The organism is Formosa haliotis, assembly GCF_001685485.1.
Lineage (GTDB): Bacteria > Bacteroidota > Bacteroidia > Flavobacteriales > Flavobacteriaceae > Formosa > Formosa haliotis.
Window position 1 is genome coordinate 2,484,626 of the sequence record NZ_BDEL01000001.1, and the last position, 57,671, is coordinate 2,542,296.

Genomic DNA, 57,671 nt, shown 5'->3' on the forward strand with positions numbered 1-57,671 from the left:
TGTTGCCGAAAAGGCTAAAGTTGCAGCTATTTCTGTAACGACTTCATTTTTAAACTGCTGTTCTGTACCAAACCATTCCGACCCAGAAACATCGACCATAAGCATCATGGTTAGCTCACGTTCTTCTTCAAACACCTTTATAAAAGGTTCGTTGTAACGTGCGGTAACATTCCAGTCTATATTTCTAACATCGTCTCCAAATTGATATTGACGCACTTCACTAAATGTCATACCACGACCTTTGAAAGTAGAATGATATTCTCCTCCAAAAATGTGATTAGACAACCGGCGTGTCTTAATCTCAATTTTTCGTACTTTTTTTAGTAGTTCTTTAGTGTCCATAAGCCCATCCTAAATCCTTCGCAATGCGCAGGACCTGATATAGTTTCAATGTTTAAATATTGTCGATTAATTTGAAATATTGCATTATCTCAGTGTTCCCTGTGGGAATTAACGGCGCTTCTTTTTAAGGAACTTCTATCTCGTTTACAATTTTAGTGATAATATCTTCTGAAGTTATATTTTCGGCTTCAGCTTCATACGTAATACCAATTCTATGACGTAAAACATCGTATACAACGGCACGAACATCTTCTGGAATTACATAACCACGACGCTTAATAAAAGCATAACATTTTGCAGCGGTAGCTAAGTTGATACTTCCACGCGGCGATGCCCCGAAAGAAATTAAAGGTTTTAAATCTGCTAATCGATATTTTTCTGGGTACCTTGTTGCAAAAATGATATCGAGGATATACTTTTCTATTTTTTCGTCCATATACACATCGCGAACTGCAATTTGTGCACTTAAAATCTGCTCTACAGAAACTACCGGATTTACTTTCTCGTAAGACCCTCTTAAATTGGCACGAACAATAAGTTGCTCCTCGTCTAATTTTGGATAATCGATAACGGTTTTTAGCATAAAACGATCGACTTGTGCTTCTGGTAACGGATAGGTTCCTTCCTGTTCTACAGGGTTTTGTGTTGCCATTACCAAGAAAGGCTTATCTAAAATAAACGTTTCATCGCCAATGGTTACTTGCTTTTCCTGCATGGCTTCTAGTAAAGCCGATTGTACTTTTGCTGGTGCTCTGTTAATCTCATCTGCAAGTACAAAATTGGCAAAAATAGGACCTTTTTTAATAGAAAAATCGTTGTCCTTAATATTATAAATCATAGTACCTACTACATCAGCAGGTAATAAATCTGGTGTAAACTGTATACGACTAAAACTCCCGTTTATAGCTTTAGATAAGGTATTAATAGCAAGTGTTTTTGCAAGTCCAGGAACCCCTTCTAAAAGGATGTGTCCTTGACCTAATAATCCGATAAGCAAACGCTCTACCATGTGTTTTTGTCCTACAATAACCTTATTCATTTCTAAGGTTAATAAATCTACAAAAGCACTTTCTCTTTCTATCTTTTCGTTGATCGATTTAATATCAACTGTACTGGTTTCCTCCATTTATTTTCTTTTTAAAAACTCGAATTTAGTAAGCATTTTAACAACCTGCAAATTGTTAATTTTTTTTGTGTGTTGCTGTTAATAATTGGTTAAAAAATAAAGCGCAACACGATTAGTGCTGCGCTTTAATAAAATTTATAAAAATTTAATAAAAACTATTCCAAAATAATGGTACCTAAATCGGTGGTCTCTTCCAAACTCACTAAAACATTTTCTATAGTCTGCTCTATATAGCCTGAAGTTTCATCAGGATAAATTGAAATAGTATAAGTTCCTGGCTTTAAACCTAGAATTAAAAACTCGCCATCAGGATTCGCAAACGTAGTTACGGATTCTGTTTCGCATGTGGCCGTTATTAAAGTCTGAATATTATTTGGAGTTATCATACCGCTTATTGCTCCGGTTTCAGCTTCAACAGTAGCTCTAATTACTGGTTTTAAATTAATATTACCAGAATTTCCTGCAACCACGATAGATTTGTCTACATCAAAATCTAGTAAAAACGTATAACTAATATTTGGTTCTAACACTTCATTTACTTTAATTTTTAACCCAGATTGCTGTGCACTTGGTGTATTTAAAGGAAACGTTTCTCCGTCTATAACGATGGTATTATCTTCGCCAAGAATCAATCGAATCTCTTTTAATTCTCCTGCTGGAATTTCGTATTCATCTACCAACAACACATTAATCCCACCTGTTAACTCCAACAAATCGTAAACTCCTGTATTTATAGCGTCTAGGCTTTGCCAACCATCTTCTTCATTTTCGGTATCCTCGGTTTTAATCATGACATCTTGAACATCGACATACACATGCTCATAATCTCCAGGATTATCCATTAACTTCACCGATATTCTAGCAGGACCATCGCTCCCGCCCTCGTTATTATCGTCGTCACTACAATTAAAGAAGGTAAGTGCTAAAATTGCTATCGATAATATTTTTAAATACTTCGTAATTTTCATATTAATTTGATTTTTGATTTCATTAATATATACGATTATATGTAAGAAATGGACTATATTTTTTGTTATCTAAAACAACAAACAAAAGCATTTACCATAATAAAAAGTCTTAATCACTTCGCTAACAACGCGAAGAGACAATTTTATAAACCGTTTTTAAATGCTAAATTTATATTATTTCTGAAGCTAAATTCAGGAATTATTAAAGAGATATAAGTACATTTATAATGCGAAATACACCTATTTAAATTAAAAATGGATACAAAAACTGCATTAATAACAGGAGCTACAAGTGGAATAGGACGATCTACTGCACATGAGTTTGCAAAACACAACATAAAGTTAGTATTGTGTGGGCGCAGACAAGAACGTCTTGAAATTATAAAAAAAGCTTTAGAAAAAGATACCGATGTTCACATTCTAAATTTTGATGTAAGAGACAAAAAAGCGACCACAGAAGCCATTAATTCGTTACCAGAAGAATTTGCAGATATAGACATCTTAATAAATAATGCCGGAAATGCCCATGGTTTAGACCCTATTCAAGATGGAGACACAGAGGATTGGGATGCCATGATGGACATAAATGTAAAAGGGCTTTTATATGTTAGCAAGGCAATAATTCCTAAAATGACGGCAAGACAATCTGGGCATATCATAAATATTGGATCGTCGGCAGGAAAAGAAGTTTATCCAAAAGGCAATGTATATTGCGGTAGCAAACATGCTGTTTTAGCCATTACCGAAGGTATGCGCATAGATCTAAATCCGTACGGTATAAAAGTTGGAGCCGTTAATCCGGGTATGGTTGAGACCGAATTTTCTCAAGTTCGATTTAAAGGCGATCCTATTGCCAATACAATTTACAAAGGTTACCAAGCTCTGCAACCTCAAGATATTGCTGAAATAATTTACTTTGTAGTGAGCCGACCACAACATGTTAATATTGCAGATTTACTGGTATTTCCTACAGCACAAGCCTCTTCTACCATAATAAAAAAGGATTAAAATGATTAACAAACGACTTCTTATTAAAAACCTATTGGCGCATAATGACGAAAATAGTTTTTATGATAAAAAGCGTAAAGTAGACATCGGAGATAAGGAAGGTAAAGCTAAATTTTTAAAGCATATTTGCGCCTTATCTAACAGTAACCCTAACAATAATTCTTACATTGTAATTGGCGTAGAAGATGAGGATAACGACATTGTAGGTGTCGATTTTTTCGACGATAGCAAAATTCAGAATTTAATAAACGCCTACCTTACAAATCCCCCTATAGTGCAATACGAAAACATTTCGTTTCCACATCTACCAGATCACAAGGTGGTGGGCTTGGTAACCATTCGGGCCAACGACAAAATTACATCTCTAAAAAAGAACATTTGGAAATATTATGGCGGAACTGTGTTTTTTAGAGACGGCAGTATAAGTATGCCAAAAGCTTTCGATATCACGCTTCAAGATGTCAACTCTAAAATTGTGGGAGCCATAGAAAACCATGCACAAAATAACATTGAATACACCTTAAATGGTGTTTTCGATTTTATGAATTCTAGAAAAGACTATCATCCAGAATACCTTGTATTTAAAGAGTATTTTGTAGTGTGCTGGGCCGGGCAAAAGAAAGTTGTAAAAGATAAAACCTATTTCTCTAGAGTAGATATTGAACTTATAAACGAGCAAGTACGTTTGTTTTTTTCAACACTTGATGAAGTGTCGATTACCATTTCAGAAGATTCGTTTAAAATTATTGAATATGTGCATTTAGGACTTCAAAATTCCTTTAATTATTATCCTTTAGAAGAAACTATTATTAGCTTTAAAGACAATGCAAGTTACCATATAAACACAAAATTATTATTCGACCCACCACAGTTCGACAAAAAAATATTGCATCATATTTACAATACGAATAATGTTATTTTAGAAAAATTAAAAAAAGGAATATCGCTTACGAAAACTGAAGAATACGATATTAAAAATCTACCCGCTACATATTTACTCTGTTATTTAAATAATTTCCCGGATGCTCTAAATAAATTACACAGAGCTAAAGCGTATTTAAAATCTTATAGCGGAGAAGTTTATGGGATTTACAAAGAAACCTTACGCATTTTAAGGAAAGTAAAATACAGTTAATTTTTAATTATACATAAATAGCTACCAACTATATACAATTTTATACCAACTATATATTTGTCGGTTTTACCTCGCAAATAGATACTATATTTGTAGTGCTATTAGTCAATACTAAATACTAACCTTGTTTCTCCCAATAAAGATTGGCATTGAAATAAGGTTTTTTTCATGTAAAAAACCACCTATTTTCATAGGTGGTTTTTCAATTTTAAAACATAAAAGAAGATTATTTACCTCCTTTTAATTCTTCTTGCCATTCTAATAATTTTTTCCATTGTCCTTCGTAAGCTAATCTTGCTTGTTCAGGCCATGTTCCTGGTTTATGCACAACGAAAGCTTCTCCTCCTCCATCTAAAATACTCTGGCAAGTTTCAACAGAAGTTTCAGATAAAGCTTTCCATGTTTTAACTCCAGCATTGTGGAATAATTCTTCAATTTTTGGTCCGATACCTTCTACGATTTTTAAATCGTTTTCTTTAATTAACTTTCCAAAAATAGCTTTTGCTTCGGCAGCATTAAATAGAATTGCCGGTGTACTCATGTGAGCAGCCATTCTGCTATCCTGCATTTTTAACGCATTCAATTTAGCATTACAATCTTTTAATTCGCCTTCTAATCTTGCAATTTTATTATTATAAACATCTAAGTCTACTGCTTTATGCCCTGCTTTTCCTAGCAAATATCCTAAAAGAGCACAAATTGCTCCAACAATTAACGGGATTAATATACACATATCCATAATTTATATTTTTTTAAGTTTAAACGTTTTTTTAATTAAGTGTTACAATGGTTCTTCTGTTATTAGCTCTACCTTCTTCTGTAGCATTATCGTCTATAGGCTCAGATTCTCCTTTAGACACGGTAGAGATTTTACTTTCTGGAATATGATTTCTAATGAAATAAGATTTAGCAAAATCTGCGCGTTCTTGACCTAAAACCACATTACTTGCTGTATCTCCAGTATTATCTGTATGACCAACAATACTTGCTGAAGCACCATCTACTTTATCTAAGTATCTAGAAATTTTAGCTACTTTTTCTCGTTGCTCTGCAGTTAAATTAATAGAGGCTTTTGCTGTAGCAAAATGAATTACTAAAGGATTTGCAGTAATTTCATCTTTTATTAATTGTAATGCATCAAGATGAGAATTATCGCCTTCTTCTCTTGTAGAGATTACAAAATTTTCTGGACCGTGATACACATTGTCTTGATCTGGAACTAAGCTATCTTCTAATTTCCCAAAAGTATCTATTTGTTGCGAAGAGATTCCTCTAGAAACAAAATAGTTCTTTACGGCATTTGCTCTAGCTAAACCTAAATTAGGAAAGGCAGAATTATTAGTTTCTTCACTGGTATAAAGCCCAGTAATTTCAACAGTTTTTAAAGGATTAGCGTCTAGATACACTTTTAAACTATCTATACCATTTACTACAACCTCAGAAATTGGGGTTAAAATGGTGATGCCAGACCCTTCAAAGTTAATGTTGTCATTCACTTTAATGTCTAAATTTCCATTTGAATCATTCACTAAGAACGGATTCATGGTGGCTGGTTTAGGTGCTGCGACTACAGGTTCGGTTACAACTTCTTCTTCTGCGCAACAAGTTGAACAGAGATTACAATACAAAATTGTTCCCAAAATAATAGTCAACAAAATACCTAAAAGGTAAACTGCTTTTTTACTCATTAGTTAAGGTTTTTTAAATTATTGCTATTAAGGTATAAATTTATTTGTAAGTATTTTCGATAATAAAATAGTTTCCGACTAAATACATTGTTTTCATCGATTAAATGTTAAAAATTTAAATTTATCGACTTTTTAAAACAATATGTTTACGTTTTTAAAATTCGAATTTTATGCCTTGAGCAAGGGGTAAATCGTTGGTATAATTAATGGTATTTGTTTGTCTTCGCATATACACTTTCCATGCATCCGAGCCAGACTCTCTTCCTCCCCCTGTTTCTTTTTCACCCCCAAAAGCACCTCCAATTTCTGCTCCCGAAGTACCAATATTCACATTTGCTATACCACAGTCTGAACCATTTACAGATAGAAATTGTTCGGCCTCTTTTAAATTATTTGTCATAATGGCCGAAGACAACCCTTGTACCACATTATTTTGAATATCTAAAGCATTATTAAGATCGCCACTATATTTAAGTAGATATAAAACTGGAGCAAATGTTTCGTGTTGTACAATCTCAAAATCGGGCTGAGCTTCTGCTATTGCAGGCTTTACATAGCATCCGCTTTCATAGCCTTTACCTTCAAGCACACCTCCTTCTACCAAAATAGTTCCTCCTTGCGCTTTTACGTTTTGCAAAGCCTCCTCATACATTTTTACAGCATCTTGATCTATTAACGGACCAACATGATGAGTTTCATCTAACGGATTTCCTATACGTAATTGACCATAAGCATTTACCAATGCGTCTTTAACCGTGTCGTAAATAGAGTCGTGAATTATTAATCGTCGAGTCGATGTACATCGTTGGCCGCAGGTTCCAACAGCTCCAAAAACAGCACCTATAATGGTCATTTTTAAATCGGCATCTGGGGTAACAATTATAGCATTATTCCCTCCTAATTCTAACAACGATTTTCCTAAACGTGCCGCTACATCTTGAGCAACTATTTTTCCCATTCGTGTAGATCCTGTTGCCGAAATTAATGGCACCCGCTTATCTTTAGTTAGCAACAACCCTACATGCTGATCGCCATTTACCAAATTTGAAATTCCTTCAGGTAGATTATTTTTGGCAAACACTTCGGCGGCAATATTCTGACAAGCAATTCCGGTTAAAGGTGTTTTTTCGCTAGGTTTCCAGATACACACATCGCCACATACCCACGCTAAGGCAGTATTCCAAGCCCATACGGCTACTGGAAAATTAAATGCAGAAATAATTCCCACAATGCCTAAAGGATGATATTGTTCGTACATGCGGTGTCCCGGACGCTCAGAATGCATTGTCAAGCCGTGAAGTTGTCTGGATAACCCAACAGCAAAATCGCAGATATCTATCATTTCTTGAACTTCGCCTAAACCTTCCTGATAACTTTTACCCATTTCGTAGGATACCAATTTCCCTAAAGCTTCCTTTTTTTCGCGTAATTTATCTCCAAACTGACGCACAATTTCACCTCTTAAAGGTGCAGGTGTATTTCGCCATGTTTTAAAAGCGGCTTGTGCTGTGTTTACTACAGTTTCGTAATCTTCTTGTGTTGTAATTTTTACAGAAGCAATCGGTTTCCCATCTACTGGCGAGTAACTTACTATAATTTCTTTACAACTTGAAAAATTATTTTTTCCTGTAGAAGTGCCTTCATTGACATCTTTTATCCCTAAGGATTTAAGCACTTTTTTTATCCCGAATTGCTCTGAAATAGACTTCATTTTATCGTTTTTATAATTAATCTTACATTATTTTACGAATATAATAATTATAAAGCGCTTACCTTTATTTCGAAACCATAAATAAAGTTTAGAATTCTCTTATTTTTTTAATGTAAAATGTCCTGAAAAGAGTTGTCCATCGATAACGATAGTATACCAATAATCTGAATTTGGAGCAGGCCGATTGTTATAGGTACCATCCCAAGAAAAAGGTGCATTTTTTGTGTGCATCAATAAATTCCCATAACGATCAAAAATAGAAACCTCGGATGAAGCATAAGTTTCAATACCAACTAAATCTAAAGTATCATGAGTCCCATCGCCATTTGGGGTAAAAAACAAAGGAATTACAAAGTGTAAATACGATTCCTTTTTAGCTTCTCCGCAACCATTACGTTCCCGAACTATAATATTATAATATCCTCCGTTTACACGCTCAAAAACAGATGAACTTTGGAAATCCACTCCATTTAGTGAGTATTCAAAATCTCCTGTGTTCTCTGTTATTATATTTATATTACTGCCCTCAGACTTTATGTTTTTTATTATTGGCGAATGAATTTGATTGACTGTAAAAGTCTGGGTGCTTGAACAACCTCCAATATCATTTGTAATTAAAACTGTATAAACTCCAGGGTTGGTCACACTAATTTCAGGGCTTATTTCTCCTGTATTCCATAAATACGTTACACCTGGCTTTGTTGCGTTTAAAATAGCTGAACCATTTTCGCACATTGATAGCGTTTCATCTGTCACTAACGGTGCATTAGAAATGGTATAGTTAACTGCCACTCTATTTGAAGATTTACAGTCGGCTAATTCCGACACAGCTTCTGCATAATAGGTCCCCGATTGCGTAGGCACAAATGAAGTTTGATTGGACACTAATAAATTTCCACCGCTAGCTGAATCATACCAATCAATAAGGACTCCTGACGGCACATTTGTAACAGAAACCGGCAGTTGGGCATTATCGCAAGAAATAATATGGGGTACAATAATTTCTGGATTTGCTGGAGTATTAATAATCTCGACCTTAAACACGTCGGTAAACGAATTACAACTGGCATTATTTACATTATTAACATCTTCTGCTACTTTTGCTCTAAAGTAAGTGGTTTCAAATACTGGATCTGGATTATATTCAGAAGTTATCTCTCCAGAAATATCCTCCCAATGAATAGCATCCGTACTTTTTTCCCATTGATAAAAATGAGTCGTTGCTATAGATGTTTTAGGTACGGCTTTTAACAATCCTACTTGTACAGGAACTTCTTGTTCGCAAACCTCCAAGCCAAGTTTGGCGTTCGAATTTTCGATATCAATATCATCGCCACAGGATTTAAAAACAATATCGTCTATAGCTAGATCGTTACCACAACCTCCAATTCCATTGTTTAACATTTTAAGAATAACCGAACCTTGACCGGGTTGAGATGTGAAAACTAAACCATACTGTTCCCAATTTGGTGCATCTGTACCATAAATAGCACCCGTATCTCCTGAAGCTAGCAAAATAGTATCGGTAATATCCCAAATTTGAAATTTCACATTTATTGGTATACCATTAACTCCACATGTACCATTTCGGGGTAATAAATTGAGTAACCATGAAGAAAACTCGTAGGTTGTATTTTCGCATAATCCTGAAATTGTAGTTTTAAAAAACTCCCCGGCTCTGCTATCATTTGCATTAATAATAAGCATTCTACCATCTACATCGCCAGAAGTATGATCGGTTGTTACATGCCAACCAAACCAATCTGTATTGCTAGACACATTATAATAACCATCATTTGGTCTTCCATTAATAAATGTATATGTTGTAAAACTAGGAGAAGTTAAAGGCACAATAGTTCTGCCTGATCCAAAGTCTTCAGAAAATATAGCGGCTCCTGAGTTTCCTGTACAAAACCCAAGTTGTGAGAAAGATAGTATCGAATTTAAAGATATAAGGATACATCCAATTATCTTTATGCTATTAATTAAAATTTTCACATTTTAAATATATTACTTTAATTTTAAACCATGATAATTTTAAAAAAAGTAAGATTATGACCCCACCCTACTACGCAGTCATTTTTACGTCGAAACAAAGTGAAGACACATCTGGCTATTCCGAAATGGCAGAATTTATAGAAAACCTAGCCAAGCAACAGCCCGGATTTCTTGGTATAGATAGCGCTAGAAGCACTATAGGAATTACAGTAAGTTACTGGAAAACTCTAGAGGATATTACTAATTGGAAACAACAAACCGACCACTTACAAGCCCAACAATTGGGGCGCTCGCAGTGGTATACTTTTTATAATGTAAAAATTTGTAAGGTAGAACGCGAATACGAGTTTAGCGCAACTTAAATCCTTTAGCAGCCCACCACGGATGAATTTCTATAACCAATCTCCCTGCTTTTACCATCGGGTCTGCATTTGCTAAACTATCGGCCATTTTAAGTGTAGGCACATTGTAAATGGTAATACCTCTAATCGCTCCATCATCTCCAAATGGTCCCGAAATGTCTGCATATCCTAAATCGTACATTTTTCTTAAATGTGCCAAATGCTCTTTTTGTAACTGTTGAGCTTCCTCCTCGTTTTGATTTCTTACGGTTCCACTTTTTAAAAATGCCATAAAATACTGCTGCATTAAAACGGTATCTTTTGTTTTTTCGTCTACATAATCAAAGGTCTCAAACCCTTTTGCTTTGAGTTCCGCTTTAAGCGCTTTATAACTCTTTGTTGGCTCGGCAATCTCAGATTTAACTGCCATAGAATCTACCTTAATCTCCGCGGTTTTTAAAGTATCTTCGTCTTGAACATTTACATTTACAGGCTCTACATTATTGTTGTTTTTACAGGTTAAAAACAATAAAAAAGAAAACATTATTAATATATTTTTCATTATTTCCAGGTTTTAAAAGGACGTTTGCTTAATTGAGAATTATAATATTTTATATCTCCGGTCACCTCTTCTCCTAACCAAAGTGGTTTAGAAATGACTTGAGTAGGATGACTTAATTCTACTTCGGCAACAACCAAACCGGCATTGTCTCCAAAAAACTCATCCACTTCAAAAATATGTTGATTCATTTTAATTTCATAACGTATTTTATCTATCACTCCAACTTCACAGAGTTTTAAAAGAGCTTCTGCATCTGTTTTATCGATTGTCTTTTCCCATTCAAACCGCTCTAATCCATTTGCGGTAGACTGTCCTTTTACCGTGAGAAACCCTTCATCTCCGGTTAAACGTACACGTACAGTACGTGCTTTATCGGTATTCAAAAAGCCTTGAATTATGGTTGTTTTCTTAAAAGCTTCTGCTTTATATGCATCAGATTTCACTAAAAATTTACGCTCTATTTCTATCATATATTATTGCTAATTCTTTTATTTTTTCTGAAGGAATACATCTTAATTCATACGTATGTTCTACCAACCAAAGCATAGCAGACACTATAGTTTTGGCGTGAATAGATTTGTATTTCTTAAGTGTTCCTACAAATAATGGCGATGTTAATTTCATTACAACCTTACCTAAATATTCTCCCAACCTAAATTCGTCACGATCGCCAGTAATTAACGAAGGTTGGAGCAAATAAGTGTTTTTAATGTTTAAAGATAATACAACAGCCTCCATTTCTCCCTTGGTTCGGTTATAAAAAACCTTACTTTTAGAATCTGCACCCAAGGCCGAAATACAAATAAAAGTATCGATATTATTTTGTACACATAAGTTTGCCGCAGCAACGGGAATGCCATAATCAATTTTATGATACATCGCTTTATCTGGTGTTTTGGCTTGTGTTGTACCAATACAACAGAATACGACATCGGCGCGAAACACCGTTTTATACCGATCTAAATCGAAAAGATCTATTAAATATTCTGTAATCTTAGCATGCTGAATACCACAAGTCGATCGGCTAAACAAAACAATTCTACTATAATCGCTACTATTTAGAAGTTCTTGTAACATGGTTTTCCCTGTTAATCCGGTTGCGCCTAATAGTATTGCTGTTTTACCCATAAGTTTGCATTTGCTTTAATAAAGTTATTATAAATTTGTGTAATAGTATACAAAACACAAAGCAATAAACCATAGCATTAGCTCACGAAATTATGGAATTAGAAGTTCCTTTAAGAAAAATTATTCATGTAGATATGGATGCGTTTTACGCCTCTGTAGAGCAAATGGATTTTCCTGAACTTAAGGGTAAAGCTATTGCCGTTGGCGGAAGTGAAGTTCGTGGTGTGGTTAGTGCAGCCAGTTATGAGGCTCGAAAATTTGGAGTAAAAAGTGCGATGAGTGGTATTCAAGCCAAACGCAATTGTCCTGAACTTATTTTTGTTAAACCAAGATTCGATAGATATAAAGCCATTTCTAAACAAATCCGGAAGATTTTTTTTGAGTATACCGATTTGGTAGAACCCCTCTCTCTAGATGAAGCGTATCTAGATGTTACGGTTAATAAAAAAGGAAATCCGAGTGCCTCACTCATTGCTCAAGAGATTAGAGCACGTATTTTAGAAGACGTAGGACTTACAGCATCTGCAGGAATTTCTATTAATAAATTTATAGCTAAAGTGGCTAGCGATTACAACAAACCAAACGGACAAAAAACAGTAAACCCAGAAGACGTTTTAGAATTTCTTGAAGATCTTGATATTCGTAAATTTTATGGTGTAGGGAAAGTTACTGCCGAAAAAATGTATCAACTAGGTATTTATACGGGGAAAGATTTAAAATTAAAATCTATATCCTATTTGGAGGATCATTTCGGGAAATCTGGCCGTTATTATTACCATGTAGTTCGTGGTATTCACCATAGTGAAGTGAAACCTAACCGGATTAGAAAATCGCTTGCTGCCGAACGAACGTTTAGCGAAAATTTATCGAGTGAAATTTTTATGCTTGAAAAACTAGAGCATATCGCACAAGAAGTGTCCAGACGTTTACAAAAAAGTAAAGTGGCGGGTAAAACCATTACCCTAAAAATTAAATACAGCGATTTTACACTGCAAACACGAAGCAAAACCTTAAACTACTTTATAAGTGACGGAGCCTTAATTATGGACACCGTAAAAACACTTCTCATTCAGGAGGAGTTAACCAACTCTGTGCGCTTGCTTGGTATTTCTATTTCAAATTTAAACACAGAAAAACAATCGGTTAAAATAGAGCCTAAAAGTGTAAGTGTACAATTAAAATTTCAATTCTAATTTAAATCCGTTCATCTCCAAACCTTTAAATAAAGGCTAATAATTTATCTTCCAGAATAACAATTCTTAAAAATATTGAAATCTACCTATCACATTCTTAATTTAGAATGATTATAATTAAATAAAATTCACCAAAAAGCAGAGTTTCATAAATATTCTCAAATCTACTATTTTTATTTGTACTAAGTCTAAATAAGGTTATTTTTGCCTAAAAATTTAACATGCTTTTAAGCAAACTTAACATCTCATTTTTTTATTTTTTATCAGTTTAGTCGCTTTTTCTCAACAAGCAGATTTAAATGGTAATATAATGTTCGATACTAACGAGGCTGTTTTAGGGGCTCATGTTGTGCTACAAGGCAACGACTTCAAGAAAGAAACCATATCGGACATTAATGGTGATTATCGCTTTAAAAACATTCCTTTTGGAACCTATAATATACATATACATTCTTTAAATGCAAATTCGGTAACCATCGAGGTTCCACATGATTCTAATAACGAGATTCATAATACAGAAATAAAATTTGCAGAATATCATGACTTAGCCGAAGTGGTTGTCACCTCCAAAACCACCCAACAAAAAATTGAAGAACAAGGTTACTCTGTAAATGTTATAGAAACGAAGGAGGCTGGTTTAAGAAATTTCCAAACTAACGAATTGCTAAAAACTAGCGTTGGGGTAAACATAAGACAAAACGGAGGTCTAGGATCTAGAGTTCAATACAGTTTAAATGGCTTATCTGGAAGTGCCGTTCGTATTTTTATAGATGGTATACCAATTTCTATGTATGGATCTTCATTTAGCTTAAACAGCATACCTCCTACCATGATAAAACGCATAGAAGTCTTTAAAGGGGTTGTACCAGGATATTTAGCAGATGATGCTTTAGGTGGTGCTATAAACATAGTATTACATAAAGGCTCTAAAAATAACTTAAATGCTTCTGTGTCTTATGGCTCTTTTAATACCTTACAAACAAATTTAAACGCCTTATATCGCTTCAAGGAATCTGGATTTACTGTAAAAGCTTCTGGGTTTTATAACTATTCCGATAACGATTATAAAGTTTCGGGTCGTAGTGTTGTAGTCACTGGCTTAGGCGGAAAGCAAACGCCTATTACCGCGAGAAGATTTAACGATGCCTACAAATCTGTAGGAGGAATGGCACAGATTGGTTTTACAGATGTAAAATGGGCCGATGAATTTTTAGTCGGAATTACCGGTTCCGATGATTATAATGAAATTCAGCATGGTGCTTTTATGACGATAACACCTTACAAAGGAAGGTTTGTTGAGTCGGATGCCATGTTAGCCAATGTAACCTACCAAAAAAAGAATCTGTTTACCGAAGGTCTCGATGTGAATGTTCACGGATTATTTGGTGAAAGAAACGAGATGGTTAATGATACTGTAGCATGGGCCTATAGTTGGAATGGTGAAAAAGCTATAGACTTTAGAGGGAATGAATACAAATACACTTGGGGCTCTCAGCAAGAAGGCGGACCTACTTTAGCAACTATTAATAGAAATGTGGCATCGGTTAGAACAGGAGCTTCGTATGCTATTAACAGCAATAACCGCATTTTATTAAATCATTTTTACAGTCGTATTGACAGAGAAGATAGCGATGCATTACGATCTGTTTTAGAAAACACCTTTAGAGGGACTAGAGATTTAAACAAAAATATCTTGTCGTTAACTTATGAGTTTAGTGCCTTTAATGATAAGTTAAAAGCAAACGTCTTCGGAAAATATTATCAGCAAAAAACAACAAATATAGATCCGGCCATAGAAACAGATAGTAATGGAAATCAACAAATAGTCGACGAAATTACTGCTAGTAATAATACAGATACTGGTTATGGTTTTGCTCTTTCTTATGAAATAATTCCTAACATTACCTTAATAACATCTGCAGAAAAAGCCATTCGTTTACCAGATGAAAGCGAAGTGTTTGGTAACGACGGAGATAATGTTGTAGCCAATCCAAGCATAAAACCAGAGCTAAGTAACAACTATAATTTAGGATTTAGGTTTGGAGATTACAATATCCAGAAACATGATTTCACCGTATCTACAAATGTGTTTTTAAGAGACATTAAAGATAGAATTGGATTACCTATAGAAAATTCTACAAATATTAATAACGAAACCGTATTGTATGTAAATCAGGGTAGCGGGACATCTAAAGGAGTCGAACTTCAATTAAACTATACTTACAATAATAATTTTGGTTTAAACTTTAATGTATCTCGTTTCGATTTAAAAGTGATTAACAAAGGGATAGAAATAGATGTGCCTAACACACCATTTTTCACCATGAATGGTAGTTTAAGATACTCGTTTAAAAATCTATTTCAAGAGAACACTCAGTTAAACCTATTTTACAACATGTATTTTACAGACGACTTTTCGTACTTACCGCCTCAAGGATCTAACACTGTAGGAGACGAGTTCTTTAAAGTTCCTGAACAATTTGCACAAGATTTAGGGCTAAGCTACGCCTTCCCAGACAACAAATTTGTGCTGAGTTTCGACATAAAAAACATATTCGACAAACCTGTTTACGATAATTTATCGGTACAAAAACCAGGACGAGCATTTTACTTAAAACTTAATTATTTTATCAATAAATTCTAATACACATATCATGAAGAAACATTTTTTAAACCTTAAAACAATAGGTCTCCTAACTTTAGCATTCGGACTTATAACCTCTTGTAGTGATGACGATGGAGGATCTACAGATCCGAATCAACCAACAGAAGATTCTAGATGGATAACAGTTGCTGCTGCTAGAATGGGAGATAACCCTGGCGATGGTAACGGAGGAACATTAGTATATTCTATTAATAGTGAAGATGCTAAAGATCCAGCGGTATCTATTGCTCCTTTTGATAATGGGTTTATTGCACCTTCAAACAGAACTGCAAGATTACAATCATCTGAAGATGGTAACACTTTATTCAATATCAGTTATGCTGGAGATACTGGTGGTAACTATACAAAATACACTGTTAACGGTGGACAAAACTTTTCTAAAACAGGATCAGAGGTAAGTATTGCTCCTTATGTAGGGACTGCACCAAGATGGATTAAATTATTCGATGGAGACCAAACAGGAGCTGCTGTTTATGTTTCTAATGAAAATGAGTTTGACGAAGATGGTAAATACACACGTACAAATGCTATTATGGGTGTAGTAACCTTAGATTTAGAAAACTCTATTATAAAAGAATTCGAAGAAAGCAATATTCCGTTAAGCCCTGAAGAAGAAGCTGAAGGCTATTATATTTCTAGAATCGATATGCCTACTTTAAATAAAGCTGGCGATAAATTATATATTGGAGCACGTTTAAGCAAAGTAGACCCTAACACTACAGAAAGTGATAGTGATTTCGAAATTTTAGGATCTAAAACTATTGTATTAGATTACCCTTCATTATTAAACCCAACCATCATTACATCTACAGTAGGACACGGTAATACTAACGGATACCGTAGTATAAATGCCTTTGAATATAACGGTAGTGTATATCAAGCAAACCAAAGCGATCCTGAAGGTTCTCACATCTTAAAAATCAATTCTAACAATGAATATGACAACGAATACGTATTTAATTTAGATGATGCTTTAGGTGTACAAGGTGCTTATATTTTAGCCTGGAGACCTGCTGAAAATGGTAAAGCTGTTATCGCTTACCGTCATGATGGATCTGCAGAGGGAGTTGCTGGACCTCAAGGGTTCTTTGCTCTTGCCGATTTAAATGCTAGAACTGCACAAAAAATTGACGCTATTCCTTACGATCAAGATTTCTACTTATTCCAATATCAAGGTTTTGTAGTAGACGGAACAGAGATATATTTAACTCAAGCTCCTGTTGGAAAGAATGGAAACATTTATGTTGTTGAAACAGAAACTGGAGAAGTAACTAAAGGAGCAGAATTAGTAAATACAACAGGAAGTCATTTCATTGGTGTATTCTAGACCAAGATCTGAATAAAAAGATGGATAACTAATTCCATTTATTTTGTCCCAATCACTTCAATTAATTTCACTAAAAAAGCCTCTCAAACAATATGTTTGAGAGGCTTTATAATTTTATAAAAAAGGTGAATTATAAACTACAGCTTGTAATTTCTGTAACACGTAATGTATTAACCATTCCTTTATCTTGAATTGGCATTGCTGCTAAACTAATTAACATATCGCCTTCTTCTAAGTAGCCTTTTTCGCAAGCTAACTTGTTTACATCTTCAATAGTCTCATCTGTACTAACAAACTTATCATAGTAAAACGCTTTAACACCCCATAGTAAATTTAATTGGGTTAAAATTCGCTTGTTAGAAGTAAAGACTAAAATGTGAGCTGATGGTCTCCAAGCCGAAATTTGGAATGCCGTATACCCACTATTTGTTAATGTAGAAATAGCTTGTGCATTTATTTCGTTTGCCATATTAGCAGCATGGAAACAAATCGATTTTGTAATATAACGCTTAGTACGAATATGTGGAGGCGATTGTGGCACTTTAATAAGTGGTGAATCTTCTACACTCTTAATAATATTCGACATTTGTCTGATAACCTGAACAGGATATTGCCCTACAGAAGTTTCTCCAGAAAGCATAACCGCATCAGCACCATCCATAACCGAGTTTGCAACGTCGTTTACTTCGGCACGTGTTGGGGTTAAACTAGTAATCATGGTTTCCATCATCTGGGTCGCAATAATTACCGGGATTCTAGCTTTTTTAGCACATAACACCAATTGCTTTTGGATTAATGGCACTTCCTCTGCTGGAATTTCTACACCTAAATCTCCACGAGCAACCATTAAACCATCACAATACGCAACAATTTTATCGATATTTTCTACGGCTTCTGGTTTTTCAATTTTAGCAATAATTGGAATTTTATAATCACTGTGCTCTTTTATAAGCTCTTGTAGTTGCATTAAATCTTCTGCATGACGCACAAAAGATAAAGCCATCCAATCTACTTTTTGAGAAATTGCAAAAATAGCATCTTCTATATCTTTTTCTGTAAGTGCTGGTTGCGAGATATTCGTATTTGGAAGGTTAACACCTTTTTTAGAACGCAATGGTCCTCCTTGAATAACTTTGGCCTTAACTTCGTCTACGTCGTTTGTAGAAACCACTTCGAAGATAAGTTTACCATCATCTAATAAAATACGTTCTCCAGCTTTTGCATCTTGAGGAAACTGCTTATAAGTCATGTAAACACGCTCTTTAGTTCCTTCAAAACGTTCGCCAGTAGCGAAAATAATCTCGTCTCCTGGGTTTACAAAAACCTCGCCTTTCATTACACCTACACGTAACTTCGGACCTTGTAAATCTCCTAAGATTGCAGCATTGTAACCGTATTCTTCATTTAATTCTCGAATCATTTTAATACGCTCAGCAACATCTCCATAATCTGCGTGAGAAAAATTAATTCTAAACACATCGGCACCTTCGTCTAACATGCCTTTTAAAACTTCTTTCGTACTCGTTGCTGGCCCTAGGGTGGCCACTATTTTGGTTTTCTTTCTTTTCAACATTAATTAAAAATTAAATTGTCTTTAGATTTTAACTGATCCACATTTACCGTATATGTTGTAATAACTTGAGGTATTTGTTGGATTTTATTTACTATTATTTGTTCACTTATTTGTAAGTCTTCCTTCGTAATCTTCATTAAATAATCTACATTTTTTAACTCAGGTATTAAGTTGTAAGACTTTATAATCTTTTCTTGATTGGTAAATAGCGATCCAGAACTTTGTAAACTGTCTTCTTCTCGTTTACAGATATTAGAAACCAAATTATAGGTTATTAAATTTGATTTATCCTTCCATTCAAAAATGGAATACGCAGCCGAGAAATATTCGTAATCTATATCTTGGGCTCGTCTTGTTAGACTTAAATTTAAATTTTTATTTAAATAATAAGCTAATCTATAATCTTCTAACCGACTATGTATAGCAATTAAAATATAATCTATTTCGTCTAAAAAGTCTTCAAGATTAAGTTTATGTATCGCCATAAAAGTTAAAATAATTAAACAAAGGTAACATTTATTAACATAAATAAATGACCTTTTAACTTAAGTTAGTGTTATATTTTTACGAAAACGATATAGTTTATGCGAATTATTAAATAAAACCGTAACTATTTGGAAAAGAAACTAGTTTAATTTTGTAATTTCTTTTTGAAAAACAAAAAAGGCACGTTTAGAAGCTTTTTCTTCAGCTTTCTTTTTCGAAGTTGCACGCGCTTTAGCCACCACTTTATTGTCTATGGTTAGCTTAACAGCAAAATGTCTTACATCGTCATTTCCTGTATCGTCGTACACATTATAATCGAAAGTTTTCTTTTCTTTTTGGCACCATTCAATAAGTAAACTTTTATAGCTTATTACTTTTCCTTCTAGTTTTTCTATATCTACAAAAGGAATAATAATGCGCTTATGTATAAACTTCTCGCAATATTTATAACCACGATCTAAATAAATAGCACCTACTAAAGCTTCAAACAGGTTACCGTGTATGTTGTCGCCAAATTGACCTTTAGGAATTTTACTTTCAACTAAGTCTATCAAGTTTAAATCGCGACCCAATTCATTTAAATGCTCGCGACTCACAATTTTAGACCGCATTTTAGTTAAATATCCTTCGTCTCCTCCTGGAACTTCTGTATATAAATGCGAAGCAATTACGGCGCCCAGCATGGCGTCTCCTAAGAATTCTAAACGTTCATAATTTATAATATTTCCCTTTTTGTCTCGAATATTCATAGACCTATGGGTAAAAGCAGTACGATAATAGCTTTCGTTTTTGGGTTTAAACCCAAGTATTTTGGTAAGAGAAATAAAAAAATTCCCGCTCTTTTTAAAACGGGAATTTAATATGTTACGAATGTTTTTCATTCGAGTTTAATCTAATTTTCTGAATAATACACAAGCGTTGTGACCGCCAAATCCGAACGTATTACTCATAACCACTTTAACATCGCGCTTCTGTGCTTTGTTAAGTGTTAAATTTAATTCTGGATCAATTTTTTCATCAAAAACCTCATGGTTAATTGTTGGTGGCACAACACCATGCTCCATTGCTAAAATAGCAGCAATAGCCTCAATAGCGCCGGCAGCTCCTAACAAGTGACCAGTCATAGATTTTGTTGAATTAATATTGATGTTTTTAGCGTGCTCACCAAAAACTTCAGTAATTGCTTTTAATTCTGCAACATCACCAAGTGGCGTAGACGTACCATGTGTATTGATATGGTCTACATCTTCAGGTTTCATTCCTGCATTTTCTAAACAATTTCGCATTACAGCCATAACGCCTATACCTTCTGGATGTGGTGCCGTCATATGATGTGCGTCAGATGACATACCTCCACCCATAACTTCTGCATAAATTTTAGCGCCTCTTGCTTTTGCGTGCTCGTATTCTTCAAGAATAATAGCCCCTGCACCTTCTCCTAATACAAAACCATCTCGGGTTGCGTCAAAGGGTCTAGATGCCGTTGTTGGACTTTCATTTCTTGTCGATAAAGCATGCATGGCATTAAAGCCACCCATTCCTGCAATAGTTACAGCAGCTTCACTTCCTCCAGTGACTATAACATCGCACTGACCTAAACGAATGTAGTTTAGAGCATCAATCATAGCGTTTGCAGAAGAAGCACATGCCGAAACTGTAGTATAGTTAGGTCCCATAAATCCATTCTTAATAGATATGTTACCTGGTGCTATATCTGCAATCATTTTAGGTATGAAGAACGGATTGAAACGTGGCGATCCATCTCCCGCAGCAAAGTTTAATACTTCGTTTTGGAAAGTTTCTAAACCACCAATACCTGCTCCCCAAATTACACCTACTCGTAATTTGTTTACGGCCTCAAGATCTAATTTAGAATCTAAAATAGCTTCGTCTGAAGCTACCATAGCATACTGAGTAAACCGGTCCATTTTACGAGCCTCTTTTCTGTCAAGAAAATCGGTAGGATTAAAGTTTTTTAATTCGCAAGCGAATTTTGTCTTGAACTTCTCAGTATCAAAATATGTTATAGGAGCAGCACCACTTTTTCCACTAATTAGACCTTCCCAATATTCATCCTTGGTGTTTCCAATTGGTGTAAGTGCTCCTAAACCTGTAACTACAACTCGCTTTAGTTCCATAAAAATCTTTTTCCTTATTTAGCAGCTTCTATGTATGATATAGCTTGACCAACTGTTGCAATGTTTTCTGCTTGATCATCTGGAATTTGGATATCGAATTCTTTTTCGAATTCCATAATTAATTCTACAGTATCTAATGAATCTGCTCCTAAGTCGTTCGTGAAGCTAGCTTCAGTTACAACTTCGTTTTCATCAACACCTAATTTGTCTACGATAATCGCTTTTACTCTTGATGCAATGTCTGACATAATCTTTAATTTTAAGTTTTAAATAAGGTGCAAAAATAAAAAACTTTATTTTAAAACACGCTTTTAGTTTAAAAATAGTGAACGTAATTTAATTAATTTAAACCAAAGTGATTTAATTTTGCAGCATAATTATTAATTAATTTCTTTTTTTACTGTTGAATTTATCCCGTTTTAAGTCCTGTATTACAGTGATTATCGCGATTTAAATGCTTCGTAATTTTATAAATATACAACATATGAAACGCATTGTAATTTTTGCATCTGGATCTGGATCTAATGCCGAAAACATAATAAAGTACTTTAATACCACTCAAAATGCATCAGTAAATCTTGTTCTTACTAACAATCCACATGCCAAAGTGCTAGACAGATGCAAAACTCTTGGTGTAAGTGCACTAGCCTTTAATCGTGTTGCGTACTCTAAAACCGACCATGTTTTAAATATTTTAAAAAGCGTAAATCCAGATCTTATTGTCTTGGCGGGATTTCTTTGGAAATTTCCAGAGCCTATTTTACAAGCGTTTCCAAATAAAGTTATCAATATACATCCCGCTTTGTTACCTAAATTTGGCGGAAAGGGCATGTACGGCATGTATGTACATCAAGCAGTCGTACAGCATAAAGAAGTGGAAACAGGTATTACCGTACATTATGTAAACGAAAATTACGACGAAGGTGCTACTATTTTTCAAGCCACTTGCCCCGTGCTAAGCACAGATACTCCAGACGATGTTGCCGCTAAAATCCACGATTTAGAAATGGAACATTTCCCAAAAATTGTTGAATCGGTATTGTTTGATTCCTAATGAGTAAAAAACAAAAAAAATATTATACCGTTTGGAAAGGATACAAAACAGGCGTTTTTGAATCTTGGAACGCGTGCAAAGCCCAGATAAAAAATTACCAAGGGGCGGTATACAAATCGTTTCCAACTTTGGAAGCCGCAAAACACGCCCTAAACAATAACCCAAAAGACTTTATTGGCAATACATCTTTTAAAAGCGGATTGTCACCAGAACAATTAAAAAAAATCGGACAACCAAATTACAATTCTATATCTGTAGATGCCGCTTCTAGTGGAAATCCAGGCATTATGGAATATAGAGGGGTCGATACTAAATCTAAAAAACAACTATTTATTCAAGGTCCTTTTCAGCAAGGCACAAATAATATAGGCGAGTTTTTAGCCATAGTACATGGTTTAGCTTTGCTTAAAAAAAACAACAGCAACCTCCTTATTTATACCGATTCGAGAACGGCTATAAGCTGGGTAAAAAAGAAAACCTGCAACACAAAACTAGAACGAACCGACAAAAACAAAGATCTTTTTATTTTAGTTGATCGCGCTGTAAGTTGGCTAAAAAATAACGACTATACAACAACAATAGTGAAATGGGAAACTAAAGCTTGGGGAGAAATCCCGGCAGATTTTGGAAGAAAATAAATGTAATTTACTGGGTTTTAGACCAAAATTTGGATATATTTTAAGATGAATAAATTACTCGCTTTCGTACATAAAGGCTATATTTGCCAAAAAATTTGACACCTCATTTATGGGCCAATTAGTAATTGTAGGGACTGTAGCTTTTGATGCTATTGAAACCCCTTTTGGAAAAACTGATAAAATTCTTGGTGGCGCTGCCACATATATCGGACTGTCTGCCGCGCAATTTAACGTAGATAGCGCCATTGTATCTGTTGTTGGAAACGATTTTCCGCAAGAATATTTAGACTTATTATCGGAAAGAAATATAGATATTTCTGGTCTTGAAATTGTAAACGATGGTAAAACTTTCTTTTGGAGCGGACGCTATCATTTCGTTATGAACACTAGAGATACTCTTGCTACCGAGTTAAACGTATTAGCAGATTTTAATCCTATTGTTCCCGAAGCTTATAAAAAGGCTGAAGTTGTGATGTTAGGAAATTTACACCCCCTAGTACAACTTGGGGTTATCGAGCAAATGGAAAATCCAAAGCTTACCATATTAGATACCATGAATTTCTGGATGGATAATGCTTTAGAAGATTTACATAAGGTAATTGCTAAAGTAGATGTAATTACTATAAACGACGAGGAGGCTAGACAATTAACCGGAGAATATTCTTTGGTTACTGCAGCACAAAAAATATTCGCCCTTGGGCCTAAATTCGTAGTTATTAAAAAAGGAGAGCACGGTGCTTTATTATTTCATAAACAACATATTTTCTCTGCCCCTGCTTTACCTTTAAAAAGTGTATTCGACCCAACAGGAGCCGGAGATACTTTTGCAGGTGGTTTTGCAGGATATTTAGCCAAGACTAACGATTTTACTTTCGAAAACATGAAAACAGCCATTATTTACGGCTCGGCATTGGCCTCGTTTTGTGTAGAAGAATTTGGAACCAAACGTCTGGAAAAAGTTACCGATAGTGAATTAAAAACACGATTGCAGCAATTTAAGGAGTTAACAACATTTAATATAGATTTATCATAAAAAAACGCGCGCTTATTTTAAGCGCGTTTTTTACTTAATTTTATAATATACACAATGAGCGATGCTTTAAAACATGAATGCGGTATAGCACTCATAAGACTTTTAAAACCATTAGAATACTATAAAGAAAAATATGGTACAGCATTTTATGGCGTAAATAAAATGTATTTAATGATGGAAAAACAACACAATCGCGGTCAGGATGGTGCTGGTTTTGCAAGTATAAAATTAAATACTAAACCTGGCGAGCGCTATATTAGTAGAGTGCGATCTAATGCTCAACAACCAATTCAAGATATTTTCTCTCAAATTAACGACAGAATTAATCAAGAATTACAAGAACACCCAGAATATACAGACGATGTGGCGCTACAAAAAGAAATATACCTTATATAGGTGAAGTTCTTTTAGGGCACGTACGCTATGGAACGTTCGGAAAAAACAGTGTAGAAAGTGTTCATCCGTTTTTAAGACAAAACAACTGGATGCACAGAAACCTGATTCTAGCAGGTAACTTTAATATGACCAACGTAAACGAATTATTCGATAATTTAATTCGTATCGGGCAACACCCAAAAGAAAAGGCTGACACCATTACTATTATGGAAAAAATAGGACACTTTTTAGACGATGCCGTTGCAAAAAAATATAAGCAATTAAAAGCTGAAGGCTTTTCGAAAACAGAATGCTCTCCTATCATTGCCGAACGCTTAAACGTAGGTAAAATTTTAAAACGAGCAGCTAAAAACTTCGACGGAGGATATGCTATGGCAGGGATGTTAGGTCATGGAGACTCTTTTGTATTAAGAGATCCTGCCGGTATCAGGCCAGCCTATTACTACAAAGATGACGAAGTTGTGGTTGTAGCTTCAGAACGTCCTGTAATTCAAACTGTTTTCAACGTGAATTTCGAAGATGTTAAAGAGCTAGAACCTGGTCATGCTATCATCACTAAAAATTCTGGAAAAGTAAAAATTGAAAAAATTCTAGAACCTACAGAACGTAAAGCCTGTTCGTTCGAGCGTATTTATTTCTCTCGAGGAAGTGACGCAGAAATTTACCAAGAACGTAAAATGTTGGGTCGCTTATTAATGCCTAAAGTTCTTGAAACTATAGATTACGACACCAAAAATTCGGTGTTTTCTTATATTCCAAATACAGCAGAATCATCGTTCTACGGGATGATAGAATCTGTTGAAGATTTCTTGAATAAAAGAAAAACTAAAGCCATTATAGAAGGTAAACGCAGTCTATCTGAAGAACAGGTTACCGAGATCTTAAAAGAACGTCCTAGAATAGAAAAAATAGCGATTAAAGATGCTAAACTACGTACGTTTATTACCGAAGATAGTAGCCGTGACGATTTAGTAGAACACGTTTACGATATTACCTACGGAGTTATTAAAAAAACCGATAATATTGTAATTATAGACGACAGCATTGTTCGTGGTACCACGCTTAAGAAAAGTATTATTAGAATGCTAGACCGTTTGCACCCTAAACGTATTGTTGTAGTGTCGTCTGCACCACAAATTCGTTATCCAGATTGCTACGGAATTGATATGGCTAAACTTGAAGATTTAGTTGCTTTTAGAGCGATGTTAAGCTTACATAAAGAACGCAACACTTATCATTTAATTGAAGAAGTGTATAACAAATGTAAAGCTCAAGTTGAATTAAAAGACAATAAAGTTAAGAACTTTGTTAAGGAATTATACGACGTATTTACAGATGATGAAATATCGACCAAAATTGGCGAACTAATTTCTGATGAGTCTATTAATGCTGAAGTATTTACCATTTTTCAAAGCGTAGACAACCTTAATAAAGCTTGTCCGAAAAATTTAGGAGATTGGTATTTTACAGGTAATTACCCAACACCTGGAGGGAACCGAGTGGTAAATAGAGCATTTCTTAACTTTTTCGAAGGAAACAACCAACGTGCTTACTAAAACAGGTACTACTTGAAAATTTGATAATTAAAACATTGTATAATTACGTTTTACCTAATTTTAATGCACTTAATCTAAAAGATTATTTGAAAATATAAAAATCCTCTACTTTGGTCCTACCATAACATAAGTAGGTTAAGTTCATGGTAGATTTGGGGCAAAAAAGGTGAACTAACGTTCACCTTTTTTATTTTGTAACCTCCTTAAAACGAGCAAACTTCATAATTTATATAAACAAAAAAGGCTTCAATCTCTTGAAACCCTTGTTATCACTAGTGGAGAAGATGGCTCTCGAACCTACGATTTCATAAAACTTCATATACCGTCTTAACCCTTTTATAATAAGACTTTTACTATATTTGAATTATATAGCACATCACAAAGCCCCACTTGATTTCATTATAATTGGGTGTGAAATTGGGTGCAGAATTTATTTTATATGATTCAAATAAAACGAAATTTAATTTTCTCCCTTGAAAAAAGAAAAAAAGATGGAGTATTAATAACTGAAAATACACCTATCAGATTACGAATAAATTTTGGAGGTTCTCGATTAGATATACAATCGGGTTATCGCATAGATAATTCTAAATGGAATCAAGATAAAGAGCAAGTAAAAAATGGGGCTTTTAACAAGCTTGGACAAAGTTCGGCATCAATTAATTCTCGCCTATTAGAGTTAAAAGTTACAATACAAGACCTTTTTCATGAATATGAAAGTCAAGATAAAATCCCAACAAAAGAACAAATTAGACAAGCTGTTAATGAATTAAAAAACAAAGGAAAAGTTAATATCAAAAAATCTGATAAAAACTCTTTTTTTGAAATTTTTGACCAGTTTGTAAATGAAAGTAGCAGACTAAACAACTGGAGTATTGCTACTAAAAATAAATTTGCTGTTATAAAAAACCATCTTACTAATTTCAATCCGCAATTAAAATTTGAAGACTTTGATGAAAGTGGACTTACGGATTATCTCATCCATCTTAGGAAAGAAAAGAAAATGCGTAATAGCACCATTAAAAAACAACTTGGTTTTATCAAATGGTTTCTTAGATGGAGTTTCGAAAAAAAACATCATAATAATGATGCTTACCAAAGTTTTAGGCCAAAAATTAAGGATGCAAATAAAACTGTAATATTTCTAACAGAAGAGGAAAAGGCTAAACTACTTAATTATGAAATTCCTAGCACTAAAAAATATCTAGAAAGAGTTCGTGATATACTTTTTTTTACGTGCTATACAGGGCTAAGATATTCAGATGTGCAAAAAACGGCCATATTGAGCCACCCACAGCGGATTAAAGTGAGCATAGCGCGGCGGATGAAACTGAGCCACCTACAGCGGGCGAAAGTGAGCCACTAAAAAATCGATTCTATTTGTACGGCAATTCCGATCTTTTTAAACAAAAAGATCATGGACAAAAGAAGTGTCTCCTGTCATGCATTTTACCCACAAAGCAGGCGATAAATTATTTATAGATTTTACAGGAAAGAAGCTCTCTATAGTGGATAAAGACACTGGAGAAATACAAGATTTAGAAGTCTTTGTTTGTGTTTTAGGCAGTAGTCAATACACTTATGTAGAAGCTTGCCAGAGCCAGAAGAAAGAAGATTTTATGGCCTGTATAGAAAATGCTCTTTGGTTTTACGGAGGTGTACCACAGGCTTTAGTGCCAGATAATTTAAGGGCTGCCGTGAGTAAGAGTAGTCGTTACGAACCCAAGGTTAATGCGGATTTAGTAGATTTTGCTGCTTATTACGAAACCGCTGTATTACCAACAAGAGCTTACAAACCACGCGATAAAGCTATTGTTGAAAACACGGTTCGGATTATCTACACACGTATATTCGCTCCGCTTCGTAATGAGACTTTTCATAGCAGAACAAGCATTAATAAAGCCATACAAGAGCAGCTTAAAAAGCATAATAATATGTCTTTTAGAGGTAGAGAATACTCTAGACTCACCTTGTTTAACGAAATTGAAAAACAAGCCTTAAAACCCTTACCAGAGAAGCGTTACGAGATTAAACGACAATCCAGAGCTACGGTTCATAAAAACAGCCATATATACTTCAGTAAAGACAGGCATTATTACAGTGTACCTTACCAGCATATTGGCAAACGTGTAAAAGTTATATACTCCGATAGTAGTATTGAAATTTACCATCAAAACGAATTATTAACTCTTCATGCCAGGCAGTTTAAGAAATACGCTTATACAACTATAAAAGAACATATGCCGTCCCATCATCAATTTATTAGCGAATGGAGCAGCGAGAAGTTTATCAGTTGGGCAAGCCAAATAGGGCTACATTGCCAGACTCTAATCATTAAAATTCTAGACAAAAAACAACACCCAGAGCAATCTTATAAATCCTGTTTAGGCATATTACATCTAGCTAAAAAGGCAGGAAAACAGCGCCTGGACAAGGCCTGTAAACGTGCCTTGGATTACGGCTCTTATAATTATAACATTATAGATCGCATCCTTAAAAATGGATGGGATGAGCTAGATGAAGATGAGAAGGAGTCCATAGATATCCCTAAACATAATAACATCAGAGGTAGTCAATATTATAAATAATTTAAACTATGAATACAAAAACACTAGAACACATGAAGCAGCTAAGGCTTTTTGGTATGCACCGAGCCTTTGAAAGTAGTTTAGCTCCAGAGAGTATAAACTACACTAACGACGAACTTATAGCTTACCTTGTACAGTCTGAATGGGATGATCGCCAAAACCGAAAAATAGAACGCTTAACAAAGGCAGCTCGTTTTAGATACAGTGCTGTTCTTGAAGCTATAGATTACGATGCCTCCAGAGCACTGGATAAAAATCAGATCCAACGTTTTGCTAGTTGTGATTTTATTAAAAACAGCCAAAACATCCTCATAACAGGTAGTACAGGTGCAGGTAAAAGCTATATGGCTTCGGCTATAGGGCATCAGGCTTGTTTATTAGGTTACAAGGTAGCGTATTACAACACCTATAAACTTTTTACATTATTAAAAACAGCGAAGGCTGATGGTTCGTATTTAAAGCAAATTAGTAAACTGGAAAAACAAGATTTACTCATCTTAGATGATTTTGGACTTAAAGCGATGGACAATATTAATCGCCACGCTTTAATGGAAATTATTGAAGACCGTCATGGAAAACACAGTACCATAATTGCTTCGCAATTACCAGTAGAAACCTGGCATAAAATGATAGGAGAACAAACTATTGCGGATGCTATTTTGGATCGCTTGGTACATACAGCACACCGACTAGATATTAAAGGTGAATCTATGCGTAAAAAATTAAAAAATAATACTAAATTTAACCACAAAGGAATCGATTTTGAGCACTTAGTTTACTATGCTCAGTTTCATCCGCCGCAGGTGGCTCACTTTGTCCGCCCCATCCAACTACCAACACTTTTAGAAATTACATAATCTAATCGATCAATAGCTTTTTCAATTTCTTTTATTGCAGCTTCAAAAGCAGAAGTATCTGAAACAACCTCAACGGTAATTGCTGAATTTACAATTGATAAGGCACCGCCTAAAACATCACCTGCAGCTATTTGACCTATACCAGCTGCAACTCCTGAAAGTTGATCTAATAATTTAGCTGTATCATCATCTCCGAACTTTCTAAACATTTCAGAAATCTCACTAAAAGAACCTGCGAATTTATCTGCTATACTGGCTAAATCGCTTCCCGTTTCCTCATTGATTTTCTTTATTTGGTCCTCAAGCTTTTTGTATTCGTTAGACTCCTTGCCTAAAGTATCTTTAACTTGTTTTAGCTCTTCTTTTAATTCTGACTTTTTGCTAATTAAACCGCTTCTGGATGCTGACTGAACAAACTCGTAAAAGTTTTCAATTTCTGTTTTTTCCTCATTTAAATACTTCTTGGCTTCATCTAACCTAGTTTTAGAGGCTTTTATTTTATCTGCTAATACTTTTTTCTCTGAGTCACTTTGAGCCTTATAAAAAGCCTCGTATAAATTACTCAGTTCGCTCTCAATAGCGTTAACTGAAGTTTTATCAATCTCTATATCTAACGGCAAAACTAAAGGCCTAATTTCAAGGTTTAGAGCCTCTTCTATTTGTCGAGGTTGTAAACCTGTATTTCCTAAAGCTTCTAATATTCTGAGTTTTTTATTTGAATCTTCTGTAGCTGAATATAAATTTCTTAAATATTCAACATAATCAGTTTCTTTAAGATCGTATTGCTCTTTTAAAGCATCTGCAAGCTCAGAATCTTTATTCTCAATTGCCAGGACATAATTATTATACTCAGATTCTCTCTTTTTAGATCATCTGTAAACGCTTGTAAATCTGTTTTAGTTGAGGACCCACCACCAGTAGGTATTTTATATTCAAAGAATGCTTTTCTTTTTCGGCCGCCTTTGCTATTTCTGCATTTTCAGACTCTAAAGAAGATTTTAATATATTTTTGTTTTGAGAATATTGTTCTCTTGTAACGTTGTTTATTTTTTCAATTTCAGCCGCTGTAATAGCTTGATTATTTAAGTATGTTTCTTGAGCTTTAACAGCCTCAACAACCGCCTTTGTTCTAAAGTCTCCATACTTAGCGTACAACTCATTTAACGTTGTAATACCTTTAATTTCTTCAACTATAAAAGGTGCATCATTTGAATTATCTGAAAGTGTAGTTAAAAAGTCTTTAGCTTTTTTATTTGTCTTATCTAATAATTCCCCAAATGTATTTACTTGTCTAACTTGATCATCATAATCACTAATTTCTGAAAATGGAACTGTTATTCTGGCATTAGATGGTAAGTTTGAATTTCGGTCAATAAGTAACTCTCTAATTTTTCTAATCTTCTCAAGTCGATCACCCTCACCATCTAAAATAGAATTTAATTCGTTTTGATAAGTCTGAGTTAATTTAGGTAGATTCTTTAAAAAGTCTCCATATTCTTCATAAAGATTTGCTGAAATCTTTTTACTTATTTTCTGAGATTCTTCAATTACAATTTCAATGTTTTTAATGTCCTCACCGAATTTCTCATCTGTGATCTTTTTATTTAAAACATAGGCATTATAATTTCTTACGGCTTGACCTAATTTATCATAAGCATTTGTTTGATCGTCAATTCCTGAAACTATCGAGGGGTTTATACTTTCAATTTCTTTTAAAATTTGAATTTGACGTTCTTGTGTTGTTTCTAAAGAAGTGTATTCGATATAAAGCTCATTGATAGCATCTGCCTGCTCATCATATTTACGAGATAATTTATCATTTTCTTCAAATAAATCATTTAGAGCTGCGGCCATTCTATTACTCATGCTTAATACGGCCTTACCTATATCCTCAGTAGTACCTCTTAAACGGTTTCTAAGAATTTCTAACTGATTTACATTACTACTAGCCATACGTTCAAACGCATCACTACTAGAATTTGCAGCGTTACTCATAGCTTCTAAATCTGAAGCCGCACCGCTGGCATTTCGCCCTGTAGTACCTAATATAGCACCTACAGCCTCAATAGTACCGACCATTTCCTGCAACTCGGTTTGACTTCCATTTGCTTCATCTGCTAATACAGAAAAGGCTTCTTGTAAAGTTAAAGTTTCACTCCATCCATCACCTAATACCTTATTCACTCCAACAATTGCAGCACGTATTTGAGTCATAGCTTGAGCCGTTGGTACACCTTGCTTTGTTAATGTAGCAATGGCCGCGCTAACTTCTGTAAAGTCTATATTTGAAGCCGCTGCAATTGGTGCAACGGTTGACATACTCGCGGCTAATTCTGAAAAGGTAGTTTTACCTAATTGAACGGTTTTGAATAATATGTCGGCTACGTTTTCAGCTTCGGCTGCATCTAACTTAAAAGCGTTTAATACGGTTGTAATACCATCGGCCGCTGTTATGGTATCGGTAACACCTGCAACGGCTGCCTTTGTTGCTACTTCTAATAATTGCAAACCCTGAGCGCCATCGTAACCAGCTGAAACGATTTGATAATAGGCTTTAGCTAGTTTTTCAGGTCCGTCTGGACTAACTTTAGATAAGGCAAAAACACTCTCAGCAATACCATCAAAGTTTTCTTGAGTCGCTTCTGAAATGGTTTCAACCTCTTTCATTGCGTTTTCAAAGTCACGTGCTAAATTGTAAGCATCCGTTGAAATTGTCGCAAATGCAGCCGCGGCACTTACGGCCAACGCTGCAAAAGGATTGATCTTTGCTATTGTAGATGAAAGACTCTGAACGATGTTTACTACATCTGCTGAGTCTGATTTTAAACCGGTTGTGTCGATTTCTGCTGTAAAAAATAATGAGTTATCCCCGCTTACTACTGCCATTTGTTCATTTTTTTAAAGTCCATTTAAAACGAATACTATAAAATCCTGATCAACTACGGACCCACTAATTACGTCATAGCCTTTAGCCTCGACATAAGCCGAATACTCCATACCTGCAACGCCAAATAAAGCAATTCCTTTAGGATGTTCAAAAGCTAGCCTATTAGCTAATTCTTTAGCCTTATTTTGACCAACTTCTAAACCCTCAAAATTTGATTCTATTGTTTGACCATCATGTGTAATCATGTAACCTATAGAGCTTCTTAGGTTTCCCGTTCTGTCTCTATAATTGCCCTTTTTACGAGCATCATTTACAAATTGTTCACCTGCGTATTGAAGAACTCTAATTAGTTTTTTAGCAATATCAGTTTGAAACTGATCTACAATACCCTGAACTTGATTCCGGTTAAACTGTGGTTTTAATCCTGCCATTCTATTTATAATATCCAGTATTAAAAATAACTATAAACCATACTGATTTATAGAGTATTGCGGCGAACTTTCAGTAGTAGGTATTGATAAAAAAAGATGTAGAATAGAATAAAATATAAACAGGAATTACGCGAAGCCTTGAAAAGTGATAAATATAAAAAATCGGGCAAATAGTGGGCAAATCATAAAACCAAAAAAGGTTTCAATCTCTTGAAACCCTTATAAACACTAGTGGAGAAGATGGGATTCGAACCCACGACCTCTTGACTGCCAGTCAAGCGCTCTAGCCAACTGAGCTACATCCCCAAAATATTATTTTACACCTCTTAAAACCAAGACTGGAATTGGGCTGTAAAAATCCTTTTTCAAAATTACATTTTTTTCCCACATTTTGGTAAAAAATCCGCGTTTTCGTCGAAGTACACATAAAAGATCCGGATTATGTTCTTTATAGTGCTCTAAAACACCTAGAAAGGTGGTCGGATTTTCGGTAAACGAAGTGTCTGTTATTAAACTTGATAGCGATGCACTCACATTAAAATCCCCTTCATTATAAAAAGGTGTTTTTACTAATAGTAAATTCACCGTAGCCTGAAACTTATCTTGAACCTGTATTAATGTACGCAATGCCGTTTCCTTTTTAATAATAGCCGATTTTATAGCCATTAAAATATTAGAAATAGGTTTAAACGTATACCCTTCCGGTACAATTAACGACGGAATATTGGTGTGTTTTATTATTTTTCCAGAGGTTTTACCCAAAAATACTTCTTCTTTTATAGAATTCGTTCTTGGTTCTACCAACATTAAATCTATATCTGCTGTTTTACAAATAAGCTCTAACGTATCCACAAGCTTCCCTTTAAAACTTTTAACGACAACCTCTACGTTTTTAGTGTCAATACGCTCTAAAATACTCTGTAAATACGCCAAACTTTCTCGCTCTAAAATATGATCTATTTTAACCAAAGTACCTGCTTTTAAATACACATCATACACCTGTACAACATACAATCGTGCACCAAAAGCTTCGGCAAAATCGACGGCATATTGTAAATGACTATCAATATTCTTTGAATGACCTACAGGGACTAAAATATTTTTCATAACATAATATTGGTTTAAAGCGATGGTAAAAATAACAATAAAACAAATTCAAAATCTTACAAAATAAACTTCTACACCGTAAATAATTTAAAACTTCTAAAAAAGTCCGACCTTCGTGGCGTTCTTAAGCATATATAAATTCAAAAATACATTTTTATTGGAGCAGTCCATTTCACTAAAACACATTAATACATTAGCTGTTCCTGCAATTATTGCAGGAATAAGTGAACCCATTTTATCCATTACCGATACGGCTATCATTGGAAATGTAAACATAAACCCTACCGAAGCTTTAGCCGCAGTTGGGATTGTAGGTACTTTTATTTCGATGTTAATTTGGGTACTCGGCCAAAGCCGAAGTGCCATTTCGTCTATCATTTCGCAATCTGTGGGTGCCGATACTCTCGATGCTGTTAAAAACCTACCAGCACAAGCTATCTTTTTAATCACCTCGTTAAGCCTTGTAATTATTTTAATTACTTACCCCTTAGCCGAATCTATTTTTAAACTCTATAATGCGTCGGGTTTAATTTTAGAGTATGCGCAAGATTACTATAAAATTCGAGTGTTTGGATTTCCGTTTACACTCTTTACTTTCGCTATTTTCGGGGCTTTCCGCGGGTTACAAAACACCTTTTACCCTATGGTGATAGCTATTGTAGGTGCCGTTTCTAATATTGCATTAGATTTTATTTTGGTATACGGCATACCAAAATATATTCCTGCCATGCATATACAAGGAGCCGCCTACGCCAGTGTTATTGCACAACTCATTATGGCTGTTTTGGCAGGCTATTACTTATACAAAAAAACTGAAATCCCGCTAAAACTAACCTTTCCATTTAATAAAGAAATCAAGAATTTCTTATTCATGATTCTCAATTTATTTATTCGGACTTTAGCCTTAAACACAGCCTTATTTTTTGCGAGTTCATATGCAACCGCCTACGGAAAAAACTATATCGCAGCCTACACTATTGCCATTAATATTTGGTTTCTAGGTGCCTTTTTAATAGATGGTTTTGCCAGTGCAGGCAATATACTATCGGGAAAATTATTCGGTGCCAAACGCCCAGATCTCCTTATAAAACTGAGCAACAAACTTATTGTACTTGGTATTGCTTCGGGCATAATATTAGCACTTTTAGGATGGATGCTGTATAAACCTATCGGACTCCTTTTCACAAAACAACCTGAAGTATTAACCGAATTTTACAACGTATTTTGGATTGTACTTGCTATGCAACCTCTATGTGCTTTAGCGTTTATTTTTGATGGTATGTTTAAAGGTTTAGGCAAAATGAAATACTTAAGAAACGTACTCCTAGCATCTACCTTTTTAGTCTTTATACCAACCTTGCTCCTATTCGATTATTTCGACTATAAATTATATGCCATTTTTATTGCCTTCACCTTTTGGATGGCGGCTCGAGGTATTCCGCTTATTATAAAATTTCGACAGCTTTTTTTGATCCCTAAATAACTATTCCTAATACTTATATAATATGAATCGTCGTTATGCTGAATTTATTTCAGCATAACATAAGGGTAAGACCACACAGGGGTAAAAGATAAAGTTAATTATGTTGATTATTTCATTAACCGATAATAAGATCCCTATGATAGCGGATAAATATAAATTATAGCGCTTAAAATCTAAAAATCACCTAAATTTAACCCCGATTAAAACCTTAGTCAAAAACAAAACATGATTCCATTATTACAAGATTTAAAAATAGAAGATAAAATTGCCCAAGCCCCAGATTCCAATTACGAAATCGGGGTATTTATTGGTTCCATGATTCCCTTTGTATGTCTTGTAATTATGGCATATATCATGTACTACTATTACAAAAAGAACAATCAAGACAAAAACATATGAAACTATCTGAACTATTAAGCGGAAACGGATTTTTCTTACTTCTAGCCTTAATCCTAGTCATTATCTACTTTTACAATCGTATTAAAAGCAGACGCCGCTAAAACCCTAGCGCGTTTTTAACCAGCCCGTAATACTTAAACGCTCTGTATTTACAGGTTTTACCTCGTGCTCTAAAATCTGACTTTCAAAAATAACAACACGCCCTGGAAACGGATATATAACTTTCTCGACCTCAACCCCATTCTCATTTGTATAAATAACCAATTCGCCTCCATTTTCGGGTTGCCAATCTTCATCATTTAAATAACAAACAAACGATAATTTTCGCCTGTCATCATTCTGAAACGTATCCAAATGGCGTTTATAAAACGTCCCTTTAGGGTAAATCGCATAATGGAATTCTTTGTGTAAAATACCCAGAAAACAAGTTCTATTTAAGTACGATACTAAGTCATTTATTTTATTAAAAAATAAATTTTCGGCATGATTCGTATAGCGTTCATCTATCCATAAAATCACATCACCTCTAATCGATTTTACTATCGTTTCATTTAAACGATTACCAATAGCAGCCTTTTTAAACGCATCCTCTTCATGTTTTTCACGAATAGACTGTCTCAGTTCTAAAACCTCATTTGCATCAAAAAAGTTATCTATAATACTGTACTGCTGAGTCAAAAGATTATCAATAATCCTTTCGTATAACGGATTCTCAGCATCAACCAACGCTTCAAACAGCGTGCTCATTAAAAGTGTGTGCCCATGTTAAGTTAACCCTCTATATTTTAAAAACTTAAGTTGTTTTTCGCATAAAAAGTGCGCAAATGTAATCTAAAAACAAATTGCTTTTACAAATTCGGTACCTTTGCACTGTTAAAAAATCAAATCATGAGTAATATTCGAATTACCAAACAATTTACTTTCGAAACCGGCCACGCCCTTTATGGTTACGATGGCAAATGTAAAAATGTACACGGCCACAGTTATAAACTTTCGGTTACCGTAATTGGCACGCCTATTACAGACAAGACCAATGTAAAATACGGAATGGTTATCGATTTTGGCGATTTAAAGAAAATTGTAAAACGCGAAATTGTAGATGTATTCGATCACGCTACGGTGTTCAATAAAAACACTCCTCATGTAGAATTGGCAAACGAACTAGAACAACGCGGCCACAACGTTTTGTTAGTCGATTATCAGCCAACCAGCGAAATGATGGTTATCGATTTTGCACAAAAAATAAAGCAGTATTTACCAACTCACATTGCCCTACATTCGTTAAGGTTACAGGAAACAGAAAGTAGTTTCGCCGAGTGGTACGCTAGCGATAACCTTTAGGGCGTTCCCATACGCTGCAGCTACGGGTCAGGCTTTCGCAAGTCGCTTTTTAAATGCAAAAAAACGCATTTAAAAGAGCTCCAACAATTGCTCAATCCTTAACGCAGATCCAAACCAAGAACAATTTTTATATTTACAGCATGCAAATTCCCGAAGGCAAAAAAATATACTTCTCGTCAGACAATCATTTAGGCGCACCAACGCAGGAGGTCTCACTTCCACGCGAGAAAAAATTTGTAGCGTGGCTAGACGAAATCAAGCAAGATGCAGCTGCGATATTTCTGTTAGGCGATTTATTCGACTTTTGGTTCGAATACAAAACCGTAGTTCCAAAAGGCTTTGTACGTACCCTAGGAAAACTTGCCGAAATTCGCGATTCCGGAATTCCCATTTACTTTTTCGTAGGGAATCACGATTTATGGATGGACGATTATTTCGAAAAAGAATTAAATATTCCCGTTTACCACAAACCTAAGGAATTCACCTTCAACAATAAAACCTTTTTAATAGGTCACGGCGACGGATTAGGCCCTGGAGATAAAGGCTACAAACGGATGAAAAAAGTGTTTACCAATCCGTTCTCAAAATGGTTATTCCGTTGGTTACATCCAGACTTAGGGGTAAAACTAGCCCAATATATGTCGGTTAAAAACAAACTCATTTCTGGCGACGAAGATGCTAAATTTCTAGGCGAAGACAACGAGTGGCTCATACAGTATTGCAAGCGCAAACTCGAAACCAAAGTATACGATTATTTCGTGTTTGGTCACCGTCATTTACCAATGGAAATTGCATTGAACGATACCGCTAAATATGTAAATCTAGGCGATTGGATTGGGTATTATACGTATGGTGAGTTTGATGGTAAAGATCTTAATTTAAAAACTTTCGAAACTAAGTTATAATCAACGTCATACTGAACTTGTTTCAGCATGGCGTAACTAACTCAAATTTTCTTACTCGAATGAGCCCCTGAAATGAATTCAGGGTGACGAGAAACTTTGCTAATGTAACAATGCTAAAATATAGCAGTGTAACAATTACATTAATTATACCTCTATCAATGGAGATGTAATTAATTTCAAATAAACTAGAATCACAAAACCATCAAGTACGTCATGCTGAACTTGTTTCAGCATCGCACATCAAACTCAAATTTATTTACTCTAATGAGACCCTGAAATGAATTCAGGCTGACGAATCAGTCATGAAAATAATTCCTAATTCAAAAGTAAAACTAATAACTTCAAAGACAACATCAACGTCATGCTGAACTTGTTTCAGCATCGCACATCAAACTCAAATTATCTTACTGGAATGAGACCCTGAAATAAATTCAGGGTGACGTGAAACTTTGCTAATGTCACAATGCTAAAATATAGCAATGTAACAATTCCCTAAATTAAACCACTATCAATGGAGATGTAACGAATTTCAAATAAACTAAAATCACAAAAACCGCCAAGTACGTCATGCTGAACTCGTTTCAGCATCTCACATCAAACTCAAATTTATTTACTCTAATGAGACCCTGAAATAAATTCAGGGTGACGAATCAGTCATGAAAATAATTCCTAATTCAAAAGTAAAACTAATAACTTCAAAGACAACATCAACGTCATGCTGAACTTGTTTCAGCATCGCACAACTAACTTAAATTATCTTACTCCTATGTGACCTTGAAATGAATTCAGGGTGACGAGAAACTTTGCTAATGTAACAATGCTAAAATATAGCAGCGTAACAATTGCCTAAATTAAACCACTATCAATGGTGATGTAACGAATTTCAAATAAACTAAAATCACAAAAACCGCCAAGTACGTCATGCTGAACTCGTTTCAGCATCTCACATCAAACTCAAATTTATTTACTCTAATGAGACCCTGAAATGAATTCAGGCTGACGAATCAGTCATGAAAATAATTCCTAATTCAAAAGTAAAACTAATAACTTCAAAGACAACATCAACGTCATGCTGAACTTGTTTCAGCATCGCACAACTAACTTAAATTATCTTACTCCTATGTGACCTTGAAATGAATTCAGGGTGACGAGAAACTTTGCTAATGTAACAATGCTAAAATATAGCAGCGTAACAATTGCCTAAATTAAACCACTATCAATGGTGATGTAACGAATTTCAAATAAACTAAAATCACAAAAACCGCCAAGTACGTCATGCTGAACTCGTTTCAGCATCTCACATCAAACTCAAATTTATTTACTCTAATGAGACCCTGAAATGAATTCAGGCTGACGAATCAGTCATGAAAATAATTCCTAATTCAAAAGTAAAACTAATAACTTCAAAGACAACATCAACGTCATGCTGAACTTGTTTCAGCATCGCACAACTAACTTAAATTATCTTACTCCTATGTGACCCTGAAACTAGTTCAGGGTGACACCGTGGAATGTCTATAAATTTTAGCAAAATTCCAAAGCACCACCTTTTTGCATGACCACATTGCTTCAGCGTCTCATTGCTACATTAGTATATTAGCAAATTGTTTCATTGCTACATTGGTACATTAACCTACCCTTCATTCTCATGCTCCTCCAAATCCTTGCGTAAATCTAATTTTCTAAAGGTTGGTGAGAATATTCCTGTAGTTAATACAATTAGTAATGTCATACTACCTCCAAAAACAACTGCGGTGACGGTTCCCATAAGTTTAGCTGTAAGACCACTTTCAAAAGCACCCAGTTCGTTTGAAGAACCCACAAACATAGAATTTACAGAGGCGACACGCCCACGCATATGGTCGGGAGTTTTTAGTTGTAAAATAGTCTGACGAATAACCATTGAAATACCATCAAACACACCACTAAAAAACAACGCCCCTACCGATACCCAGAACCAAGTAGATAATCCGAAGACAATAATACTACATCCAAATCCGAAGATAGCGACAAGTAACTTCATCCCAGCATTTTTATTCAGTGGGATATACGCAGAAATAATCATAGTAATAAAAGCACCCACAGCTGGAGCAGCGCGCAGCACACCAAACCCTTGGGGACCGACTTTTAAAATATCTTGCGCAAATACTGGTAGTAACGCCACAGCTCCTCCAAATAATACAGCAACCATATCTAAAGTAATAGCTCCTAAAATGGCTTTGGTACTAAACACAAACTTCACACCTTCTTTTAAACTCTGCATCACCGGCTCTCCTATTTTCGGATTTAAAATCGGTTTTTTCGAAATTTGAGTTAAGGCAATTAATGCTGTTATTGAAAACGCTACAATTAAACACATAGACCAGTGTACGCCAATTAAATGAATAGAAAATCCTGCCAATGCTGGTCCTAATACCGCTCCCATTTGCCACACCGAACTGCTCCATGTCGCTGCATTAGGATATAACTTTTTAGGCACCACTAAAGACAATAATGAGAAAATGGTAGGACCTAAAAACGAACGCACAAATCCGCCAAGAAATACTAAAAAGTAAATGGAATATAGAACTACATTTTGAGAAAGGTCGCCTACAATTTTTGGCCATGTGAGTAGAAATAATCCGAAACTAATTACCGAAAACCCTAGAATACATTTAATTAGCAAACTCTTTTTTTCACTCTGGTCTACAATATGACCTGCAAATAAAGCCATAGATACGGCTGGAATCACTTCCATAAGACCGATGATTCCTAAAGACAACGGATTTTTAGTAATACTATACACTTCCCATTCTATAACAATAAATTGCATAGACCAGGCAAATACCATGGCAAAACGGACTAATAAAAATATATTGAATTCTTTGTACCTTAAGGCAGCGTAAGGGTCTTTTTGTTTCATAAACGGTTAAGCTTGCAGCAAAAGTACAAAAGTGACCGTTTTAAAATCTTACAATCATTTTAATTTTTACAGGTGTGATTAATATATTCAGTTAATTCTAAATGAAATAATGTTCCATTTATTAAGTCGTAAATAGCGTTTAACTCTAGAGCATTAATAGCGAGATCTACTTGTTTGCAGGGCGTTTTTAACAACATAAAACGGTTACGTTCTTTCCTTTTACAAACAGCACACGGATTTTTAGATCTTACATATGAGATTTGCTGCTGAAACTGAATAATTTCTCGATGGGTTAAATAAAACCCCATATCACGAAAAATAATCTGAATTTTTGGAGACGGCGTTTTGCTGCCTTCTTCCTTCCAAATAAACGAAACTCCGAATGTATTGTGGTAGATTTTATTGATATCTTGATCCATTTCAATGCCTTTTGAAGCACTAAAATACTTATTATTTATATTTAATCTAAATAAAAATAAAATTTATTTTAAATCTCTAAGTTTTAATTGCAAGCTGGTTACGCCATTCCAGTAGTTTTCATCTATAGTATAAACCACATTAAACGGCTTTGTTGTAGAAACCGCATCAATTTTAGCCCCTAAACCAAACCCGATACATACAATTGGCTGAACCTGACCTTGTTTTACTGTAATACGCAAGTGATCTTCCTCTTTACCAACGCATTTACCGTAACCTGTATCTACAACAGCTTCCGTCATAAAAACGGGAGTCATATTCCCTGGACCAAACGGTGCAAATTGTTTTAAAATACGATAAAACTTAGGAGTGATGTCTTCTAAATTAATTTTGGCATCTATTTTAATTTCGGGTGATAATAATTTAGGATCAATGGTTTGCGACACTACATCTTCAAAAGCTTGTTTAAAAGCATCATAATGTTCTGGAAGCAAGGTTAAACCAGCCGCGTATTTATGTCCGCCAAACTGTTCAATATGTTCGCTACAAGCTTCTAAAGCATTATACACATCAAACCCACTGACGGAGCGTGCCGAAGCCGCCAATTTATCGCCACTTTTAGTAAACACTAAAGTTGGTCTGTAATAGGTTTCGGTTAATCTAGATGCAACAATACCAATTACACCTTTATGCCAATCGTCTTGATACACTACCGAAGTAAACCGGTCTTGCTCCTTCAGTTCTTCAATCTGATTTAAAGCTTGTATAGTAATCTCTCTATCGGCTTCTCTACGGTCTAGATTAAAACTTTCAATTTCTGTCGCATACGTTTCAGCTTGCTTTTCATCCCTTTCGGTAAGCAACTGCACGGCATAAGTTCCGTGTTTCATTCGTCCGGCAGCATTAATTCTAGGCGCTACAATAAAAACAACATCTGTAATGGTAAATTCGGTTTTATCAACCTGATTTAAAATGGCCTTAATGCCTGGTCTCGGATTCTCGTTAATAATTTGAAGTCCGTAGTATGCTAAAATTCTATTTTCGCCAGTAATAGGCACAATATCGGCGCCAATTGCTGTGGCTACCAAATCTAAATATTCTCCTAAATCGTCTATGGCTAACCCTTGCCGAGACGCTAAAGCCTGAATGAGCTTAAAACCAACCCCGCAACCACACAATTCTTTATACGGATAATCGCAATCTTCCCGTTTAGGATCGAGAACTGCTGCAGCATCAGGAATTTCGACTCCTGGGCGGTGGTGATCGCAAATAATAAAATCGATGCCCTTTGCTTTCGCATAAGCAACTTTATCAATTGCCTTAATACCGCAGTCTAACGCAACAATAAGGGTAAATTCGTTATCGTGCGCAAAATCGATACCTTTAAAAGACACGCCATACCCTTCGTCGTAACGATCTGGGATGTAGGTCACCACATTCTCTTGCCGTGTTCGCAAATACGAACTCATCAAGGCTACTGAGGTGGTACCATCTACATCGTAATCGCCATACACCATAATATTCTCACCAGTTTCCAAAGCTTTTTCGATACGCGCTACAGCCTTGTCCATATCTTTCATTAAAAACGGATCGTGGAGTTCGCTAAGGTCTGGCCTAAAAAAAGATTTGGCAGCTTCAAAAGTTTCAATCCCACGTTGAATTAATAAACTTGCGGTGAGTTCGTCTACTTGAAGCGCCTCTTGTAAGGCCTTAATTTTATGAGATTCTGGTTTGGGTTTTATGGTCCAACGCATATTTTGTAATCGGAAATAATTTATGTATTAAATGCTAATTCGAAACTCTAAAGAAACGTGTTAGTCAAAATGGTGTACTATCATCGAAGTTGAGATTGTATTAAAGCCTCTCGACTTTAGTTTAGTTTCAGCGATGTTAAGGACCACAAACTGACTATGATGTACGTTAAAATAGAAAACGGATTAATATTTTATGAATTATGAAAATGAGATTGTACTTTCACCTCTGCAAAACGACGGAACATTTCCATAACCCCACAATATTTATCCACCGATAGGGCTACAGCTCTATTTATTTTAGTTTCATTTAAATCGGTTCCGTAAAAATGATAATCTACAGTAACAAGGTGGTAATATTTAGGGTGTTCCTCGGTTAAATGCCCTTCAATTACAATTTTAAAATCGTCTATCTCAACTTTCATCTTTTCCAGCATTGGCGTAATATCTACACCCGAACATCCAGCAAGTGCCGTTAACATTAATGCCTTTGGTCGTAGTCCATCACCTTTTCCTCCATTGTCCTCACCAAGGTCAATAAATACGCTTTTCCCACTCGGATTATCAGATTCAAATTGAACATTTTTTTTCCATTGCGTCGTTACAAGATGTGTCATAATTGCATTATTTTTCGTTAATTGATACTTCAAAAATACGACTAAAATTCAGAATAAAATGCCACTAATAACTCCATTATCCCCAGATCACGACCAAGACACTAAAGAATTAGCTACTTTTTTTAACGAAACACTTGGCTTCTGCCCAAACTCGGTTTTAACCATGCAACGCCGGCCAGCCATTAGCAAAGCTTTTATAAATTTAAACAAGGCCGTAATGGCTAACGAAGGCCGCGTAACTTCTGCTTTAAAACGCCTTATTGCCTGGGTAAGTAGCAATGCCACCGGATGTCGCTACTGCCAAGCACACGCCATTCGAGCTGCAGAACGTTATGGTGCAGAACAAGAGCAACTCGATAATATTTGGGATTACCGTACCCACCCTGCATTTAGCGAGGCCGAACGTGCGGCATTAGATTTTAGTTTGGCCGCATCTCAAGTACCAAATGCCGTAGACGACACTTTAAAAAAGCGACTAAACACCTATTGGGACGAAGGCGAAATTGTAGAAATGCTTGGCGTTATTTCCCTATTCGGCTATTTAAACCGCTGGAACGACAGTATGGGAACCACCCTAGAAAAAGGCGCTATAGAAAGTGGTGAACAGCATTTAGGAAAACACGGCTGGGAAAAAGGTAAACATATTTAAACGGCTTTGGGCGTTCCCCTCTTGGGGCGCGCTTTCCGTTGTATCTTTTATGGTCGAAAAAAAACCATAAAAGGATGTCACTACAATCGCTAACGCAGATAGATTTTCAATTATATAATTTCATGTACTCTTTTTTGTAATTCAGGCACAACTGAAGCTTCGAACCACGGATTTTTCGACATCCAAAATCGATTTCGTGGTGATGGGTGCGGAATGGGAAAATAAGTTGGTAAATACGATTCGAAGTTAGAAACCGTTTCTGTTAAAGTAGTCCCAACTTCAGCCTGTAAATAATATTTTTGAGCATAACTCCCAATTAAAATCACAAGTTTTACATTCGGCATATTATCTAATAACATATTATGCCATTGGGGTGCACATTCGAGTCTAGGAGGCAAATCGCCACTTTTCCCTTTCCCAGGATAGCAAAATCCCATAGGAATAATGGCAAAATTCTTAGTATCGTAAAACTGGTCTTCGCTAACATTTAACCAGGTTCTTAACCGTTTTCCGCTAGCGTCGTTCCAAGGAATTCCGGAGTTATGCACTTTAAGTCCTGGCGCCTGACCCACAATTATAATTTTAGAATCTGGATGCGCCGTAACAATAGGATGCGGACCTAAAGGCAAATTATCTGCACACAGTGTACATTGTTTAATTTCGCTTAGAAGCGCATCCATAGTATCCTTATTTTAACTGCAGTGGATTACCATCAAAATGCAAACCTTCAAACCCAGTTTTCATAAAGTTTCTAATATTTTGGTGTCCCGTGCCTTCGGGATCGTTCAATATATCTTCAGTATAATAACTTCCAAAACAGCTTAAGGTTTCATTTTTAGTGAAGCCCTGTAATTTTGCAAATGCAAACAATTTGCATGATCCAGAATTTTCGCCTGCTTTATTTTCTAATGTACCATTAGTAAAAGCTGTTGGGGTAAACTCGTAAAGATCGTCTATAACCGCCATCGTATCTGCAAAAGTGATAATTTGAGGTGCCTTTTTTAAGGTGTTTTTAAATTCTTCTAATGTCATTTGTTTTAATTTTAATTCTATTTTTTAATCCTCATCCTTCATCATGCTTTTTAAATCACTGCTGTATGAAGGGTAAGTAAACATTTGTTTTTTAAATTCGGAAACTGTCATTTTCTGGCTTATAGCCATAGAAAGTATATTAATAGTTTCATTGGCTTGCGAGCTTAAAAGGTGTGCTCCGATAATTTCATCGGTACGCTCATTTACTAAAATTTTATACGCATAAATGGGGTTATTTTCCTTTTTGGCATTATACCAATGACTCACTTCACCTTTATAAACTCGGATATTCTTATATCGTTTTTCAGCTTCTTCTTCAGAATAGCCAACACTAGAAAGTTTAGGATTGGTAAATACTGTTGAAGGAATACAAGGCACATCAAACGTTTTAGAACCTTCCTTAATGATATTATTTCCTGCCACATAACCTTGTAAACCCGATAAGGGTGTTAAGGGTAACGATTTACTACTTACATCTCCACAAGCATAGATATTAGGGTTAGATACACTTTGTAAATGATCGTTTACTGTTACACCACGTTCATCAAACTTCACATTCGCTTTTTCTAAGTCTAATAAATCTATTGACGGAACGCGTCCGGCGGCATTAAAAGCTTTTCTAGACTTAATAGATTTATCTTTTCCTTTTAAAGTATAATTAACTCTTATATTCTTTTTTAATTTTTCAACAGAAGTCACTTCGGCATTATAGATAAATGTTACGCCTATTGTTTTAAGATAATCGACTAAAGTATCTACTAAAAACGGATCGAAAGCTGTTAAAGATCTTGATCCTCTTTCTATCATGGTGACCTTGCATCCCATAGTGGCCATCATGCAAGCAAACTCCATACCCACATAGCCCGAACCTATAAACGTTGCTGTTTTAGGTATTTTTTTAAAATTAAGAATATCGTCGCTAACCTCTAAATAGGTATTACCATCTATGGGCAATTCTAGCGGCACCATTCCTGTTGCAATAATAAATTTATCGGCAGTAACGTGTTTGCCTTCTACTACAATTTCATTTTCATTTTGAAAAACTGGCGATTGGTGATAATAGGCTATACCTAATTTTGAAAATTTTTCTTCTGTATTTTCTGGGATAACTTTTGTAAACGAGGACTTAAATTTCTGAACCTGTTTCCATTTTATCTTAGGTAATTTAGAAATACCATGTCCCTTTAAAAGCGTAGTTTGACGCAGTAATTCTGTAAATTGCATTAATATTTTTTTAGAATCGCAACCTCTTAGAGCACACGTACCACCAAATTCACGATTATCGGCAATGGCCACTTTCATATTTTGTTTGGCACAAAGTTCTGCAGCTGTTTGGCCAGCAACTCCGGTTCCAATAACAAATACGTCGTAATGTTTCGTGTCTTTCATAATTTTAAGGTTTTAAGGTTACGCTTGCCCGAGTACTAGATGCTTCTTGTTTTGAATTCTAAAAAAAACAAACCAACTGGGCTAAGTTCTAGATAAGAAAAGTATATCAATCCTATCTATATTATTCGTTTTATACGAGGTCTTTTTCATTTTTAAACTCTATAAAACATTTCGAATTTAAATGAATTAAAACGCATAGAAGGTTTGTAACAAAAAAGATTTTGACCCTAATGATTTAGAATAGAAAAACCGAGAAACTTTAGCAGCTACTTTAACTTCCCACCTACTACAATAACAATTTCCCCTTTTGGCGGCTTATTGGTATAATGTTCTAGAACCTCTTTTGCTGTTCCTCTTACCGTCTCTTCGTAAAGTTTAGTAAGCTCTCGAGACACAGATACGGGACGATTTTCACCAAAATACTCGCAAAAATGAGTGAGTGTTTTTATAAGTTTATGTGGCGATTCGTAAAATATAATGGTTCGCGTTTCTTCTGCCAACACTAATAATCGGGTTTGTCTTCCTTTTTTTACGGGCAAAAATCCTTCGAATACAAATTTATCGTTTGGCAATCCGCTATTCACCAAAGCGGGCACAAAAGCGGTAGCTCCGGGTAAGCAGTCGACTTCTATACCATGTTCTACACACGCACGGGTAAGCAGAAATCCTGGATCTGAAATCGCGGGAGTACCAGCATCGCTAATTAATGCAATGGTAGTTCCACCTTTTAATTTATGAATTAACCCTTCAACCGTTTTATGCTCGTTATGCATATGGTGTGATTGCGAAGGTGTACTAATCTCGAAATGTTTTAGTAGTTTTCCAGAAGTACGCGTGTCTTCGGCCAAAATTAAATCGGCTTCTTTTAAAACGCGAATGGCTCTAAAAGTCATGTCTTCCAGATTACCTATGGGTGTTGGAACAATATATAGTTTGCTCATGTGATTGTAATTAAACAGTAGATTTTTATTCCTTTTTCTAAAATTAAAAAGGAAAGTGTTGCCTTAGTTTACCAAAATTTAACAAGACTATTAAAAACTAGAGGAGGCTTAAATTATTTGATAATACTATTTAAATCGTCCTTCAATAATTTGCATAAAACGCTCTTCGAAAACGTCTTTGCCTTCCCAATTGTTATAATCGGTTTTAACAACATTCTGAATTAAATTACTTGCTTCTTCAAAAGTAGTACAGGTATTTATTTGCGAAATAACACGATCGTAATCTTCCTGGCTACCGTCGAATAACTGTTTTATAAAAGCAATTTTATCGTTTAATCCAATATTTAACCCCCCAGATTTTAGCTTATCATTTAGCGATTTTTTTACACTAGAAATCATAGATGGTGTTACCGGTTCAAAAATAGGCGTTTCTTTAAAGTCGGCTGTTATCTCTTCAAAATCGTTTTTCTGATAGGTAGGTTTTTGCACAATCTCTTCAAAAAGAGCATCAATAGCATCACCTTCTTCTGGCATTTGTGCTACGATATCCTTTATTTTTTCCATAACAGGCTCTATAATTTCTTCTTCATCTTCACGATAATTTAAGTCGTTATCGCTTGCATAATCATTAACATCGGGAGCATCAACCACACTATCTGTAATTTGATTATTAAGCACTGTGTCTACCTCATCTATATTTGAAGTATCGTTATCAACTGTAGATTGTGAATCTTGCGGATTAGATTCTAAAAATTTTAAAACAGATAATTTTTCAAAAAGAATAGCTGTTTCTGCATGCAATTGATTGAGATCGTCTTTGCCTTCTAATCTTAAAACCCTAATCGCCACATTCATTAATTCTGCTTCCAACTTCTTCTTCATAACTTTTATATTTTAAACTAATTTCGCCTTTTAATTTTTAATAAATTTACACCGCCCTTATGCAAACGGGAGTTTGCACAATTTTAGTGTTAAAATTACAAAATGTTTCTCGAAAATACAGTAAATCATAAAGAACAATTTGGTTGGATAGAAGTTATCTGCGGATCGATGTTCTCAGGAAAGACCGAAGAATTAATCCGAAGACTAAAACGTGCCCAGTTTGCCAAGCAGCGTGTTGAAATTTTTAAACCCTCGGTAGACATACGTTATAATGAAGATATGGTAGTTTCTCACGATGCTAACGAAATACGTTCTACCCCAGTTCCTGCAGCAGCAAACATTCCTATTTTAGCCGATGGTTGCGATGTGGTTGGCATAGACGAAGCTCAATTTTTCGATGATGAAATTGTTAGGGTTTGTAACGATTTAGCAAATAAAGGAGTGCGTGTTATTGTGGCTGGCTTAGATATGGATTTTAAAGGAAATCCGTTTGGGCCCATGCCCAATTTAATGGCTACTGCAGAATATGTTACTAAAGTTCATGCCATTTGTACTCGCACCGGAAATTTAGCGCAATACAGTTATAGAAAATCACAGAGCGATGCGTTAGTTTTATTAGGTGAAACCGAGGAGTACGAGCCTTTAAGCCGTGCTGCTTACTACAAAGCCTTGCGCAACGATAAAACAAAAAACATAACAATAAACAATCCAGAACACATAGATTCTAAACCTAAAGATACCGATGCCTAAAGCGCAGGAAACCCTTTTAGAAATAGATTTAAAAGCTTTAGAGCACAACTTGGCTTACCTTAAATCTAGAATACAACCCACTACAAAATTTATGGCTGTTGTAAAGGCCTATGCCTATGGAAATGCTGCCGAGGCTATAGCTAAGCATTTAGAAACTTTAGGTGTCGATTATTTTGCAGTAGCCTACACTTACGAAGGCGAACAGTTAAGAACTGCCGGAATTACAACTCCTATTTTAGTGCTTCACCCGCAGGCTATAAGTTTTAATGCCCTTATTGAAAATTGCTTAGAACCTAATTTATATAGCCTAAAAGTATTAAAAGCGTTTATTACTACTGCCGAGAGTTTAAAGCAAACCGATTACCCAATTCATTTAAAATTTAATACGGGTTTAAATCGTTTAGGTTTTTCTGAAGCTGATATTCCGGAAATAATCTCTTTATTAAAAAACACGGCGTCTGTAAAAGTGGTCTCTCTATTTTCTCATATGGCCGCTAGCGAAGATTTAAATGAAAAGCCTTTCACTTTAAATCAAATTGATGCCTTTAATTCTATTTCTGAATTAATTCTGAAACAATTACATTATAAACCGCTGCTTCACATGTGTAACACGTCGGGGATTTTAAATTTTCCTGAAGCGCATTACGATATGGTAAGAAGCGGAATTGGGATGTATGGTTTTGGAAACTCGGAAAAAGAAAATATCCATTTTAAACCAGTAAGCACCTTAAAGACCGTAATTTCTCAAATTCATCATATTCCTGCAGGACAAAGTGTTGGTTACAACCGAGCTTTTAAAAGTGATGCCCCCATAGTTACAGCAACCTTACCCCTTGGCCATGCCGATGGTATTGGAAGAGAATACGGAAATGGAAAAGGTTTTGTTGCAATTAACGGACAAAAAGCGCACATAGTAGGCAATACGTGTATGGATATGATTATGGTAGATATTACAAATATTGACTGCCAAGAAGGAGACGAAGTTATTGTTTTTGGCGATTACCCAACTGCCGAAGAATTTGCAGCCACTGCAAACACCATTTCTTACGAACTATTAACAGGGTTATCGCAACGCATTAAACGCATCATTTTAAAATAATTACAGCTTGTTTTTGATTTTTTTTATATACTTTAGTGATTATTAATCAATCCTAAACTATATGGCATTTTTCAAAGATTTTAAATCCTTTCTATTTAAAGGTGACATAATAAACCTTGCAACAGCAGTTATTGTAGGTGGTGCATTTGGTAAAATTGTAAGCTCGTTTACTAAAGATATTTTAATGCCGCCCATAGGTATGTTATTGGGCGATGTTAATTTTACAGAATTAAAATATGTATTAAAATCAGCTTCTACCAACGCTGCAGGCGAGGCTGTACCAGCCGTTGCTATTAATTACGGAAATTTTATTCAGGTTATTATAGATTTCATAATTATAGGGTTTTGCATTTTTATGGTGTTAAAAGCTTACGAGAGCACAAAGAAAAAAGAAGAAGAAGCTCCTGCACCTCCAGCGGGTCCAACACAAGAAGAATTGTTAGCAGAAATTAGAGATTTACTTAAAAAGTAAAATCTGTTAATTATTTAACAAATTGTTATTTGTTGTTAAATACCCTTGGTTTAAAGTCATTAAGGCTATTTTTTAAATTTATAATACTTAGTTTTGTTAAAAATAACAAGACTCATTTAAACTAAAATTATATAATGAAAGTAGCTGTAGTTGGCGCCACGGGTATGGTTGGCGAAGTAATGCTTAAAGTTCTAGCAGAACGTAATTTTCCATTAACAGAATTAATTCCTGTTGCCTCAGAACGTTCTGTAGGTAAAACAATTTCTTATAAAGGTAAAGATTATAAAGTTGTAGGTTTAGCAGACGCCGTAGCCATGAAACCGGATGTAGCGTTATTCTCTGCTGGAGGGGATACTTCTCTAGAATGGGCTCCTAAATTTGCAGAAGCAGGTACAACTGTTGTAGATAATTCTTCGGCTTGGAGAATGGATCCTTCTAAAAAATTAATCGTTCCAGAAATTAATGCTAACGAATTAACAAAAGACGATAAAATTATTGCAAACCCAAATTGCTCTACCATACAATTAGTTATGGCTTTAGCTCCGCTTCATAAAAAATATAAAATGAAACGTGTTGTGGTGTCTACTTACCAATCGGTATCTGGTACAGGTGTAAAAGCTGTAAAACAACTAGAAAACGAGATTGCTGGTATAGATGGAGAAATGGCTTATCCTTACCCTATCGGAAGAAATGCATTACCTCATTGCGATGTGTTTTTAGATAATGGTTATACTAAAGAGGAAATGAAATTAGCTAAAGAACCTCAAAAAATATTAGGAGACTCTTCGTTTTCTGTTTCTGCTACTGCTGTAAGAATCCCTACTGCTGGTGGACACTCAGAATCTGTAAACGTAGAATTTGAAAATGATTTTGATTTAGCCGATGTGCGAAAACTGCTAAGTGAAACTCCAGGTGTAGTGGTTCAAGATAATACAGATACCAATACCTACCCTATGCCAATTTACGCCCATGATAAAGATGAGGTATTTGTAGGACGTATTAGACGAGATGAAACTCAAAGTAACACATTAAATATGTGGATTGTTGCCGATAACTTACGTAAAGGTGCTGCCACAAATACCATTCAAATCGCTGAATATTTACTAGCGAACAAGATACTTTAAGTAAACCCTAAAAATATCTTAAAAAAGCCCGTAAGTTTAAACCCTTAGGGGCTTTTTATATATTTTTACCCTCCTAAAACACTTAACGTATGAAAAAACTAATAGCCTCCCTAGTTGTATTAACCTTTTTAAGTTCATGTAAAAACGAGCAAGAACTTAAAAAAAACAATAATCAAATAGTGAACTATCCAATTACAAAAACTATAGACACTGTCGACACCTACTTTGGTACAGAAGTAAAAGATCCGTATCGCTGGTTAGAAGACGACAGAAGTGCTGAAACAGAGGCTTGGGTTAAGGAAGAAAATAAAATAACTTTCGATTATTTAAACAAAATTCCATACAGAAATGTCATCAAAGAACGTTTAACAACGCTTTGGAATTACGAAAAAATTGGAACTCCCTTTAAGGAAGGCGATTATAATTATTTCTATAAAAACAACGGACTTCAAAATCAGAGTGTAGTTTATAGAACAAAAGGTGATGATAAAACAGAACACGTTTTTCTAGATCCGAATACCTTTAGCGAAGATGGTACAACCTCTTTAGACGGTTTATCCTTTTCTAAAGATGGAAGTTTGGCGGCGTATTCTATTTCTGAAGGAGGAAGTGACTGGAGAAAAATTATTGTTTTAAATACAGAAACCAAAGAAATTACAGAAGATACTTTAATTGATATTAAATTTAGCGGTATGTCTTGGAAAGGCAACGAAGGTTTCTATTATTCTAGTTACGACAAGCCTAAAGGCAGCGAATTATCGGCTAAAACAGATCAGCATAAAGTCTATTATCATAAAATTGGAACAAAACAAAGCGATGACGCGCTTATTTATGGGGGGACTCCAGAAGAAAAGCACCGTTATATTTATGCCAATGTTACCGAAGATGATAAGTATTTAATTATTTCACCAAGGGTGTCTACATCTGGAAACAAATTATATATTAAAGATCTTACTAAACCTAACAGTAAACTTATCCCAATTTTAGAAGACACGAATAGCACTTCTCATATTATAGATAATATTGGTAGTAAACTTTTTATTGTTACCAATTTAAACGCTCCAAACAAAAGAATAGTTACCGTAGATGCATCTAATCCGACTCCAGAACATTGGGTTGATTTTATTCCTGAAACAGAGCATGTTTTAAACCCTTCTACAGGTAGTGGCTATTTCTTTGCCAATTATATGGTAGATGCCGTATCGCAAGTTAAACAATACGATTACGACGGAAAATTAGTTAGAGAAATAGAGCTTCCAGGTGTAGGATCTGTTGGAGGTTTTTCAGGAAAAAAAGAGAATAAAACGCTTTATTATACCTTCTCGAACTACATAACACCTTCCACAAGTTTTGCTTTTAACCCAGAAACAGGAGCGTCTAAAGTCTATGTAAAACCAAAAGTAGATTTCGATCCAAATCAATACGAAAGCAAACAAGTATTCTATAAGTCGAAAGACGGAACAAAAGTTCCTATGATTATTTCTTATAAAAAAGGAACAGAACTTAACGGAAAGAATCCTACCATTTTATATGCTTATGGCGGATTCAACATTAGTTTAACGCCTGGATTTAGTATCGCAAATGCTGTTTGGATGGAAGAAGGCGGAATTTACGCGGTACCTAATTTACGTGGTGGTGGAGAATATGGTAGAGCATGGCATGATGCAGGAACTAAAATGCAAAAACAAAATGTGTTTGATGACTTTATAGCTGCTGCCGAATATTTAATAGACAACAGCTATACATCGTCTAAATATTTAGCGATACGAGGTGGATCTAATGGAGGTCTATTAGTTGGAGCAACAATGACACAACGTCCAGATTTAATGCAAGTTGCACTTCCTGCCGTTGGAGTTTTAGACATGTTACGCTACCATACTTTTACAGCTGGAGCAGGTTGGGCATACGATTACGGAACTGCGGAAGACAGCGAAGAAATGTTTAATTATTTAAAGGCTTATTCTCCTGTTCATAATGTGAAACCTGATGTAAGTTATCCAGCAACTCTTATAACTACTGGCGATCACGATGATCGTGTTGTGCCAGCACACAGTTTTAAATTTGCTGCCGAACTACAAAACAAACAGAAAAACGGTAATCCAGTATTAATACGTATTGAAACCGATGCCGGCCACGGCGCTGGAACACCGGTTAGTAAAACCATAGAGCAATATGCAGATATTTTTGGTTTTACCTTATATAATATGGGGTTTGATGCTTTACCAAACGCCACTACAAATAAAGAGTAACCTATTATATTTATTATATTTTAAGCGTCATTTAATTACAGTTTAGTAAATAAATGGCGCTTTGTTTTTTTATACTATTTTAGCGCATTAAAAGTCATCTATGCTTCAGGTACAGAATATTTCATTTGGTTACGATACAAAAACCGTCCTTCATAATATATCTTTTTCGGTAGAACCCGGTCAGCATGTATCGATTATTGGTGAAAGTGGCTCTGGAAAAAGCACATTAATAAAACTCCTTTACGGGACTTACGATTTACCTGAAGGTGAAATATTTTGGAAAAACCAACCTGTTCTTGGCCCTAAATTTAATTTGGTAATTGGTTACGATTTTATGAAATACGTAGCCCAAGAATTCGATTTAATGCCCTTTACTTCGGTTGCCGAAAACATAGGAAAATTTCTTTCTAACTTTTTTCCCGAAGAGAAACAGAAACGGACTGCCGAACTTATAGAACTTGTTGATTTAACCGAATTTGCCGACGTTAAAGTAAAACTATTAAGTGGTGGCCAAAAACAGCGTGTCGCACTTGCTAGAGCCATTGCAAAGCAACCAGAAATTATTGTTCTAGATGAACCGTTTAGCCATATCGATAATTTTCAAAAACAACGCTTACGTCGTAACTTATTCAAATATTTAAAAGAAAAAAATATAGCTTGTGTAGTGGCAACTCACGATCGAGAAGATGTCTTACCCTTTGCCGACCGGATGATTGTTTTAAACAACGGAAAAGTTATCGCCAACAATACGCCTCAATATTTATACAGCAATCCGGAAAAGCCTTTAATAGCATCCTTTTTTGATGAATTTAATACGTTTAAAGCTTCAGAATTGGGAGTTAAACAATCGAAAAAACCTGTTTTTGTTTATGCTCACGAATTGGAAGTGACGGACAAGTCAACAATAAAAGGAAACGTTTTACATAGTTATTACCGTGGTAATATGTTTTTAGTGGAAGTGGAAGTGAACTCAAGGTCGATTTTTTTCTATAATAAAACAGCTTTAAAAGTGAATGACATCATTAATATAGAACTTACCAATTCTGCTAAACAACGCTTATCATTATAAAACCTCCGAGATTATAAACTCCTGTTCTCGGAACTGAATTGTATCCCCAGCTCTTTTTGAAAGCAAAAGCTGACCAATAGGAGTATTTGGTGCAATAGCAAAAAACTTGAGATTATTGATTTCAATTTCGCCTGCACTAATGGCTATAAAATAATTAGATTGATTAGTAATTACAGCACTTCCCACACAAATAGTATCAGAGTGTTTTAACACATTAATTTTGGATACGGCTTGCTTAACCTGATTAATTTCTGCCAATTGTGCCCCAAACTTTTCCCGTTCTAATTGCAACATGGCACGACCAGTTTCGTGTTTGTCTCCGGCAGAACTCTTGGTTTCCGAAGTTAGAGCTTCCTGAACCTCTGCAATATTATGTTGTACATTAGCCAAACGTTTATCGATAAATGCTTCACAACGTTGTAGTAATTTTGCTTTTATTTCAGATTTATTTTTTATCATTTTCAAATTGTAAAGTCCCTAAAAATTTCATTTGTCTTACTATCCAAGCTTTACGTTTTTCGATATAAGCAGAAGCTGGATTGGCCTTATACTGTCTAGGATTTGGTAAAATTGCTGCGATAGCTGCGGCCTCGTAATTGGTTAATTTTAAAGCTGATTTTTTAAACCAAAACTGAGCTGCAGCTTCGGCCCCATAAATACCATTCCCCATTTCTATGCTATTTAAATAGACCTCTAAAATACGTTCTTTACTCCAACACAATTCAATTAAAAATGTGAAATAGGCTTCTAAGCCTTTTCGTAACCAGCTGCGTTCTGGCCATAAAAATACATTCTTGGCTGTTTGCTGACTAATGGTGCTTCCACCGCGAACACGCTTACCTTTTTTATTGTTTTCAAAAGCCTTTTCAATAGCCTTTAAATCGAAGCCGGTATGTTTTAAAAAATTTTGATCTTCAGTACATATCACCGCCTTCTGCATAGGTAGAGCAATCGCATTTAAAGCTACCCAATCATGTTTCCATGCTTTAGGAATATTATTTTCTGATTGCTCGAAACTACGAATTACCATTAATGGTGTAATAGGAACAGGTACAAACTTGTACAGCATTACCACCGCAACAGTACTTACTACAAACCAAAATATAATCTTTAATAAAAACCTGAAAAATCTTTTCATGAATTACATGTCTACGCCTTATTCAACTTAATGACTAACATCCTTTTCATCGAAATTGACATCAGTGTTAAAAATATCTAGTATTAATTGTTTTAATTGTTCCTCGAATAGTTTGATGGTTTCTTCTGTAATAAGAGAATCTTTAATCGCACCCTTACCCGATTTATCTTTGGTTGTAAACTTTAAAAAACCATTACTTAAGTTTTTAAATGAAATAATACCGGCCTCTAAAGGAAAATTCAATTTACCAGAAGTATGCATCATATACGCATAACACAGAATTTGAAACGGCTTACTAAATTTATCATAATCGGTGGTAAGATCGTCCCAATCTATAATTTCTACCTGATTTTGCGTTACACTGCCCGTTTTATAATCTATAATTCTCGTAGTGCCATCGTATTCATCTACGCGATCTACTTTACCCCCAATTGTAACAGGAAATGGTAACTCGGCTATAGTAATAGGGACTTGTTTAAAATCGGCCTCTATGGCTAATATTTTAATTTTTCTACCGGCTTCTAATTCTTTTATTTCAGAGTTGATAAAGTTGGAAACGTAACGTTTCGCAATTTCAAAACTAATTAAATTTTTCCCCGTACTGATATCCCCATCGTTAAATGCTTTTTTAAAGTGATATAAAACAGTTTTACCTATTTTAGACTTCATGTCTTTTACATGCTCAACAGTTAAAAAAGTTCCCTCTAAGGGTTTATAGAAATCCTCTAGTGTATTATGCACCACTGTTCCTAAGGTATTCGCAGCAACAGTTTCTTCAACTTCGTTATACTCTTCAACCTTTAACACCTTTTGAAAATAAAAATCCATCGGATTTCTCATATAACTAGTTAATGAAGATGGCGAAAATCCGTACGCTGCAAGTGCTTTTAATCGTTCTATGACTAAAGGTGTCTTAGAAACCATTTTTAATTTCTGTTCACCAATGGGCACATTGGGCATTGCGGTTATGTGTTTTAATGGATGAATATTTTCTAATTCCAACTGGGTAATAAAACGACTTGGTTCCCCACCCGTAAGCACATCGGACTCGGTATTATAAATGATATAAACATTTTTTGCTCGCTGTAACAATCGATAAAAATGATACGTATATACCGCATCCTTT

The 57,671-nt window shown here is 35.1% G+C and carries 55 protein-coding genes, 1 tRNA gene and 2 pseudogenes (2 of these 58 running past the window's edge); 25 read left to right on the forward strand and 33 right to left on the reverse strand.

Annotated elements, in window-relative coordinates:
• The 3 genes from A9D35_RS10220 to A9D35_RS10230 form a co-directional block, all read right to left on the reverse strand.
• Nucleotides 1-342, reverse strand: the start of a protein-coding gene (locus tag A9D35_RS10220) for a DUF58 domain-containing protein (protein WP_066222532.1). 522 nt of this gene lie to the left of the window's left edge; the window shows 342 of its 864 coding nt (coding positions 1-342); the start codon lies at nucleotides 340-342; its stop codon lies off the left edge, out of view.
• Nucleotides 343-466: 124 nt separating this feature from the next.
• On the reverse strand, nucleotides 467-1,468 hold the full coding sequence (locus A9D35_RS10225; RefSeq protein ID WP_066222534.1) for an AAA family ATPase: 1,002 nt from the start codon (nucleotides 1,466-1,468) through the stop codon (nucleotides 467-469).
• 155 nt (nucleotides 1,469-1,623) lie between these two features.
• The gene (locus tag A9D35_RS10230) at nucleotides 1,624-2,436 is read right to left on the reverse strand and encodes a DUF4382 domain-containing protein (protein ID WP_066222537.1); all 813 of its coding nucleotides are present in this window, start codon (nucleotides 2,434-2,436) and stop codon (nucleotides 1,624-1,626) included.
• A gap of 255 nt (nucleotides 2,437-2,691) precedes the next feature.
• On the opposite strand from A9D35_RS10230, the gene A9D35_RS10235 reads away from it, so the two are divergent.
• Together A9D35_RS10235 and A9D35_RS10240 are read left to right on the forward strand one after the other, a co-directional pair.
• Nucleotides 2,692-3,444, forward strand: coding sequence for an SDR family NAD(P)-dependent oxidoreductase (locus A9D35_RS10235; protein ID WP_066222540.1), 753 nt, complete (start codon nucleotides 2,692-2,694; stop codon nucleotides 3,442-3,444).
• Nucleotide 3,445: 1 nt separating this feature from the next.
• Entirely contained in the window at nucleotides 3,446-4,579 is a 1,134-nt protein-coding gene (locus tag A9D35_RS10240; protein ID WP_066222545.1) for an ATP-binding protein, read from the forward strand.
• Between the two features lie 226 nt (nucleotides 4,580-4,805).
• On the opposite strand, the gene A9D35_RS10245 is transcribed toward A9D35_RS10240, so the two are convergent.
• The 4 genes from A9D35_RS10245 to A9D35_RS10260 all read right to left on the reverse strand — a co-directional run bounded on the left by A9D35_RS10245 (nucleotide 4,806) and on the right by A9D35_RS10260 (nucleotide 9,976).
• Nucleotides 4,806-5,318: a helix-hairpin-helix domain-containing protein gene (locus tag A9D35_RS10245; RefSeq protein ID WP_066222548.1), complete on the reverse strand. Its 513-nt coding sequence runs from the start codon at nucleotides 5,316-5,318 to the stop codon at nucleotides 4,806-4,808.
• Between the two features lie 31 nt (nucleotides 5,319-5,349).
• Complete coding sequence (locus tag A9D35_RS10250; RefSeq protein ID WP_066222550.1) at nucleotides 5,350-6,267, reverse strand: OmpA family protein; 918 nt, start codon at nucleotides 6,265-6,267, stop codon at nucleotides 5,350-5,352.
• A 154-nt stretch (nucleotides 6,268-6,421) separates the two neighbouring features.
• Nucleotides 6,422-7,978, reverse strand: coding sequence for an L-piperidine-6-carboxylate dehydrogenase (amaB, locus tag A9D35_RS10255; protein WP_066222553.1), 1,557 nt, complete (start codon nucleotides 7,976-7,978; stop codon nucleotides 6,422-6,424).
• A gap of 99 nt (nucleotides 7,979-8,077) precedes the next feature.
• The gene (locus tag A9D35_RS10260; protein ID WP_083191671.1) at nucleotides 8,078-9,976 is read right to left on the reverse strand and encodes a T9SS type B sorting domain-containing protein; all 1,899 of its coding nucleotides are present in this window, start codon (nucleotides 9,974-9,976) and stop codon (nucleotides 8,078-8,080) included.
• A 56-nt stretch (nucleotides 9,977-10,032) separates the two neighbouring features.
• Between A9D35_RS10260 and A9D35_RS10265 the strand changes: the two genes are divergently transcribed.
• Entirely contained in the window at nucleotides 10,033-10,338 is a 306-nt protein-coding gene (locus A9D35_RS10265; RefSeq protein WP_066222556.1) for an antibiotic biosynthesis monooxygenase family protein, read from the forward strand.
• Here the strand turns inward: A9D35_RS10265 and A9D35_RS10270 are convergent.
• The 3 genes from A9D35_RS10270 to A9D35_RS10280 are packed head-to-tail and all read right to left on the reverse strand — an operon-like array spanning nucleotide 10,325 to nucleotide 12,007.
• Nucleotides 10,325-10,879 (reverse strand): YciI family protein, encoded by a 555-nt coding sequence (locus tag A9D35_RS10270; RefSeq protein ID WP_066222559.1) that lies wholly within the window; start codon nucleotides 10,877-10,879, stop codon nucleotides 10,325-10,327. The two genes, A9D35_RS10265 and A9D35_RS10270, sit on opposite strands and share 14 nt — an antisense overlap.
• Nucleotides 10,879-11,349 (reverse strand): CYTH domain-containing protein, encoded by a 471-nt coding sequence (locus A9D35_RS10275; RefSeq protein ID WP_066222562.1) that lies wholly within the window; start codon nucleotides 11,347-11,349, stop codon nucleotides 10,879-10,881. Before A9D35_RS10275 ends, A9D35_RS10270 begins: the two co-directional genes overlap by 1 nt.
• Nucleotides 11,330-12,007 (reverse strand): NAD(P)H-binding protein, encoded by a 678-nt coding sequence (locus A9D35_RS10280; RefSeq protein ID WP_066222566.1) that lies wholly within the window; start codon nucleotides 12,005-12,007, stop codon nucleotides 11,330-11,332. Before A9D35_RS10280 ends, A9D35_RS10275 begins: the two co-directional genes overlap by 20 nt.
• Before the next feature lie 92 nt (nucleotides 12,008-12,099).
• On the opposite strand from A9D35_RS10280, the gene dinB reads away from it, so the two are divergent.
• From dinB to A9D35_RS10295, 3 genes are all read left to right on the forward strand, one after another.
• Complete coding sequence (dinB, locus tag A9D35_RS10285) at nucleotides 12,100-13,200, forward strand: DNA polymerase IV (RefSeq protein WP_066222568.1); 1,101 nt, start codon at nucleotides 12,100-12,102, stop codon at nucleotides 13,198-13,200.
• A 310-nt stretch (nucleotides 13,201-13,510) separates the two neighbouring features.
• Nucleotides 13,511-15,844 carry a TonB-dependent receptor gene (locus A9D35_RS10290; RefSeq protein ID WP_083191672.1) on the forward strand — a complete coding sequence of 778 codons (2,334 nt, stop codon included), beginning with the start codon at nucleotides 13,511-13,513 and terminating at the stop codon, nucleotides 15,842-15,844.
• A gap of 10 nt (nucleotides 15,845-15,854) precedes the next feature.
• Nucleotides 15,855-17,192, forward strand: coding sequence for a DUF4374 domain-containing protein (locus tag A9D35_RS10295; protein ID WP_066222573.1), 1,338 nt, complete (start codon nucleotides 15,855-15,857; stop codon nucleotides 17,190-17,192).
• A 130-nt stretch (nucleotides 17,193-17,322) separates the two neighbouring features.
• Here the strand turns inward: A9D35_RS10295 and pyk are convergent, their stop codons facing one another.
• From pyk to A9D35_RS10320, 5 genes are all read right to left on the reverse strand, one after another.
• On the reverse strand, nucleotides 17,323-18,765 hold the full coding sequence (gene pyk / locus A9D35_RS10300; RefSeq protein ID WP_066222576.1) for a pyruvate kinase: 1,443 nt from the start codon (nucleotides 18,763-18,765) through the stop codon (nucleotides 17,323-17,325).
• Nucleotides 18,765-19,250, reverse strand: a complete 486-nt coding sequence (locus A9D35_RS10305; protein WP_066222578.1) for an IPExxxVDY family protein — start codon at nucleotides 19,248-19,250, stop codon at nucleotides 18,765-18,767. The genes pyk and A9D35_RS10305 overlap by 1 nt, the downstream gene beginning before the upstream one ends.
• Nucleotides 19,251-19,391: 141 nt before the next feature.
• Nucleotides 19,392-20,132 carry a ribonuclease III gene (rnc, locus tag A9D35_RS10310; protein ID WP_066222580.1) on the reverse strand — a complete coding sequence of 247 codons (741 nt, stop codon included), beginning with the start codon at nucleotides 20,130-20,132 and terminating at the stop codon, nucleotides 19,392-19,394.
• A gap of 6 nt (nucleotides 20,133-20,138) precedes the next feature.
• Complete coding sequence (gene fabF, locus A9D35_RS10315; RefSeq protein WP_066222582.1) at nucleotides 20,139-21,389, reverse strand: beta-ketoacyl-ACP synthase II; 1,251 nt, start codon at nucleotides 21,387-21,389, stop codon at nucleotides 20,139-20,141.
• Between the two features lie 14 nt (nucleotides 21,390-21,403).
• Nucleotides 21,404-21,637, reverse strand: coding sequence for an acyl carrier protein (locus A9D35_RS10320; RefSeq protein ID WP_007647141.1), 234 nt, complete (start codon nucleotides 21,635-21,637; stop codon nucleotides 21,404-21,406).
• A gap of 236 nt (nucleotides 21,638-21,873) precedes the next feature.
• Between A9D35_RS10320 and purN the strand changes: the two genes are divergently transcribed.
• The 8 genes and pseudogenes from purN to istB all read left to right on the forward strand — a co-directional run bounded on the left by purN (nucleotide 21,874) and on the right by istB (nucleotide 29,511).
• A complete protein-coding gene (gene purN, locus A9D35_RS10325; protein WP_066222590.1) occupies nucleotides 21,874-22,443 on the forward strand; it encodes a phosphoribosylglycinamide formyltransferase in 570 nt (189 codons plus the stop codon).
• A complete protein-coding gene (locus A9D35_RS10330) occupies nucleotides 22,443-23,081 on the forward strand; it encodes a ribonuclease H1 domain-containing protein (protein ID WP_066222592.1) in 639 nt (212 codons plus the stop codon). The genes purN and A9D35_RS10330 overlap by 1 nt, the downstream gene beginning before the upstream one ends.
• 109 nt (nucleotides 23,082-23,190) lie before the next feature.
• Entirely contained in the window at nucleotides 23,191-24,114 is a 924-nt protein-coding gene (locus A9D35_RS10335; RefSeq protein ID WP_066222594.1) for a PfkB family carbohydrate kinase, read from the forward strand.
• Nucleotides 24,115-24,168: 54 nt separating this feature from the next.
• Nucleotides 24,169-26,066: pseudogene (locus tag A9D35_RS10340) on the forward strand (amidophosphoribosyltransferase).
• Between the two features lie 439 nt (nucleotides 26,067-26,505).
• Nucleotides 26,506-27,432 (forward strand): phage integrase SAM-like domain-containing protein, encoded by a 927-nt coding sequence (locus A9D35_RS10345; RefSeq protein WP_066222595.1) that lies wholly within the window; start codon nucleotides 26,506-26,508, stop codon nucleotides 27,430-27,432.
• A 58-nt stretch (nucleotides 27,433-27,490) separates the two neighbouring features.
• A pseudogene (istA, locus tag A9D35_RS19775) lies at nucleotides 27,491-28,069 on the forward strand (IS21 family transposase); the annotation flags it as partial.
• The gene (locus A9D35_RS19780; protein WP_439951254.1) at nucleotides 28,049-28,654 is read left to right on the forward strand and encodes a Mu transposase domain-containing protein; all 606 of its coding nucleotides are present in this window, start codon (nucleotides 28,049-28,051) and stop codon (nucleotides 28,652-28,654) included. The pseudogene istA and the gene A9D35_RS19780, both read left to right, overlap by 21 nt.
• A gap of 8 nt (nucleotides 28,655-28,662) precedes the next feature.
• Nucleotides 28,663-29,511 carry an IS21-like element helper ATPase IstB gene (gene istB, locus A9D35_RS10355; protein ID WP_083191673.1) on the forward strand — a complete coding sequence of 283 codons (849 nt, stop codon included), beginning with the start codon at nucleotides 28,663-28,665 and terminating at the stop codon, nucleotides 29,509-29,511.
• Here the strand turns inward: istB and A9D35_RS10360 are convergent.
• The 5 genes from A9D35_RS10360 to A9D35_RS10380 form a co-directional block, all read right to left on the reverse strand.
• Entirely contained in the window at nucleotides 29,463-30,131 is a 669-nt protein-coding gene (locus A9D35_RS10360) for a hypothetical protein (protein WP_066222602.1), read from the reverse strand. The genes istB and A9D35_RS10360 overlap by 49 nt on opposite strands.
• Nucleotides 30,132-30,375: 244 nt before the next feature.
• Nucleotides 30,376-32,397: a phage tail tape measure protein gene (locus tag A9D35_RS10365; RefSeq protein WP_066222605.1), complete on the reverse strand. Its 2,022-nt coding sequence runs from the start codon at nucleotides 32,395-32,397 to the stop codon at nucleotides 30,376-30,378.
• 12 nt (nucleotides 32,398-32,409) lie between these two features.
• Nucleotides 32,410-32,829, reverse strand: coding sequence for an HK97 gp10 family phage protein (locus A9D35_RS10370; RefSeq protein WP_066222608.1), 420 nt, complete (start codon nucleotides 32,827-32,829; stop codon nucleotides 32,410-32,412).
• Nucleotides 32,830-33,061: 232 nt separating this feature from the next.
• Nucleotides 33,062-33,135 (reverse strand) — tRNA-Ala (locus A9D35_RS10375).
• 6 nt (nucleotides 33,136-33,141) lie between these two features.
• Entirely contained in the window at nucleotides 33,142-33,936 is a 795-nt protein-coding gene (locus A9D35_RS10380) for a universal stress protein (protein WP_066222612.1), read from the reverse strand.
• A gap of 157 nt (nucleotides 33,937-34,093) precedes the next feature.
• Between A9D35_RS10380 and A9D35_RS10385 the strand changes: the two genes are divergently transcribed.
• The gene (locus tag A9D35_RS10385) at nucleotides 34,094-35,419 is read left to right on the forward strand and encodes an MATE family efflux transporter (protein WP_066222615.1); all 1,326 of its coding nucleotides are present in this window, start codon (nucleotides 34,094-34,096) and stop codon (nucleotides 35,417-35,419) included.
• Nucleotides 35,420-35,644: 225 nt separating this feature from the next.
• Complete coding sequence (locus A9D35_RS18770; RefSeq protein ID WP_162841019.1) at nucleotides 35,645-35,818, forward strand: hypothetical protein; 174 nt, start codon at nucleotides 35,645-35,647, stop codon at nucleotides 35,816-35,818.
• 105 nt (nucleotides 35,819-35,923) lie between these two features.
• Here A9D35_RS18770 and A9D35_RS10390 read toward each other — a convergent pair whose 3' ends face one another.
• Nucleotides 35,924-36,565 (reverse strand): 2OG-Fe(II) oxygenase, encoded by a 642-nt coding sequence (locus A9D35_RS10390; protein WP_066222621.1) that lies wholly within the window; start codon nucleotides 36,563-36,565, stop codon nucleotides 35,924-35,926.
• Between the two features lie 141 nt (nucleotides 36,566-36,706).
• Between A9D35_RS10390 and A9D35_RS10395 the strand changes: the two genes are divergently transcribed.
• Both A9D35_RS10395 and A9D35_RS10400 read left to right on the forward strand, forming a co-directional pair.
• On the forward strand, nucleotides 36,707-37,159 hold the full coding sequence (locus A9D35_RS10395; protein WP_066222624.1) for a 6-pyruvoyl trahydropterin synthase family protein: 453 nt from the start codon (nucleotides 36,707-36,709) through the stop codon (nucleotides 37,157-37,159).
• A gap of 140 nt (nucleotides 37,160-37,299) precedes the next feature.
• Nucleotides 37,300-38,064 carry a UDP-2,3-diacylglucosamine diphosphatase gene (locus tag A9D35_RS10400; protein ID WP_066226015.1) on the forward strand — a complete coding sequence of 255 codons (765 nt, stop codon included), beginning with the start codon at nucleotides 37,300-37,302 and terminating at the stop codon, nucleotides 38,062-38,064.
• Between the two features lie 1,633 nt (nucleotides 38,065-39,697).
• On the opposite strand, the gene A9D35_RS10405 is transcribed toward A9D35_RS10400, so the two are convergent.
• From A9D35_RS10405 to A9D35_RS10420, 4 genes are all read right to left on the reverse strand, one after another.
• Nucleotides 39,698-40,966: an MFS transporter gene (locus tag A9D35_RS10405; RefSeq protein ID WP_066222627.1), complete on the reverse strand. Its 1,269-nt coding sequence runs from the start codon at nucleotides 40,964-40,966 to the stop codon at nucleotides 39,698-39,700.
• 59 nt (nucleotides 40,967-41,025) lie between these two features.
• The gene (locus A9D35_RS10410) at nucleotides 41,026-41,385 is read right to left on the reverse strand and encodes a hypothetical protein (RefSeq protein ID WP_066222630.1); all 360 of its coding nucleotides are present in this window, start codon (nucleotides 41,383-41,385) and stop codon (nucleotides 41,026-41,028) included.
• A 63-nt stretch (nucleotides 41,386-41,448) separates the two neighbouring features.
• Nucleotides 41,449-43,137, reverse strand: a complete 1,689-nt coding sequence (gene recJ / locus A9D35_RS10415) for a single-stranded-DNA-specific exonuclease RecJ (RefSeq protein ID WP_066222635.1) — start codon at nucleotides 43,135-43,137, stop codon at nucleotides 41,449-41,451.
• A 191-nt stretch (nucleotides 43,138-43,328) separates the two neighbouring features.
• Nucleotides 43,329-43,751: an OsmC family protein gene (locus A9D35_RS10420; protein WP_066222638.1), complete on the reverse strand. Its 423-nt coding sequence runs from the start codon at nucleotides 43,749-43,751 to the stop codon at nucleotides 43,329-43,331.
• Nucleotides 43,752-43,809: 58 nt separating this feature from the next.
• Between A9D35_RS10420 and A9D35_RS10425 the strand changes: the two genes are divergently transcribed.
• On the forward strand, nucleotides 43,810-44,400 hold the full coding sequence (locus A9D35_RS10425) for a carboxymuconolactone decarboxylase family protein (protein ID WP_066222642.1): 591 nt from the start codon (nucleotides 43,810-43,812) through the stop codon (nucleotides 44,398-44,400).
• Between the two features lie 110 nt (nucleotides 44,401-44,510).
• Here the strand turns inward: A9D35_RS10425 and A9D35_RS10430 are convergent, their stop codons facing one another.
• From A9D35_RS10430 to A9D35_RS10450, 5 genes are all read right to left on the reverse strand, one after another.
• Nucleotides 44,511-45,080, reverse strand: a complete 570-nt coding sequence (locus tag A9D35_RS10430; RefSeq protein ID WP_066222644.1) for a uracil-DNA glycosylase family protein — start codon at nucleotides 45,078-45,080, stop codon at nucleotides 44,511-44,513.
• Between the two features lie 7 nt (nucleotides 45,081-45,087).
• Nucleotides 45,088-45,432 (reverse strand): HopJ type III effector protein, encoded by a 345-nt coding sequence (locus A9D35_RS10435; RefSeq protein WP_066222647.1) that lies wholly within the window; start codon nucleotides 45,430-45,432, stop codon nucleotides 45,088-45,090.
• A 24-nt stretch (nucleotides 45,433-45,456) separates the two neighbouring features.
• Nucleotides 45,457-46,821: a dihydrolipoyl dehydrogenase family protein gene (locus A9D35_RS10440; protein ID WP_066222650.1), complete on the reverse strand. Its 1,365-nt coding sequence runs from the start codon at nucleotides 46,819-46,821 to the stop codon at nucleotides 45,457-45,459.
• Nucleotides 46,822-47,087: 266 nt separating this feature from the next.
• Nucleotides 47,088-47,762: a 16S rRNA (cytidine(1402)-2'-O)-methyltransferase gene (gene rsmI / locus A9D35_RS10445; protein ID WP_066222653.1), complete on the reverse strand. Its 675-nt coding sequence runs from the start codon at nucleotides 47,760-47,762 to the stop codon at nucleotides 47,088-47,090.
• 126 nt (nucleotides 47,763-47,888) lie between these two features.
• A complete protein-coding gene (locus tag A9D35_RS10450; protein ID WP_066222655.1) occupies nucleotides 47,889-48,644 on the reverse strand; it encodes a DUF8457 domain-containing protein in 756 nt (251 codons plus the stop codon).
• Nucleotides 48,645-48,746: 102 nt separating this feature from the next.
• On the opposite strand from A9D35_RS10450, the gene A9D35_RS10455 reads away from it, so the two are divergent.
• The 6 genes from A9D35_RS10455 to A9D35_RS10480 all read left to right on the forward strand — a co-directional run bounded on the left by A9D35_RS10455 (nucleotide 48,747) and on the right by A9D35_RS10480 (nucleotide 55,407).
• Entirely contained in the window at nucleotides 48,747-49,394 is a 648-nt protein-coding gene (locus A9D35_RS10455; RefSeq protein WP_066222657.1) for a thymidine kinase, read from the forward strand.
• On the forward strand, nucleotides 49,387-50,493 hold the full coding sequence (gene alr, locus A9D35_RS10460) for an alanine racemase (protein ID WP_066222659.1): 1,107 nt from the start codon (nucleotides 49,387-49,389) through the stop codon (nucleotides 50,491-50,493). The genes A9D35_RS10455 and alr overlap by 8 nt, the downstream gene beginning before the upstream one ends.
• 61 nt (nucleotides 50,494-50,554) lie before the next feature.
• Entirely contained in the window at nucleotides 50,555-50,965 is a 411-nt protein-coding gene (gene mscL / locus A9D35_RS10465) for a large-conductance mechanosensitive channel protein MscL (protein ID WP_066222662.1), read from the forward strand.
• A gap of 134 nt (nucleotides 50,966-51,099) precedes the next feature.
• A complete protein-coding gene (locus tag A9D35_RS10470; RefSeq protein ID WP_066222665.1) occupies nucleotides 51,100-52,089 on the forward strand; it encodes an aspartate-semialdehyde dehydrogenase in 990 nt (329 codons plus the stop codon).
• Between the two features lie 89 nt (nucleotides 52,090-52,178).
• A complete protein-coding gene (locus A9D35_RS10475) occupies nucleotides 52,179-54,338 on the forward strand; it encodes a prolyl oligopeptidase family serine peptidase (protein ID WP_066222668.1) in 2,160 nt (719 codons plus the stop codon).
• A 100-nt stretch (nucleotides 54,339-54,438) separates the two neighbouring features.
• Nucleotides 54,439-55,407 (forward strand): ABC transporter ATP-binding protein, encoded by a 969-nt coding sequence (locus A9D35_RS10480; RefSeq protein WP_066222672.1) that lies wholly within the window; start codon nucleotides 54,439-54,441, stop codon nucleotides 55,405-55,407.
• Here the strand turns inward: A9D35_RS10480 and A9D35_RS10485 are convergent.
• The 3 genes in view from A9D35_RS10485 to A9D35_RS10495 are tightly spaced (at most 27 nt apart) and all read right to left on the reverse strand, a layout consistent with a single transcriptional unit that may run on beyond the window.
• A complete protein-coding gene (locus A9D35_RS10485) occupies nucleotides 55,402-55,866 on the reverse strand; it encodes a 3-oxoacyl-ACP synthase (protein WP_066222674.1) in 465 nt (154 codons plus the stop codon). The two genes, A9D35_RS10480 and A9D35_RS10485, sit on opposite strands and share 6 nt — an antisense overlap.
• Nucleotides 55,853-56,545, reverse strand: coding sequence for a monofunctional biosynthetic peptidoglycan transglycosylase (gene mtgA, locus A9D35_RS10490; RefSeq protein WP_066222677.1), 693 nt, complete (start codon nucleotides 56,543-56,545; stop codon nucleotides 55,853-55,855). The genes A9D35_RS10485 and mtgA overlap by 14 nt, the downstream gene beginning before the upstream one ends.
• A 27-nt stretch (nucleotides 56,546-56,572) precedes the next feature.
• A protein-coding gene (locus tag A9D35_RS10495; protein ID WP_066222680.1) for a PD-(D/E)XK nuclease family protein crosses the window boundary here: on the reverse strand, nucleotides 56,573-57,671 show its 3' end. It continues 1,667 nt past the right edge of the window; 1,099 of the gene's 2,766 nt are visible here — the last part of the coding sequence; its start codon lies beyond the right edge, outside the window; its stop codon occupies nucleotides 56,573-56,575.

Bases quoted from the DNA above. Each gene is read 5' to 3' on its own strand.
- A9D35_RS10450 (WP_066222655.1), bottom strand. From the start codon at position 48,644: ATGAAGAAGAAGTTGGAAGCAGAATTAATGAATGTGGCGATTAGGGTT.
- rnc (WP_066222580.1), bottom strand. From the start codon at position 20,132: ATGAAAAACATTCGTAACATATTAAATTCCCGTTTTAAAAAGAGCGGG.
- A9D35_RS10410 (WP_066222630.1), bottom strand. From the start codon at position 41,385: ATGGATCAAGATATCAATAAAATCTACCACAATACATTCGGAGTTTCG.
- A9D35_RS10240 (WP_066222545.1), top strand. From the start codon at position 3,446: ATGATTAACAAACGACTTCTTATTAAAAACCTATTGGCGCATAATGAC.
- A9D35_RS10280 (WP_066222566.1), bottom strand. From the start codon at position 12,007: ATGGGTAAAACAGCAATACTATTAGGCGCAACCGGATTAACAGGGAAA.
- A9D35_RS10435 (WP_066222647.1), bottom strand. From the start codon at position 45,432: ATGACATTAGAAGAATTTAAAAACACCTTAAAAAAGGCACCTCAAATT.
- A9D35_RS10400 (WP_066226015.1), top strand. From the start codon at position 37,300: ATGCAAATTCCCGAAGGCAAAAAAATATACTTCTCGTCAGACAATCAT.
- A9D35_RS10440 (WP_066222650.1), bottom strand. From the start codon at position 46,821: ATGAAAGACACGAAACATTACGACGTATTTGTTATTGGAACCGGAGTT.
- purN (WP_066222590.1), top strand. From the start codon at position 21,874: ATGAAACGCATTGTAATTTTTGCATCTGGATCTGGATCTAATGCCGAA.
- A9D35_RS10405 (WP_066222627.1), bottom strand. From the start codon at position 40,966: ATGAAACAAAAAGACCCTTACGCTGCCTTAAGGTACAAAGAATTCAAT.
- recJ (WP_066222635.1), bottom strand. From the start codon at position 43,137: ATGCGTTGGACCATAAAACCCAAACCAGAATCTCATAAAATTAAGGCC.
- alr (WP_066222659.1), top strand. From the start codon at position 49,387: ATGCCTAAAGCGCAGGAAACCCTTTTAGAAATAGATTTAAAAGCTTTA.
- A9D35_RS10485 (WP_066222674.1), bottom strand. From the start codon at position 55,866: ATGATAAAAAATAAATCTGAAATAAAAGCAAAATTACTACAACGTTGT.
- A9D35_RS10225 (WP_066222534.1), bottom strand. From the start codon at position 1,468: ATGGAGGAAACCAGTACAGTTGATATTAAATCGATCAACGAAAAGATA.
- A9D35_RS10390 (WP_066222621.1), bottom strand. From the start codon at position 36,565: ATGAGCACGCTGTTTGAAGCGTTGGTTGATGCTGAGAATCCGTTATAC.
- A9D35_RS10270 (WP_066222559.1), bottom strand. From the start codon at position 10,879: ATGAAAAATATATTAATAATGTTTTCTTTTTTATTGTTTTTAACCTGT.
- A9D35_RS10230 (WP_066222537.1), bottom strand. From the start codon at position 2,436: ATGAAAATTACGAAGTATTTAAAAATATTATCGATAGCAATTTTAGCA.
- A9D35_RS10365 (WP_066222605.1), bottom strand. From the start codon at position 32,397: ATGGCAGTAGTAAGCGGGGATAACTCATTATTTTTTACAGCAGAAATC.
- mscL (WP_066222662.1), top strand. From the start codon at position 50,555: ATGGCATTTTTCAAAGATTTTAAATCCTTTCTATTTAAAGGTGACATA.
- A9D35_RS10345 (WP_066222595.1), top strand. From the start codon at position 26,506: ATGATTCAAATAAAACGAAATTTAATTTTCTCCCTTGAAAAAAGAAAA.
- A9D35_RS10330 (WP_066222592.1), top strand. From the start codon at position 22,443: ATGAGTAAAAAACAAAAAAAATATTATACCGTTTGGAAAGGATACAAA.
- A9D35_RS10265 (WP_066222556.1), top strand. From the start codon at position 10,033: ATGACCCCACCCTACTACGCAGTCATTTTTACGTCGAAACAAAGTGAA.
- A9D35_RS10430 (WP_066222644.1), bottom strand. From the start codon at position 45,080: ATGGATGCGCTTCTAAGCGAAATTAAACAATGTACACTGTGTGCAGAT.
- A9D35_RS10235 (WP_066222540.1), top strand. From the start codon at position 2,692: ATGGATACAAAAACTGCATTAATAACAGGAGCTACAAGTGGAATAGGA.
- amaB (WP_066222553.1), bottom strand. From the start codon at position 7,978: ATGAAGTCTATTTCAGAGCAATTCGGGATAAAAAAAGTGCTTAAATCC.
- rsmI (WP_066222653.1), bottom strand. From the start codon at position 47,762: ATGAGCAAACTATATATTGTTCCAACACCCATAGGTAATCTGGAAGAC.
- A9D35_RS10290 (WP_083191672.1), top strand. From the start codon at position 13,511: ATGTTCGATACTAACGAGGCTGTTTTAGGGGCTCATGTTGTGCTACAA.
- A9D35_RS10320 (WP_007647141.1), bottom strand. From the start codon at position 21,637: ATGTCAGACATTGCATCAAGAGTAAAAGCGATTATCGTAGACAAATTA.
- A9D35_RS10335 (WP_066222594.1), top strand. From the start codon at position 23,191: ATGGGCCAATTAGTAATTGTAGGGACTGTAGCTTTTGATGCTATTGAA.
- A9D35_RS10245 (WP_066222548.1), bottom strand. From the start codon at position 5,318: ATGGATATGTGTATATTAATCCCGTTAATTGTTGGAGCAATTTGTGCT.
- A9D35_RS10420 (WP_066222638.1), bottom strand. From the start codon at position 43,751: ATGACACATCTTGTAACGACGCAATGGAAAAAAAATGTTCAATTTGAA.
- istB (WP_083191673.1), top strand. From the start codon at position 28,663: ATGAATACAAAAACACTAGAACACATGAAGCAGCTAAGGCTTTTTGGT.
- A9D35_RS10395 (WP_066222624.1), top strand. From the start codon at position 36,707: ATGAGTAATATTCGAATTACCAAACAATTTACTTTCGAAACCGGCCAC.
- dinB (WP_066222568.1), top strand. From the start codon at position 12,100: ATGGAATTAGAAGTTCCTTTAAGAAAAATTATTCATGTAGATATGGAT.
- A9D35_RS10470 (WP_066222665.1), top strand. From the start codon at position 51,100: ATGAAAGTAGCTGTAGTTGGCGCCACGGGTATGGTTGGCGAAGTAATG.
- A9D35_RS10380 (WP_066222612.1), bottom strand. From the start codon at position 33,936: ATGAAAAATATTTTAGTCCCTGTAGGTCATTCAAAGAATATTGATAGT.
- A9D35_RS10425 (WP_066222642.1), top strand. From the start codon at position 43,810: ATGCCACTAATAACTCCATTATCCCCAGATCACGACCAAGACACTAAA.
- pyk (WP_066222576.1), bottom strand. From the start codon at position 18,765: ATGTTGAAAAGAAAGAAAACCAAAATAGTGGCCACCCTAGGGCCAGCA.
- A9D35_RS10480 (WP_066222672.1), top strand. From the start codon at position 54,439: ATGCTTCAGGTACAGAATATTTCATTTGGTTACGATACAAAAACCGTC.
- A9D35_RS10455 (WP_066222657.1), top strand. From the start codon at position 48,747: ATGTTTCTCGAAAATACAGTAAATCATAAAGAACAATTTGGTTGGATA.
- A9D35_RS10295 (WP_066222573.1), top strand. From the start codon at position 15,855: ATGAAGAAACATTTTTTAAACCTTAAAACAATAGGTCTCCTAACTTTA.
- fabF (WP_066222582.1), bottom strand. From the start codon at position 21,389: ATGGAACTAAAGCGAGTTGTAGTTACAGGTTTAGGAGCACTTACACCA.
- A9D35_RS10305 (WP_066222578.1), bottom strand. From the start codon at position 19,250: ATGGCGATACATAAACTTAATCTTGAAGACTTTTTAGACGAAATAGAT.
- A9D35_RS18770 (WP_162841019.1), top strand. From the start codon at position 35,645: ATGATTCCATTATTACAAGATTTAAAAATAGAAGATAAAATTGCCCAA.
- A9D35_RS10250 (WP_066222550.1), bottom strand. From the start codon at position 6,267: ATGAGTAAAAAAGCAGTTTACCTTTTAGGTATTTTGTTGACTATTATT.
- mtgA (WP_066222677.1), bottom strand. From the start codon at position 56,545: ATGAAAAGATTTTTCAGGTTTTTATTAAAGATTATATTTTGGTTTGTA.
- A9D35_RS10275 (WP_066222562.1), bottom strand. From the start codon at position 11,349: ATGATAGAAATAGAGCGTAAATTTTTAGTGAAATCTGATGCATATAAA.
- A9D35_RS10475 (WP_066222668.1), top strand. From the start codon at position 52,179: ATGAAAAAACTAATAGCCTCCCTAGTTGTATTAACCTTTTTAAGTTCA.
- A9D35_RS10370 (WP_066222608.1), bottom strand. From the start codon at position 32,829: ATGGCAGGATTAAAACCACAGTTTAACCGGAATCAAGTTCAGGGTATT.